Origin of the sequence: Aneurinibacillus thermoaerophilus, from assembly GCF_019603355.1 — a bacterium.
Classification (GTDB): Bacteria; Bacillota; Bacilli; order Aneurinibacillales; family Aneurinibacillaceae; genus Aneurinibacillus; species Aneurinibacillus thermoaerophilus.
The window spans coordinates 82501-140000 of the sequence record NZ_CP080764.1; the positions used below are offsets into that span (position 1 = coordinate 82501).

Sequence of the window (57500 nt, forward strand, 5' to 3'; positions counted from 1 at the left end):
TTTAACAAAAAAAGTGTTGGAAACGTTTCGTTAGGTGTCTGGGGAAATGCGGAGACTCCATTCGTGTATGAAGCGGTTACATCCTTACACTTCTTAGGGGCTGATATTCATTTATTTTCTATGCATGATGAAGATAAAGACGACATGAAATTTCCCTGTATTTTGTATCAGGACAAATGGAGGGCGCTTCAAGGAGTCGATGCGCTTATCATTTTAGAAAAACAGCAAGCTTTCGTTTCGATACCTGTTAAAGAATGGTATATAAGAAGAAGTTTGATGAAACAAAACATTGTAATTGATGTTTGTAATTTATATGAGCCGGAGGAAATGGAGCAAATAGGGTATCAATATATTAGTTTTGGCCGTTTTTATGTATAAAAATAAAAAGAATAGGGAAAAATAGCTGAAAAAAGATGAAGGTGATAATTGATGACGGAGCAGGAAGACCATAGCTGCATTGTATGTGGTCATGAGGAAGAACGAGGAATCTTTATTTTTCGATCATTTGTCTGCCATCGGTGTGAACAGGAGATCATAAAAACAGATGCTTCCGAAGATAGATATCATTTTTTTATTCGTCAAATGCGAAGAATATGGTTGAAACAAAACGCGTAAGCCCTTCTTGAAATCAAGGAGGGTTTCTTTTATGGTGAGAATTGGGACAGACGAAGGGGGAAATCATGATGAACCATACAATTGCGCCGCTATACGCAGCGCTTTGCGCATACGAGAGAAACAGGCATATATCACTGCACGTACCCGGACATAAAGATGGGAACGTATTTGATAAGGAAGCGGACAATCATTTCTACTCCATTTTAAAAATAGACGCAACAGAAGTGAGCGGGCTTGATGATCTTCACCATCCTGCCGAAGTTATTGCCGAGGCACAGGAGATGGCTGCGGATGCTTTCGGTGCCGCTGAAACATTTTTTCTTATCGGAGGCTCCACGGCGGGCAATCTTGCCGCTGCTCTTACGCTATGTGCTCCTGGAGATACGATCCTTGTCCAGCGCAATGCTCATAAATCGATCTTTAATGGTTTGTTGCTGGCTGGCGCGCGCCCGGTGTTTATTACGCCTTATACTGAACCGGATACACAGGTAGCGACAGGAATCAGTGCAACACATGTAAAAGTAGCCCTTAAGAAATATCCGAGTGCCAAAGCGGTCTGGATTACCAATCCTAATTATTACGGTATGGGACAAAATGTGGCAGAAATTGCGGAAGCTTGCCATCAAGCGGGAATCCCGCTCATTGTAGATGAAGCGCATGGTGCCCACTTTAGTCAGGCATTGAATGTTCCAGATTCTGCTTTAAAAGCAGGAGCTGATTTGGTCGTTCAATCAACGCATAAAATGCTTCCTGCCATGACTATGGCGTCCATGCTGCACATACAGGGAACCCGCATTCCACGAGAAAAATTGAAACGGGTACTTTCAATGATACAGTCAAGTAGCCCTTCGTATCCGTTGATGGCTTCGCTGGATGTGGCACGCCGCTATCTTGTGACAAAAGGAAGGAAACAATTAGTCGCTACAGTAGAAAAGCTTGAACAAGCTCGGCTCGATCTTACTAGGAAACTTGAGTATCTTTTTATCTGGTCCGAAATAGATGGGAAAACGGTATATACTCGTGACCCGTTAAAATGGGTGCTGACAAGCCGCCATTTTAACGTTACCGGGTACCAGTTACTTGAATGGCTGGAGGAAATGGGGATTGTAGCTGAGATGGCAGATCTGCGTAATGTTGTCCTTGTTTTTCCCATTCATAATGAGGTGACTCAAATAGAAAAGGTCATAAACGCCGTTTTGCAACTTGAAAAGAAGCTGGCTAACATGCCGGGAGAAAGACGGACACGGAACCGTACCAACGCTTTTTTTACGAGACCTGGGCGATTGGTTAAGCCATCGATCTCTTTGCAGGAAGCCTTCCATTTCCATAAAAAACGCGTGCCGCTTGAACAAGCCATTGGATGGTGCAGCGCGGAAATGGTCATTCCTTACCCGCCTGGTGTTCCGCTGCTTGTACCCGGGGAAAAAATTACCGAAGAACATGTTAATATCATACAGGAGATAAAATGGGCAGGAGGGTATTTTCAGGGGACGTCCGATGAAACAGTAGAGGGAATCTTTGTACTGGTCAGCCTGTAGTTTTTTGTATATGATAACATCATACGAAATAAGGGAGGAGTGCGCCGTTGAAGGGTTGCTTTGTCACATTTGAAGGGGCTGACGGAGCGGGCAAGACTACACAAATTAAGCTATTGTACGAGTTTCTCCGTGAACAGGGCCACAATGTTCTACTGACCCGGGAGCCTGGGGGCACAGGCATTAGCGACAGCATCCGGGCGCTGCTCTTAGATCCGAAAAACAGCGAGATGAGGCACCAAACTGAAGTGTTGTTATATGCTGCGTCGCGGGCTCAGCATGTCCGTGAAAAAATTATTCCGGCGCTGGAAGAAGGAAAAATTGTATTATGTGATCGATTCGTTGATGCCAGTCTAGCGTATCAAGGCTACGGCCTTGGGCTGCCGCTGGAAGAAATTATAAATATTAACCAGTTTGCTACTGGTGGATTGACACCGGATATAACGTATTTTTTGGATCTACCAGCAGAGATTAGCCGCGAGCGTTTAAAGCAGCGTTTTGCAGCTTATAAGGGACCGGATCGTATTGAAAGTAAACCGGCTGAATATCATCAAAAAGTAAGACAAGGGTTTGCGGAAATCTGTCGTAAATACGCGGATAGAATTGTAAAAATCAACGCGGCGCGCAGCATTGAGACAATACAGAAAGAAGTGCGCGATCATTTTCTGCATTATCTGACAAATAGACAGTAACGCTTTCCCTTTTCACAATAGGCCAGCGGAAAAAGCTGATTTAGTAGTAACAAATAAAGTAAAGAAAAGGGTGGATTTCATGCGAATTGGGGAAAATATGCCGCTCGACAAAATACAGGGGGTTGAACCGAAGCAGAAGGTGTTGCCTCAGTATTACGTCGAATTTGACGAGGTTATGCAGTTCCAAAGCGGACAATTGGACATAGAGAAATTCAACAGACTCATCGAAAAAATTGACAGGCAGGGAGAACGGTTAGCCCGTTCCCGCACGATTAAAGATTTGAAAGAATATAAAGCGCTTGTCAAAAGCTTTATGGAAGAGGTGGTCAAACACGGGGTCGCGTTGGAAGAACGCCACGGTTTTAACCGTCGCGGCCGCAGCAAGGTATATAAAATGATTACCGAGGTTGATAAAAAGCTTACGGAAGTAACGGATGCCGTATTGAAAAAAGAGAAGAAGAGTATCAGCATTTTAGATACAATAGGCGAAATTCGGGGCCTGCTTATTAATATGTACATGTAAGCAAACCAAACGAAAGAAGTGTGGATTGGTACCATGTGGAGCGAGTTTCCAGCGCAAAAACAGGTCGCTGAACTATTATATCGCAGCCTAAAACATAATCGTTTATCGCACGCATATTTGTTCTCTGGCCCTAAAGGGGCGGGCAAAAAGAAAGTGGCTAAACATTTCGCCAAGGCTATTTTTTGTCTGAAGCAGAATGGAGATAGTTGCGGCATATGCAAAAATTGCCGTTTGATTGAAGAAAGAAATCATTTTGAAGTCCATTGGATTGAACCGGAGAGAAACATCATTCGAATTAAGCAAGTTGAGGACTTGCAGAAAAAATTCTCCTACAGAGCGGCAGAGTCCAGCCATAAAGTATATATTATGGATGAAGCCGACAAAATGAACCAGGAAGCCACCAACAGAATGCTGAAATTTCTCGAAGAACCTCCGCAGGGGGTTGTTGCCATTCTATTAACCAGTCGAATACAGGATATTCTTCCTACTATTCTTTCCCGCTGTCAGATTATTACATTTGCAGCTCCCTCGCCTGAAATCATTGCCAAAGAACTCGAGCAAGCGGGCGTAAAGCCTGGTCTGGCTCGCGCTGCAGCGCAGATCGCCAACGATGTTGAAGAGGCACGTAGACTTTGTGAAACAGAATCGTTTGCGCAGTTGAGAAGCCTAGTGATACAATTAAGTGAGGACATCCTTGAAAGGGGCACATATGCCCTTGTCACCATTCATGATAAGTTTCTCAAACAAGAGAAGGCGACTGACAAAATCGACCTGTTTCTTGATTTGTTTTTGCTCTGGTTTCGTGATTTGTTGTTTTTTTCACTGGGAAAAGAATCCCAGATTACGAATAAAGATCAGATGGAGCCCATTCAGAAACAGGCACTGCGTATGAGTCAGCGTAGACTTGTGGATGGAATGGGGACAATCCTGGTAACAAAAAACAGGCTTACGCATTATGCGAACCTGCAGTTATCCTTGGAAGATATGGTGCTTCGTCTGCAGGAGGGATAACATTTTGTTTGATGTTGTAGGTGTCCGCTTTAAAAAAGCGGGGAAGATATATTATTTTGATCCTGGTGATTTCTCGATTGAAATCAACGATTTTGTGATTGTGGAGACCGCGCGAGGCGTGGAGTATGGGCAGGTGGTTATCGGGCGTAAGCAGGTGGACGAAAATGATGTTGTCCTACCACTGAAAAAAGTATTGCGCATTGCTGATGAGCAGGACCGTTTTCAGGTGGAAGAAAACAAGCGGCTGGCAAAGGAAGCGTTTGGCATCTGTCAGGAGAAGATTGCTGCGCACAACCTAGAAATGAAGCTGGTCGATGTGGAATATACGTTTGACAAGAACAAAATCATCTTCTACTTTACGGCAGAAGGACGTGTCGATTTTCGTGAACTCGTCAAAGATTTAGCCGCTATTTTCCGCACGCGTATTGAGCTCCGCCAGATTGGTGTTCGTGATGAAGCGAAGATGCTTGGCGGAATAGGGCCTTGTGGTCGCATTCTCTGCTGCTCCACGTTTCTCGGCGATTTCGAACCGGTGTCCATCAAGATGGCGAAAGACCAGAATTTGTCGCTGAATCCTGCGAAGATTTCCGGTTTGTGTGGACGGCTTATGTGCTGTCTCAAATATGAAAGCGATAACTATGAGAGCGCGAAAGAAGAGCTTCCGGACATAGGAAAAGAAGTGGTGACAGCGATGGGGTATGGTCGTGTTGTCGGTCTTAACATCTTGGAGAAAAAAGTTCAGGTGGATCTATATGAAGCGGAGCGAATTATGGAACTGCCTTTTGAAGAGATTAGCGTAGTGGAGAAGGTGCAGTAGAGAACAACTGAGGTGGGGATTGTGAACAAACAAAGCATGTTTCACCAGCTCGCTTTGATTGAGGAAAAGGTCGGAGGGCTATACGAGGAGATCGGCCACTTGAAGAACGCGATGCTGGAGCTTATGGAAGAAAATAAAAATCTCTTGCTCGAGAATCAACACCTTAGGGAGCGGTTGCAGCAGCGGGAAATCGAACTGGAAAAGAAGGAAAAGCTCCAGAGCAGTGTCATAAAGACGCGAAAGGATAAAAAGAAAAGGTTGGTTGTCGGTGAAGGATATGATAACCTGGCACGTTTGTACCAGGAAGGTTTCCATATCTGCAACGTGCATTACGGAAGTGTACGCACGGATGGAGATTGCTTGTTTTGCCTAGCTTTTTTAAATAAACAAGGATAACGGAAACGACCCGAGTTGTACGCGGGTCGTTTTTTAAACACTTTTCATTTTTGGCGAGCATAAGCCTCCGAATTTTTCTCATTCATAGAAAGGAACTCTTATGGTAGAAAATGTAAGGTTGTATTCGGATGAACGAATTGATGATTTGCTAACCAAAGATATGAAAATTATTCAGAGTAAACAAGTATTCTGCTTTTCGCTTGATGCCGTGCTGCTGGCCCGCTTTGCTTCTCTTCCGATAAAAAGGGGTCGGATTATTGATTTATGTACCGGCAACGGCGTCATTCCTCTGTTGTTAAGCGTGCGTACAGAATGTCCGATTGATGCCGTAGAGATACAAGAGAGGCTTTACGATATGGCGAAGCGCAACGTGGCGCTGAATGGGTTAGAAGACAGAATTACAATTTATCATGGGGATGTAAAAGAGGCACTCACATTTCTGCGGAATGGGAGTTATGACGCCCTGACATGTAATCCACCGTATATGCCGGTTGTTGGTGGGGAGAAAAATAAAAGCAGCCATGTAGCAATCGCACGCCATGAAATCTTACTGACGCTTGAAGAAGTGATTCGCATAAGCAGCAAGCTAGTTCGCCCAGGCGGCAAAGTAGCATATGTACACCGTGCCGGACGTTTGGGAGATTTAATGACGTTGATGCGTAAATACCGTATCGAACCGAAACGGATTCGGCTCGTCTATCCAAAACCAGGGATGGAAGCCAACATGGTATTAATTGAAGGAATTCGGGACGGAAAACCTGATGTAAAAGTACTTCCACCATTGATCGTTTATAAAGAGAACGGGGAATACTGTGACGAAATTCATTCGATTTATTATGGCGACAGGAAGGAGGAGTAGGTATGTTTGTACAGAAAAGCTTTGCTTCCGGCGATCATGACGGAAAGGGCAAGCTATATCTTGTAGCAACTCCTATAGGCAATATGGATGATATGACCATTCGTGCCATTCGCGTGCTTCAGGAAGTGGATATTATCGCAGCGGAGGACACCCGGCAGACACGCAAGTTGCTTAACCATTTTGAAATTGGGACGCGACTTATTAGTTATCATGAACATAATAAAGCAGCTAGTGGGCCGGAAATTATTCGCTTATTAAAAATAGGAAAATCGATAGCGCTTGTAAGCGACGCTGGGCTTCCGGCGATCTCAGATCCGGGGCAAGAGTTGGTTCGAGATGCGGTTGACGAATCCATTCCTGTAATCCCCGTACCGGGAGCAAACGCCGGGCTGTCCGCGTTGATTGCCTCCGGACTGTCGACAGATCGTTTTTTGTTCCGTGGTTTTCTTCCGCGTGATAACAAGGAGCGCCGGAAGGAACTAGAGCGACTTCGTTCATATCCAGAAACGCTTATTTTCTATGAAGCGCCGCACCGTATCATTAAAACTTTGGCTGAAATAAGGGAAGTGCTTGGTGAACGCAAAGTGGCGCTAGGGAGAGAATTAACGAAGCGCTATGAAGAATTTGTGCGGGGAGAGATAATGGAAGTGCTTGATTTTCTGAACGAGCAGGAGGAAATCCGCGGCGAATTTACCGTTATCGTAGAAGGAAATGAAGGAGAACAGGGAGCAGGCCAGTTAGAGCAATGGTGGCAAGGACTCGACATTGTATCCCATGTAGATGTTTATATTGAAAAAGGGTTGACGAAGAAGGAGGCGCTGAAGCAAACAGCAGAAGAACGTGGACTTCCTAAGCGGGAAGTGTACAACGCTTATCATCAGAAAGAAAAATAAGCTTCCCGATTGTTAGGAAGCTTATTTTTCTTCATTTATGTTATGCTTTTTGCGTGGGTATTTCAGATATGCAGGAACCACAGATGATTTTTCCTTTGTACGTTATCGTATTTTCTGTGCTTCCACAGAAGATGCAGGCTGGCTCGTATTTTTTTAACATGATGCGTTCGCCGTCAACATAAATTTCAAGAGCGTCTTTTTCTCCAATACCCAATGTACGACGGAGTTCGATTGGAATTACGACACGACCTAATTCATCTACTTTTCTTACAATACCAGTTGATTTCATGTTTACTATATCTCCTCTCGTAATTACCCGAATTTATTCATTATTTTTATCGTCAAAATTCGACATACTTTCTTTATCACTATCCTAACAGCATTTTTCGATGAGGTCAACCATTTACTGGGATTATACCATAAAAAAATCTCAATATATGTAAAAAAAATACTAATCAAGGAAATATAGTGTTTAAAATGTAATATATGTATAAAATATATAACAGCATATAAGACTGAATTTATTTTAAATTTATACCTTATTTTAAAATAATACAAAAATATTCTGTGAAATAGATAAATCTTGATGCAGATTTTTCGACAAAAACACAAACATTCGTAGTTATTAATTCGACAAAAAAGGAAATAAAAGGATAATATAGTGAGGGATTAACATAAGACTTGACGAAGACTGACAGGTAAGGTATAGAATAAAAGGAAAAGGAAATCATATATTATGGATAATATATGCAAAACGATGATGGGAAGAGTAATCGCGTGTACTTTTTACAGAGAGCCGGGATGGGTGGAAACCGGTAAAAGGAGCGGGATGAAGATGGCCCCGGAGTTTTTGCTTTCGAGCGCATGATGCGTTAGGGGGCAACGTTTCCCGCGTTACGGGATTGAGCCTGTCTTCTTTTGACTGGAAAGCTAGGAAGACAGGGAATTTGGGTGGTACCACGAGAGCTTCTCGTCCCATATGGGGATGGGGAGCCTTTTTTCATAGAAAGCGAGCGGGCAGTGCTCGCAAGTTTTCTTCCTCATTTTTTTGGTGAAAGGATGAGTAAGATGAGTAAACCAACGTATTACATTACATCACCGATTTATTACCCGAGCAATACGCTTCATATCGGAAATGCTTATACGACAATCGCCTGCGACGCGCTGGCCCGTTATAAGCGTTTACGTGGATACGACGTGTTTTATCTCACAGGCACGGACGAGCATGGACAGAAGCTGCAGCAACGCGCCGCGCAGGAAGACAAGCAACCGTTGGAATTTATTGATCCGATTGTTGATTGGATTAAGGACTTATGGGAACGCCTTGATATTTCCTATGACGATTTCATTCGTACTACCCAGAAGCGTCATAAAGATGCCGTGCAGAAGATCTTCCAAAAGCTTGTTGATAAAGGCGATATCTACCTAGGCGAATACGAAGGTTACTACTGTGTGCCTTGTGAAGCGTTTTGGACGGAGCATCAGTCGAAAAAGGATGGAGAACATATTTGTCCAGATTGTGGACGCCCAATTTCGCTTGTGAAAGAAAAAAGTTATTTCTTTCGTATGTCGAAATACCAAGATCGGCTTTTGAAATACATCGAAGAGCATCCGGAGTTTATTCAGCCAGAGTCCCGCCGCAATGAGATGGTAAATAACTTCCTTAAGCCGGGTCTGGAAGACTTGAGCGTATCCCGCACATCATTCGACTGGGGCATTAAGTTGCCGAACGACCCTGAGCACGTTATCTATGTCTGGATTGATGCGCTGACGAACTATATTACCGCGCTAGGATATATGAGCGAAGATGACACGAAATTTAACAAATATTGGCCGGCTGATGTCCATATGATCGGTAAGGACATTCTTCGCTTTCACACGATTTATTGGCCAATTATTCTAATGGCGCTTGACTTGCCATTACCGAAGAAGGTATTTGGTCATGGTTGGCTGCTTATGCCAGATGGAAAAATGTCGAAATCGAAAGGCAATGTTATCGATCCAAAATTTTTGATCGAACGTTACGGTTCCGACTCGATTCGCTACTTCCTGTTGCGTGAAATTCCGTTCGGTCAAGATGGCGTATTCACGCCGGAAGCATTTATCCAGCGTTTGAACTTTGATCTAGCGAATGACCTTGGCAATTTGGTGAGCCGGACGGTAGCGATGATTGAGAAATATTTTGAAGGCGTGCTTCCGGCTCCGACCGCGCCGGAAATGGTGGATGAAAACCTGCGCAATGTGGCGCGTCAAGCAGTTACTGGTCTCGAAGAGCACATGGACGAAATGCGGTTTGGCGGTGCGTTGAACAGCCTATGGGATCTGGTGAGCCGCACAAATAAATATATTGATGAAACAACGCCATGGGTGCTGGCAAAAGATGAAGCCAATAAAGAACGCCTTGGTACAGTTATGTACAATCTGGCGGAAAGCATTCGCATTATTTCTATTGCTTTGCAACCGTTTATGACACATGCACCGCGCAAAATTTGGGCGCAGCTGGGTATTACGGGAAATGAAGATATTACAAGCTGGGAGTCGGCAAAAGAGTGGGGAGCGCTTCCGGCCGGCATAAAAGTAAACAAGGGTGATGCGTTATTCCCACGCCTTGATCTGGAAAAAGAAATTACCGTTATTGATGAGACAACGGCAGCAGCGCGTAAACAGGCGGAAGAAAATAAGAAAAAGAAGGAACAGGCGCAAGCTAAAACAGAAGAGAAGCCAGCCGTACCCGAAATCAATATCGATGACTTTATGAAAGTGGAATTACGCGTGGCGCAGGTTATCGAAGCGGAAAAAATTCCGAAAGCAGATAAATTGTTGAAGCTGCAACTGGATCTCGGCTATGAAAAACGCCAGGTCGTATCCGGTATTGCCAAGCATTACAGTCCGGAAGACCTTATCGGCAAGAAAGTGATCTGCGTCACTAACCTTAAACCGGTAAAGCTGCGTGGTGAAATGTCGAATGGAATGATTTTGGCCGCATCTGAAGGAGACAAACTCACTCTTGCGACCGTTCCTGACAGCATGCCGAACGGGGCGATTGTAAAATAGGTGTCTGGACCCAAAAGGAGGCTGTTATAGTGCTGTTTGATACACACGCCCATTTGAATGATGAGAAATTCAATGAAGATAGGGATGCCACAATTACCCGTGCACGGGAAAGCGGTGTTTCTTACATTTGCAATATCGGGTACAACCGGGAGACGATTCGTACGTCTCTCGAGTTGGCCCATAAATATGACTTTATCTACACTGCCATTGGCTGGCACCCTCAGGATGCCAAAACGTTGACAGATGAAGATCTTGAATGGATTGAGAACTTGGCACGCGAAGAGGAAAAAGTGGTAGCTATCGGCGAAATTGGGCTGGACTATTATTGGGATACATCACCGAAAGATGTGCAGCAGGAAGTATTCCGCAAGCAGATTCGCCTTGCCAAAAAATTGCAGCTTCCAATCATTATTCATGATCGGGAAGCGCATCAGGATATTGTTCATATTTTGCGTGAGGAAAAAGCGGAAGAAGTAGGCGGGATTATGCACTGCTTTTCTGGTAGCTCAGAAATGGCCCGGCAATGCATAGATATGAATTTCTACATTTCGCTTGGTGGACCGGTTACGTTCAAAAATGCTAAGAAGCCAAAAGAAGTGGCGGAATGGGTGCCGCTTGACCGGCTATTGATTGAAACGGACTGTCCGTATTTAACGCCGGAACCATACCGCGGCAAGCGCAATGAGAGTGGATATGTACGGTATGTCGCCGAAAAAATCGCAGAGATCAAAAATATTTCTTTCGAAGAATTAGCTCAAATTACGACAGAAAATGCTAAAAAATTATTCCATATTCAGGAATAGTCGAAGCATTTCTAAGATTTTCTGCCTCAAGTATATCAACGGTTGAGAGATTTTTTTGGGTCTTTTATCCCATTGAAATTCTGCAAGATTTGTAGAACCTCATGTAAAAAACTGGTTTGACAAATTTTCAGAGGATCGTCTACAATGACTCTCAACCGTTTAAGGAGGCAGATAGACTTTGGAACAAAATCATATTCAGTTGGATTTTTGGAAGAATCGTATGTGGATTCTTCTGGCCGCTGTTGCGATGATTGTTATCGTAAGTCTTGTGTTTTTGTTTAATTCATGGAAAACAAAGAAGATTACTTTCATAAATGATGGCAAAGTAATGACCGTAAAAACCAAATCTAAAACGTTGGGAGATTTTCTGGCTGAGAAAGGGATAACGCCGGGGAAGTTCGATGAATTGAATTTCGGAATGGAGACGGTGTTGACGGATGGTATGGAGGTAAAATACATACCGGCAAGAAAAGTAACAATTAACGTAGCGGGTCAGAAGAAGCAAGTGATGACGGTAAAACGCCAGGTCAAAGATATTCTGGCGGAACAAAAAATCAGGCTTGGGCCGCTGGACAGAGTAGAACCGGCGTCTGGTCAGGCTGTAAAAGAGAACCAAACAGTGACGGTCACAAGAATCACCAAGAAGATCGTGAACAATGAGAAAACGGTAGCCTTCAGTACAAAAGAGCGTAAGGATAACACAATGCCGCAGGGAGAGCGAAAAGTTATCCAACAAGGCCAGCAGGGAAAAATTTTGGAACGGTATGAGGTTGTTTATGTCAATGGCAAGCTGGCTTCTAAGAAGCTTGTCGATTCCGAGGTGCTGCGCGACTGGAAAGACCATATCGTAGCCGTTGGAACGATGCGGATGATAGCTGCGTCACGTAGTGGCTCTAGACTGGAGGGAGGAGACTTTACTCCACGCAGAACGCTGCGCGTTAGAATGACTGCATATTCGCCGCATGCATCTTCAACCGGCAAGAATCCGGGCGATGCGGGATACGCGATTACCGCCACGGGAGCGACCGCGGAAGAGGGAAGAACCATTGCAGTAGACCCGGATGTCGTACCTCTTGGCTGGTGGGTTTATATTGAAGGGTACGGTTTTCGTAAAGCTGAAGACACTGGAGGCGCTATCAAAGGCAACCGTATGGATTTGTTTTTTGAATCCGAACAGGAAGCCCAAGACTTTGGCGTCCAGTACAAAACGGTGCATGTTATCGGTCCTAAAAAACCAAATTAATTGTATGATACAAGCAGGGGAAAACGGGTTTTTCCCTGTCTTTTTTGTGAAAAGAGGAAATAGATGTGATGATTAAAGAAGTCATTGTAGTTGAAGGCAAATCTGATACTGTTGCGATTAAACGAGCGGTTGAGGCGGATACAATCGAAACGGGCGGTTCGGCTATTCCTGAGCGGGTAATTGACCGAATTCGCAGAGCGCAAAAGACAAGGGGCGTCATTATTTTCACTGACCCCGACTATCAGGGGGAGCGGATTCGCAAAATTATTAGTCAGGCCGTTCCCGGCTGCAAGCATGCGTTTATTAGAAAGGCCGACAGCCAGGGCAAACGGAATTTGGGTGTAGAGTACGCGTCACCGGAAGCGATCCGCAAAGCGCTGGCGGAGGTACGTACAGAAGCGGAGGCGCCTAAAGAACAAATCACAATAGAGGATATGATTGATGCTGGCTTGATCGGTGGTGCACAGGCAAAGGAACGTCGCATACTGTTAGGAGAAAAACTGGGGATTGGCTACGCCAATGCCAAACAGCTTCACAAGAGGCTTTTAATGCTGCAAATTACGCGGGAAGAATTTGCGGAAGCGCTGGCTTGGGTGGAGGCACAGGAGGAACGGAAATGACCATACGCGATATTGCAACACCAACAAGAACCAAAGAAATTCTGAAAAAGTACGGGTTTTCTTTCAAGAAAAGCTTAGGACAAAATTTCTTAATCGATTTAAATATTCTGAGTAAAATTGTGGCTGCGGCCGAGCTTACGAAAGAAAAAGGCGTACTCGAAATCGGCCCCGGTATTGGTGCATTGACCGAACAGCTTTCCCGGCAAGCGGGACAAGTGGTGGCGATCGAAATTGATCAGCGCCTGCTACCGATTCTGAAGGACACGTTGTCTTCATATCCACATACGGAAGTCATTCACGGTGACGTACTCAAAATGGATGTAAAGTTGTTAATCAAAGAAAAATTTAAAGAGCAAAAAAAGGTTAGCGTTGTGGCGAATTTGCCGTACTATGTCACTAGTGCGATTTTGATGAAGTTACTGGAAGAGAGGCTGCCGCTTGAAAATATTGTCGTAATGGTTCAAAAGGAAGTGGCAGAAAGAATTTCCGCGTCTCCTGGTAGCAAAGCGTATGGTGCGTTGACCGTGCTGGCACAGTTCTACGCAGAAGCGGAAATAATTACCGTTGTGCCACATAGCGTCTTTATTCCGCAGCCAAATGTCGATTCTGCGGTATTGCGCCTTCGCATTCGGGAACGGCCAGCTGTTGAGGTGGTAAGCGAAGCAATATTTTACCGCGTAGTGAAAGCAAGCTTTGCGCAACGTCGCAAAACTCTTTCGAACAACCTTATGAACAATTTATTTGGCAAAGATAAGAAAGAGAAAATGCTGCAGGTGCTTAAGGAAGCGGGAATTGATCCGGCAAGACGCGGGGAAACGCTGTCGATTGAGGAATTTGCCCGGCTAAGCAACATCATAGCCCATGCGTTTGAGGGGCAATAAAAGGCGAACCCTTTTTCCCGGCAAGCATACGATGTGAGGAAAAGGGGGTTTTTTATGTTTCCCAGTCAGAAATTGCGTGTCGGGGATATTGTGGCTCGGAAGTCGCACGGATGTGATTTATTGTTTCAAATTGTTGATATTAATCAGGAAAAAGGCACATGCTCGCTCATTGGTTTGGATTACCGTCTGATGGCAGATGCACCGCTCAGCGATCTTGTAAAGGTAACAGAAGAGGAAATCGCAAAAATACGGAGCAAATCTGAGCAGAAACATATTGAAGCAATGCGAATGATTGAGCAAGAACGACGCTCTGCACGTGAGAGGAATATGTGGCGCCAGGTAAATTATATAAAGGAAATGGGTGGTTCATTTGATTGGCCGGGCAAAGTGCTTCATGTTGATGGAGACAAAAATTATTTGAAGAAATGTTTAACTGTATATGAGCAATTAAAAGTACCTGCTGTCGGCTATCATATTCCAGAAAAAGATTTCCCTCAACAAATTATTTCTATGCTGGAAAAGCACCAGCCGGATATTTTGGTGCTAACCGGACATGATGCTTTACAGAGCAAGCGCGGGCCGGCGGATGATTTGAATAGCTACCGTAATTCCAAATATTTTGTCCAGGCGGTAGAAAAAGCTCGGATGTTTCAGCAGGGCAAAGACAGCCTTATCATCTTCGCGGGAGCTTGCCAGTCCTATTTTGAAGCTATTTTAAACGCGGGCGCCAATTTTGCCAGTTCACCCAAGCGTATTAACATCCATACTCTCGATCCTGTATACATAGCCGAAAAGGTGGCGTATACATCGATTCAGCAATCCGTAAACATATTTGAGATGGTCAAGAATACGATTACCGGAATCGAGGGTGTAGGAGGTATCGAAACAAAAGGTTGCTTTCGTTTCGGGATTCCGAAGCCGCATTAACACTCCATACGCCTGAAATTATAGGATTATTGGGTCGTTAGCGTTCATCTTTCATCCCACGATGAAAACCGTGGGATGAAAGAAAGCGTTGCTTTATAAAGTACAACCTTTTTCTTATTTTTTTGATTTTTAAGATTTATAAGCGCTTTCTCGATAAAAATTTGTTGACAGCTTTTCTGTAGTCTTGCTATAATTATCAATTTATTTGACATACTATAATGGTGGTGATATACTTACATATAGTGAGGTGGTCTGAATGGCGAGAAATACGTTACACGATATAAAACGTAGTTTAGATAATCACATTGGAGAACGGATTTTACTCCGTGCCAATGGCGGACGTCGTAAGACCGTGGAAAGAACGGGTGTACTGGAAGAAACATACCCGTCAGTGTTTATTGTGAAGTTGGATGAGGACAAACATGCTTTTGAGCGTGTGTCATACAGTTATGCGGATGTGCTTACAGAGACGGTGGAACTTACCATTTGCCGTAACAATGAACATATTCGCATTTCGCTTGAACAGTAATATACAGTAGGATTTTATATCCTGCTGTTTTTTATTTTGCTTTCTTACGTATACTATGCGTACGGGAAATAAAGGGGGCTGTATGTATATGGCACGCAGACGAGGGATTATGTCGGACAGACTCAAGTATGAGTTGGCTAAAGGAGAGTACGCGCTGCCGTACGCCAGGTAGCGGCTGAGACAGACTCAAGTATGAGTTGGCTAAAGACCTTGGATTTTATGAAACGGTTCAGCGGGAGGGCTGGGGCGGCATCACGACCCGCGACGCGGGGAATATGGTGAAGCGGGCCATCCAGCTGGCCGAAGAAGCGCTTGCAAAACAGAATCCCGGCAAATAACATTTTTCCCGACCAAGGCCAGGCAATGTATGCCTGGCCTCTTCATATTATGCGTATTATATTGCTTCCACGTGGAAAAGGGAAGCGATTAATGCTAAAATAAGCAAAGCATAAAGTGGAAGGGAAGAAAGAATTGGTGAACGATGTTTACCTTATGATAAAAGCTCCGGCAAAAATTAATTTAACGCTGGATGTATTGGCAAAGCGTCCGGACGGCTACCATGAGATTGAAATGGTAATGACGACAATCGACTTAGCCGATCGATTGACCATTTACCCGCGGGAGGAAGACAAAATTACGCTTGATTGTAACGTAAGCTACTTGCCTCTTGATGAGAGAAATCATGTATACCAGGCAGCCCGGCTGGTAAAAGAACGTTTTGGCATTAAGCGTGGGGTTCATATTTATATTGACAAGCAGATTCCGATTGCAGCTGGCCTTGCGGGCGGAAGCAGCGATGCGGCAGCTACTATCAAAGGATTGAATCGCTTGTGGAATCTGAATATGAGCATGGCGGAGATGGCCGAGCTAGGCTCGCATATTGGTTCTGATGTTTCTTTTTGCGTGTATGGAGGAACTGCATTGGCACGTGGGCGAGGCGAGAAAATTGAACCGTTGCCGTGTCTGCCCCCTTGCTGGGTCATTTTAGCAAAGCCGCCTATTGGTGTATCAACCGCAGAAGTGTACGGAGCATTACGGGTGGAGGAACTGAAAGAAAGGCGAAAGTCCAGTGAAATGATTGCGGCGATTCGTCAGGGGGATTTTGTCGGTGTATGTCGCGCGTTGAACAATCATTTAGAAGCAGTGACGCTGAAAATGCATCCTCAGGTACGTCAGATTAAAGAAAGAATGTATCGTTTTGGTGCAGATGGTGTTTTAATGTCGGGAAGCGGTCCAACGGTGTTTGCGCTGACGGAGCATGAATCGCGCATGAACCGGGTTTATAATGGACTGCGTGGTTTTTGTAAGGAGGTATATGCCGTGCGTATTTTAGGAGAAAATAACGGGTAGCACTTGCGTAAATCCGTACATAAGTGGTATATTCACTTCATAATATTCGGTTTTTAATACGGAGGAGCGTACGTAGATGAAAAAGTTAAGGAGAAGTGCACGGCTGGTAGATATGACGCAGCACTTGCTGGCTCGTCCCCATAAATTAATTCCGCTAACTTTTTTCGCGGATCAATACGGAGCTGCAAAATCATCAATTAGCGAGGATTTGTCAATCATTAAAGAATTGTTTGAGTTAGAAGGAGTCGGACTGCTAAAGACAGTTGCAGGAGCAGCGGGCGGAGTGAAGTACATTCCGATGATGAACGCTACGGAAGCACGAACTGTTGTAGAGGATTTGTGCGAAATGCTGAAAAGTCCGGGCCGTTTGCTGCCAGGTGGCTATCTTTACATGGCTGATTTGCTAGGGGAGCCGGAAGCATTGTCCAAAATTGGTAAAGTATTTGCTTCCGTTTTCGCGGAAGCGGAGGCCAATTATGTGATGACAGTGGAAACAAAAGGAATTCCACTGGCATATGCCACAGCACATTACTTAAACATTCCGGTTGTGATTGTACGCCGTTATAGCAAGGTGACTGACGGCTCCGTAGTAAGTATTAACTATGTATCCGGTTCAAGCAAACGCATTCAGACGATGTCTCTTGCCCGCCGTGGATTGCCTGAGCATTCTAAAGTTCTCATTATTGACGACTTCATGAAGGCTGGTGGCACCATTCGGGGAATGATGGATTTGTTGGAAGAATTTAAGGCTGAAGTAGTAGGTGTTGGCATTTTTATGGAGACGGCTAATGTAAAAGAGCGTTTGGTGGATGATTATATTTCGCTGCTGCGGATGACGGAAGTAGATGTGCGCGATAAAGAAATTCGTCTTGAATTAGGAAATTATTTTAAAAAAGAAATATGAATGAATGTTGGAGGGATCTTCATGGAACAAATTTCTACTAATCAAGCTCCAGCGGCCATTGGCCCTTATTCTCAAGCCGTGAAGGTAGGAAACTTTATTTATACGTCAGGCCAAATTCCGTTAACACCCGAAGGCGAATTAGTAACAGGTGACATTGTAGCCCAAACGCATCAAGTATTCGCTAATCTGAAGGCTGTGCTGGCGGCAGCTGGCGCTACGTTGAATAATGTAGTAAAGGTAACCGTTTTTGTGAAAGACATGAACGACTTTGCCACTATTAACGAAATTTATGCAGAATACTTCGGCGAGCATCGTCCAGCTCGTTCTCTCGTTCAAATAGCACGGTTGCCAAAGGATGTTTCCCTAGAAATTGAAATGGTAGCAGCAGTATAAGATAAATAACATGTCAATAGGGTAAAATGCTGAAATTGTAAAAAACTTAAAAAATTTTTGTGGATATAGAAGGATTTTTTTCCACCTTTGTTGAATTACAGTTATCAAGCTTCTGATAATTGGTAAAAGGTGGTGAGCAGACATGGAAGTGACGGACGTAAGACTTCGTCGCGTAAACACGGATGGCCGCATGAAAGCGATTTGCTCAATTACGATTGACAATGAGTTTGTTGTGCATGACATTCGTGTTATCGACGGAAACAACGGTATGTTTGTGGCCATGCCGAGCAAACGTACTCCAGAAGGAGAATTTCGCGACATCGCGCATCCTATCTCTTCGTCTACTCGCGAGAAAATTCAAGCTGCCGTATTGGCTGAATATGAGCGTGTAGGGAATAATAATACAGAAGAACTCGTGGAAGAAGGAGCTTAATTTTATGGTTTCAAAGGGGCCTTGCAGAGAGGGGCCCTTTTTCTTGTGGTATAGGAAAGTATATGTTTGGAAACTGGTAATCCCCCAGGAAAACAAATAGGTTGCAGAGGCAAGATAGGTACGACTACTCGCCTATTCCTTGAAAGGAAAAGGACGGGCTTGTTTTTGTCCCTCTTTTTCTCTGTATCTTGAAATAGGAAAGCAATTAAGATATAGTCATTGTGGAACTTATCAAAATGGGAGGATACCATGTCGGATAAATTTGCGGTTGTATTAGCTGCTGGTCAAGGAACACGAATGAAGTCGAAGCTGTACAAGGTACTGCATCCCGTTTGCGGTAAGCCAATGGTTCAGCATGTAGTTGACAGCCTTAAAGAGCTGGACATGGCTCGTATCGTTGTCGTGGTGGGGCATGGAGCTGACAAAGTAAAGGAACAGCTGGGAAATGCAGTTGAGTATGCAATGCAGGAAGAACAGCTGGGAACCGCTCACGCCGTGATGCAGGTAGCTCCAATTTTAAAAGGAAAAAAAGGAACGACGCTTGTTCTGTCCGGTGACGAGCCGCTAATCAGCTCTGAAACACTTTCTGCTCTGGTAGCTCATCATGAGGCAAAACAGGCTGCCGGAACAATTTTAACCAGAATTATGGACAACCCTACGGGCTATGGCCGCATTATTCGCGGTGAGGACGGGGCTGTGGAACGAATTGTCGAGCAAAAGGACGCGAATGAAGAGGAACAGCGCGTGAGAGAGATCAATACGGGCACGTATTGTTTTGATAATGAAAAGCTGTTTTCCGCTCTTGAGAAAGTTGATAATAATAATACGCAAGGCGAGTACTACCTAACCGATGTAATCGAGATCCTTAAAAAACAAGGCGAGCGTATTGAAGCATCTGTAACGGAAGAAATAACCATTGGTGTTAATGATCGGGTAGCGCTCGCAAAGGCGGAAGCGCTTATGCGAGAGCGCATTCTTACTAAACACATGAGAGAAGGCGTTACCATCATCGATCCATCCAGCACATATATTGAAACGGATGTGGTGATTGGGCGCGATTCTGTGATTTACCCGGGTACGTTGATTGGCGCTGGCACCGTTATCGGTGAGGAATGTATAATTGGTCCGCATAGTCAATTGAAGAACTGCCAGGTGGGCGACCGCGTGGAAATTAAGCACTCTGTGCTGATGGATAGTCGCGTGGACAGCGATGCCACGGTGGGTCCGTTTGCATATATTCGCCCGCATTCCCATATTGGTGAAGGGGCGAAAGTGGGTGATTTTGTCGAAATTAAGAATACGTCTCTGGGCAAAGGAAGTAAAGTTTCCCATCTTACGTACTTAGGTGACGCCGAAATCGGAGAGAATGTAAATGTTGGTTGCGGTACCGTTACAGTAAACTACGATGGTGTAAACAAGTACAAAACGATTGTTAAAGATCGTTCGTTCATTGGATGCAACGTAAATCTTGTAGCGCCGGTAACGGTAGGCGAAGGCGCGTATATAGCGGCGGGCTCCACAGTTACGACAGACGTTCCGGATGGGGCGCTGGCAATTGCCCGCGAACGCCAGATTAATAAAGAAGATTACGCAAAGAAAATTATAAAGAAATAAGTTATGAAAGGTATGGAGGTTTAACAGGAGTATGGCGAATTATCGCGACCCAAAGTTAAAGGTATTTACTTGTAATTCTAATCCGGCTTTGGCGAAAGAAATCGTAGATCATATTGGTCTTCCAATGGGAAATGCGCAAGTTGTTCATTTTAGCGACGGTGAAGTACAGATTAAACTGAATGAGAGTGTACGTGGTGCTGACGTATTTGTCATTCAATCCACCTGCGCGCCCGTAAACGAACATGTGATGGAACTTCTTGTTATGGTGGACGCGCTGAAGCGTGCTTCAGCAAAGAGTATCAACGTGGTCATGCCTTATTATGGATATGCCCGTCAAGATCGCAAAGCGCGGGCGCGTGACCCGATTACGGCAAAATTAGTGGCGAATTTGATTGAAACGGCCGGAGCGCACCGCGTGATTACAATGGACCTCCATGCCACGCAGATTCAGGGATTTTTTGATATTCCAGTGGATCATCTGCTTGGGGTGCCGATCCTTGCTAAGCATTTTATTGAGAAAAAACTGGAAGATATCGTTGTTGTATCTCCAGACCATGGTGGTGTGACGCGTGCGAGAAAACTTGCTGAGCGTCTAGAGGCACCAATCGCCATCATTGACAAACGCCGCCCGGAACCGAACGTAGCGGAAGTAATGAATATTGTCGGTAATATTGAAGGTCGTACAGCAATTATTATCGATGACATCATTGATACAGCAGGAACCATTACGCTGGCGGCGAACGCTTTGATGGAAGCGGGAGCCAAAGCGGTATATGCTTGCTGTACGCATCCGGTATTATCTGGCCCGGCCATTGAGCGCATTCAAAATTCCAGCATTAAAGAACTGATTGTAACGAACACAATCCCGCTTGGATCTGAAAAGCAAATCGATAAAATTAAAGTACTATCTGTAGCACCGATTATCGGAGAAGCGATCATTCGCGTACACGAAGAATTATCGGTAAGCAAGCTGTTCGATTAATTTTTTCCTTGTTTTGTGATTGATCCCTTCTTTTATTGGGTAAGGTAGATAATGATATTGCTATGAACCTTACAATAGGAGGGGATAATAATATGGCAATGGAATTGAAAGCTCAAAAAAGGAAATTGGGATCGCGCTCGATTCTAACAGAGTTACGCGGCAAAGGCCAAATTCCTGCCGTCTTATACGGAGATGGTAAGGAGAGTGAGCCGATTGCGGTTGAAGAACGTGAATTTATCCAGATTGCTAATCGTCAGGGATTACATCACGTCATCAAGCTAAATGTAGATGGAATTTCTTACAATGTCATGGTTAAAGACGTACAGAGCGACCCAATTAAAAATAAAGTGCTCCATTTGGATTTCAACAAGATAAATATGAACGAAAAAATTGACACCACCGTGGTGGTTGTCCTCGAAGGAGAGGCCGAAGGCGCAAAGAACGGCGGCGTCTTACAGCATATGTTGCGTGAGCTAACGATCAGTTGCTTGCCTAGCGAAATTCCGGATAAAATTACCTTTAATGTTGAACATTTGCAAATTGGCGATTCGGTGACGGTAAGCGATCTTACTGTCCCAGATGGTATCGAAGTGAAGCATGAAGGTGATGAAGTGGTGCTGAGTATTGTGCCGTCGCAGGCTCAGCCAACAGACATAGCCGCTGAAGAAGCCGAAGCGGACGCAGGAGCGGCGGATAGAACCGATGCAGAGAATAGCTCCGGCGACACGGCGTCGGATAGAGGATAAACGTTGCGAAAAAGCGTAACCGGTCGGTTGCGCTTTTTCAATGTTATAAAATAAGGGGAGAATGGTATGAAAATAATCGTGGGGTTGGGAAATCCGGGCCAGCAGTATGAAATGACCAGACATAATGTTGGCTTTTGGGCCGTTGATCTTCTTGCGGAAGCGTGGGATATTCCGTTAAGAGAAGGAAAGTTCAAAGGATTGATTGGCGAAGGCAGGGTCGGAGGCGAGAAAGTGCTTCTTGTCAAGCCCTTAACATATATGAACTTGTCCGGCGAATGTGTTGGTTCGCTTATAAGTTTTTACAAGGTTGATCCAAAGGAAAGTTTGTTGGTGATTTATGATGATCTCGACTTACCATGCGGGAGAATTCGTCTGCGTACCAAAGGAAGTTCAGGCGGACATAACGGGATGAAATCGTTGATTGCTCATCTGGGCACAGAAGAGTTCAAGCGTATTAAAATTGGTATCGGACGCCCTGCCCCAGGAAGAAAAGTCGCAGACTATGTGCTTTCCACATTTCCACCAGAGGAACTGGCCGAAGTGCAGGAAGCGGTTAAGAAATCAGCGGAAGCGGCGAAAACATGGATGGGTATGTCATTTTTGCGCGTGATGAATCAATTCAATTAATGAATCTATAAATGCACTGTATGTCACACTTACCTTCTGGAAAGAATAAGAATGAGCATATCGTATTTCCGGGAGGCATAAATATGAAGATACGATACATTTGTCCGCATTGCGGTATGTTGTATGCGGCCATCGACCATCCCGAAGCGACAGAAGAGCGCCTGGGGTTTCATTCCTTGACCCCCGATGAGAGGAAACATATAATTAGCTATGAAGCAAACGGGGATATTGTGGTAAGCATAACATGTGAATATTGTAGTGAAGCCATCCACCGTTATCCTGAGCTTACGTATCCTTTGCAATAAAGCAGACAGGGCCTTGGCTTTTGCGCTAAGGCTTATTTTTGCATTGATTTTATTTGTAATTTCTTATAAGGAGAGGAGGAAGGGTGATTGCAGGGTCTGGTAGAAAGATTTAAGCGTGACAGCGAATTCGAGGCGATTGTGGAAAGCTTCGAAAAAGGGTTGCGCGAACAGTTAGCATCCGGGTTAAGTAACTCGGCCCGTCAGATATTTTATGCCGCACTTTATCAGAAAATGGAGCAACCTCTGGTAATTGTGACGCACAATATGTTCCAGGCTCAGAAAGTATATGATGATATGAGCCAGTTGATTTCCCCTGATGAGCTATGGCTGTATCCGGCTAATGAAATGGTTATCTCAGAAGTATCCATTTCTAGCCCGGAGACGCTTAGCCAGCGAATTGAAGTATTGAACGCTCTTTCCGCAGGAAAAAAAGGCGTGCTTATTATTCCATATGCCGGAGTGCGCCGTTCGGTCGTGCCTGTAGATGAGTGGAGGCAAGCCCAGTGTTCCATTAAAGTTGGAAGCGAAATTGAATTGGATAGTTTTCTAGCAAAGATGGTAGCGCTTGGATATGAGCGGGTAGAAATGGTAGAAGCGCGTGGCGAGATTAGCGTTCGTGGGGGAATTATCGATATTTTCCCCGTATACACGGCAAATCCGGTTCGGATCGAATTGTTTGATGCGGAGGTTGACTCTATCCGGACATTTGATATTTCCACCCAGCGTTCCATTGAAAATTTATCCGAAGTGGTTATCGGCCCAACCCGGGAGGTCTTTGGCGATAAAGCGGTGTTTAACCGAGCGGCGGAAAGGCTTGAAGAGCATATGAGCCGTGCATTGCCCAAGGTAAAAGACATTCAGGCGAGAGAGAAAATTTTGGAAAAAGTCGGATGGGAGATTGAACAGCTTCGTCAGGGTCATTCATTTACGGGAATCTATAAATATATTTCTTTTCTTTATCGGACAAATGAAACACTGATAGATTATATGTCATGTTCTCCGCTTGTCGTGATTGATGAGCCTTCCCGTATTGTAGAGGCGGCCGCTCAATTGGAAAAAGATGAAGCAGAATGGAAGACGACATTAATACAGCAAGGGGAATTTCTTCCTGATATTGAATTATCTCATTCACTGGAAGACATTATTGCGCCGAAAAAATGGAAGATTCTTCATGCCTCACTTTTTTTGCGTCAGGTGCCGAAAACGAATCCACAGAACGTTGTGAACTTTAACTGTAAAGCGATGCAGAATTTCCACGGTCAGATGAATGTGCTTAAAACGGAAATGGAACGTTGGAAGAAAGCCAAGGCCACCGTAGTATTCTGCGCGGCAGATGAAGAACGGGCGCGCCGTTTGGAGCGCGTATTTCATGACTATGATATTGAAGCGGATATTATCCTTTCACCGGAAAAAGCGCTGGAAAGTGGAAGACCGGTTATTACCCTTGGCAATCTGCAAAGCGGATTTGAACTTCCGATGCTGCACCTCGTAGTGATTACAGAAACCGAAGTGTTTACCCAGAAGCAGCGCAAAGCAGCAAAGACGCGGAAAAATTTGAGCAATGCTGAGCGCATTAAAAGCTACACAGAGCTTCGGGTTGGAGATTATGTTGTGCACGTAAATCATGGTATCGGAAAATATTTGGGGATTGAAACGCTTAAAATTAATGGTATTCATAAAGATTATCTTCATATTAAATATGCTGGCAATGATAAGCTATATGTTCCGATTGAACAAATCGATCAGGTACAAAAGTACATCGGCAGTGAAGAAAAAGAGCCGAAAGTATACAAATTGGGCGGAAGTGATTGGAAAAAAGTTAAGAGTAAAGTCCGCGCTTCTGTGCAGGATATTGCCCAGGACTTGATTCGTTTGTATGCGGAGCGTCAGCAGGCAAGAGGATACGCCTTTAGCAAAGATGGAGAAGAGATGCGTGAATTCGAAGCGATGTTCCCTTATGAGGAGACGGAGGATCAGCTTAGGGCGATTCGTGAAATTAAAGAAGATATGGAGAAGCCGCGTCCCATGGATCGTTTGCTTTGCGGTGATGTTGGCTATGGGAAAACAGAAGTGGCTATTCGCGCCGCATTTAAGGCCGTCATGGATGGAAAACAGGTAGCTGTGCTTGTTCCAACGACGATCCTCGCTCAGCAACATTATGAGACGTTCCGGGAAAGATTTGCCGATTACCCGGTTAACATCGCAGTTATTAGTCGGTTCCGTACCCGGAAAGAGCAGAACCAGACGATCAAGGGATTAAAAGACGGAACGGTTGATATTATCATCGGTACGCATCGTTTGTTGTCTAAAGACGTGGCATTCAAAGATTTAGGCCTGCTTATTGTCGATGAAGAACAGCGTTTTGGTGTTACACACAAGGAAAAGTTGAAGAAGTTAAAGACAAATGTGGATGTTTTGACATTGACAGCGACTCCGATTCCGCGTACACTGCACATGTCGATGCTTGGCGTGAGGGATCTGTCGATCATTGAGACGCCGCCGGAAAACCGTTTCCCGGTACAGACATACGTTATGGAATACAGCGGTGCGCTTGTACGGGAAGCCATTGAACGCGAATTAGCGCGTGAAGGACAGGTTTATTTCCTTTATAACCAAGTTCAGGGTATTGAACAGATGGCAGACCAAATTCGCATGCTTGTTCCGGAAGCGCGAGTGGTGGTTGCCCATGGTCAGATGAGTGAAACGGAACTTGAATCTGTCATGTTGAGTTTTTTGGAGGGCGAGGCCGATGTCCTTGTCAGCACAACCATTATTGAGACAGGTGTGGACATTCCAAATGTAAATACGCTTATTGTAACAAATGCTGACCGTATGGGACTGTCACAACTGTATCAGTTGCGCGGGCGTGTGGGTCGCTCCAATCGGATTGCGTATGCATACTTCACATACCAGCGTGATAAGGTGTTGAATGAGGTTGCAGAAAAGCGTTTGCAAGCGATTAAAGAGTTTACGGAACTAGGCTCTGGGTTTAAAATCGCGATGCGTGACCTGTCTATTCGTGGCGCGGGGAACTTGCTTGGAGCGGAGCAACACGGCTTCATTGCATCCGTTGGTTTTGATTTGTACAGTCAGATGCTGAAGGATGCGATTGAGGAACTGAAAGGTGAGCCGAAGAAAGAGGAAGAAGTGCATCCGGAGATTAATTTGACGATCGATGCATTTATTCCGTCCGACTATATTCAGGACGGAAAGCAGAAAATCGAGATGTACAAGAAGTTCGCGGCCGTTTCTTCTTTTGAAGAAATTGATGAATTAACAGAAGAACTGGAGGATCGCTTTGGTGATATTCCGCAAAGCGTTCGGAATTTGTTGCTGGTGTCCAAACTGCGCGTGCATGCGAGAAAACATCGTATTGTGGAGATCAGCCAAAAGGGAGATACGATTCAACTTGTCTTCCACGAAGATCAGAGTACTAAAGTGGATTGGGGTGACCTCTACGAAATTAAGGGGCCTCTTCTGCGGAGAATTACGCCCTCGCGTCAAGGGCAACAGGTTGTGGTCGGCATAAAGGTCAAAGGGCTAAATCATGAAGAAAGTATTGAGCTTGTGGAGAATTTCCTCATGCAATTCGATGAATTAAAAAAGAAACAAGAAGGCGAGGCAGTAGCTGATGTGGCCAACTAAAACGTACGGGAGGTTGATTGCGGTAGGCGTTCTGACACTAACTGTACTTGCAGGATGCGGAAAGAACGACCCCGTTGTCGCCAAATATGACAACAACAAAGAAATTACGGAATCGGCATATAAGAATTACGTAGAAGTGATCAAAGCCATTGATCCGGGTATGGCGGGGGTGATTGACGCGGGAGATAAAGAAGCGTTGACATCAGTGCTTCATTACCAGATCATGAGCAGGCATATTGCTGATCAGGTGAAAGAGACTGATGAAATGAAAAAAGAAGCGAACCAGAATTTTTCTCAATTTGAGGAATTTGCTAAGCAGCAACTTGCACAATCGGAGAAAATGGATCAGTTCTACGCCAATCACAAAGTAACGGAAGAAGAGTTGAAGGATTTTTTCCTTGATCAGGTAAAAATGATTTCTTATTTTTCCAAAGATATTAAGGAAGAAGACAAGAAAAAGGAATATGAACAGGCAAAAAAATTGGGATACCTAACCCAGGTAGATGTACGCCATATTCTGATTGGCACGGACAAACGCTCTAAAGCGGAAGCGAAGAAAAAAGCGGAAGAGCTTGTGAAGCAGCTGCGAAATGGTGCGAATTTTGCCAAACTGGCGAAGGAAAATACGGACGATCCGGGCAGTAAAGAGACAGGCGGTCTATATCAATATCCGATGCCTGATGGGACTACCTTAGAGCAGACGGCAGAGCCGTACAAAAGGGCGGCCATGACGCTACCACTCAACAAAATCAGCGATCCGATTGAAACGAAATTCGGATATCATATCATGCGTGTTGAAAAGCGAAAAGTGCGGACATATGATGAAGTGAAAAAAGATATTACCTACATGCTAGCGCAGAAAAAAGAGGGTGAATTCTTAACGACAAAAGTAAAAAGTATCATCAAGGAAGAAAAAATTCCGGCATCCATGATTAAAGAGCAGCCGAAACAGTCTGCCCCAAGTGCACCGGGACAGCCAGGTCAGCCTGTGCCGAGCACGCCTGCACCGAATGAACAACCGGCTCCGGTGCAACCGAATGGCGACCAGACATCCCAGAATAAATAATTCTTTACACTCAGGCCTTGCGAATTCGCAAGGCTTTTTCTTATTGTATAAGAAGTATATTCTGCTTTACAGTGATAAAGCGACATGTGCTTTCTTTCCATGTGGAAAAAGGACTAGGCATAATCCCGCGAGTTTTTCTTGAGGAATACAGGTATGCGGATTGAACAAGAGATGGTGAATATTCTCCCGTCAGGAGATAAATACTACAAGCAAGCTAATCATATGTTGCAGTCATTTAACCACTTTAAGAAAGCGAGGCATCAAGAATTATGAAGGCAACTGGTATTGTGCGCCGAATCGATGATCTAGGGCGTGTGGTAATCCCGAAAGAAATTCGCCGTACGCTCCGCATTCGCGAAGGTGATCCGCTGGAGATTTTCGTCGACCGTGATGGAGAAGTGATTCTGAAAAAGTATTCGCCGATTGGAGAACTCGGTGACTTCGCCAAAGAATACGCTGATTCGTTGTATGAAAGTACGAGTCATATTACGCTAATCAGTGACCGCGACACCGTTATAGCTGTATCTGGCGCTTCCAAGAAAGAATACTTGGACAAGCCGATTGGTGAAATTGTGGAAACCTGCATGGAAGAACGGCGCTTACATCTGCAAACGAACGCAGGCGAATATGAGATCATTCGTGACCATGAAGAACAGTATTCTTCGTATGTCATCGCTCCGATTATTGCCGGCGGTGATCCGATTGGCTCCGTCATTCTTCTGACGAAAAGTGATCAGGCCAAGATGGGCGACCTAGAAGTGAAGCTGGTTGAAACCGCAGCCGGTTTTCTGGCAAAGCAAATGGAGCAATAGGAGAAGTATTAGGAATGTGGAAAGCTCCCTGGCAAAATATTTTGCCAGGGAGCTTTTTTATTGTAAGGAAAGTTCGCCCTCTATCCGGCATAAGCTATTTCAGGAGGGCAAGCTTGACAGGCCCCGCTCTGACGTTTTTTTGTGATATAATATCCGAGAATTTACTGGGAAAAGAGAGGGAAATCTATGTCTAAGACTCAGGGAGCCTCTTTTTTGAAAGGAGCTGCCATACTGGGAGCGGGAGCGCTATTATCAAAGATGCTTGGCGTTGTGTATCGCATTCCGTACCAGAACATTACAGGCGACCTTGGTTATTACGTGTATACTCAGGTATATCCGTTATATAGCGCGCTCCTTATCCTTGCAACGGCTGGATTCCCGATTGCCATTTCAAAATTTGTGGCTGAAAAGCTTGCGGTTGGCGATGTGTACGGAGCGCGCAAAATTTTTCGTGTATCTGCGGGTGTATTGACGCTAACTGGTTTTTTGTTTTTCCTTCTGCTTTGGTTTGGGGCACCGGCGCTGGCACAGTTCATGAAAGATGAAAAGTTAGTCATGCCGATTCGAAGCGTATCGTTTGCTCTGCTTATTGTACCGGTAATGGCGGCAATGCGAGGATATTTTCAAGGCCATCATAACATGGTGCCGACCGCCGTTTCACAGATTGGCGAACAGTTCGTGCGGGTGGCTACCATTATTGTCTTATCTTACTGGTTTATGAAGACGACCGGAGATGTGTACCTTGCCGGTGCAGGTGCCGTATTTGGTGCGGTAACAGGAGCATTTTTCGCGTTTATTCTTATGCTGGTTTTCTGGCAACGTAACCAGAGCGTGCAGCGGCAGGTTTGGGAAAGCGCAGGGAAGCATTCATACAGGAAGGAAACGGTTGGAGAAATCGTACGTAAATTATTTTATTACGCAATTCCGATATGCCTTGGTTCCCTTGTGCTTCCGCTGATGCAGCTTTCTGATTCATTTACTGTTGTCAGCATGTTGATGCGGGGAGGAAATACGGCGGAAGCGGCGTATCAGTTAAAAGGAGTTTTTGATCGCGGCCAGCCGCTTGTGCAGTTTGCCGCCTTCTTTGCCACAGCACTTTCCCTGTCGCTTGTCCCGGCAATTGCCGAAGCGCAGGCGCTTAGGCAACACCATTTGATCGCTGCGCGTACGGAGCTGGCGCTTCGCTTGACTTTTTTATTTGGCTTGCCAGCTTCCCTCGGTTTGGCTATTGTTGCCGGTCCAGTAAATGTAATGCTGTATGAGAATGGAAATGGAACATTGACATTAATGGTACTTTCGTTTACAACCATTTTCTCAACGCTCGGCATTACATCAGCTGGAATCCTACAGGGGATGGGTGAGGTAACCCTTCCGGTGCGCAATTTGTTTATTGGCGTGGTCATCAAACTTCTATTAAATATTTTGCTGATTCCACTTTTCGGGATTACCGGTGCGGCGCTTGCCACCGTATTTTCTCATATTGTTGCTACGATTCTTAATTTATGCGCGGTATCTCGTTTTACAGGCGCAAGATTCGGGCTTCGTTCCTTCTTTGCTAAACCATTTTTGGCGGTCACGGTGATGGGGCTTGCTGTATTTGTTGCCCGGCAGGCAGCGGAACGCGGACTGGCAGGCGTGTTTGATTCTGAACGACTGTATTTTACCGTAGTAAGTCTGATCGCCGTTAGTGCGGGTGTTATTATGTATGCTATCGCCCTGCTCTTATCGGGAACGGTACGACGCGCCGATTTAGCAAGCACGGAAGCGGGCAGAAAAATCATTCCGCTGTTGTTAAAATTGCGGCTTCTGCATGATTAATTAACGAAAGGGGACGAAACCATTGAACAAAATTACAGTTATCGGACTCGGCGCGGGAAATCTGGAAGGACTTCCTCTTGGGATTTACCGCATGTTAAAGCAGGCGCAACATCTGTATATCCGTACAGAAAAACATCCTGTAGTCGCCGAACTTGCCGTGGAAGGCATTCTATACGAAAGTTTTGATGAAGTATACGAAGCGCATGACCAATTTTCGGACGTGTACGAAGAAATCAGCAAACGCTTGCTTGAGCTTGCGACGAAAAAAGGAAACATTACATACGCCGTACCCGGTCATCCGTTGGTGGCGGAGCGTACAGTGCAACTTTTGTTGGCGAAAGGGAAAGAACGTGGGATCGAGATTGAAATTAAAGGCGGGCAAAGTTTTCTTGAACCGGTATTTTCTGCGCTTAAGGTGGATCCGGTAGAAGGCTTTTCCTTGTTGGACGCGACCGATTTGCGCGACTACCATATCCAGCCTAAGATGCATCATTTGATTTGTCAGGTATATGACGCGTTTGTCGCTTCTGATGTAAAATTAACGTTAATGGAAGTATATCCGGACGATTTTCCGGTTACCGTCGTGACCGCCGCAGGTGTTGCCGGGCAAGAGAAAATTACGACCGTCCCATTGTATGAATTGGATCGCCTGAACGAGTACAGCAATTTGACAATCGTTTATGTTCCACCGACGGAAGAGGATCAGACGTTAAACCGCCAGTTCTGGCGGTTACGGGAAATCGTTGCTATTCTGCGCAGCCCGGAAGGATGTCCGTGGGATCGGGAGCAGACTCACCAATCCATTCGGAAAAACTTAATTGAAGAAACGTATGAAGTGCTTGAGACGATCGACGATAATGACCCGGAAGCGCTGTGCGAGGAAATGGGCGACTTGCTGCTGCAAATTATGCTTCACTCACAGATGGCAGAAGAAGACGGGTATTTTACGGTTCGAGACGTTATTGAAGATTTAAATAAAAAGTTGATCCGCCGTCATCCGCATGTATTTGGAAACTCTGAAGCGGAGAATGCGGAAGAAGCGCTGCAAAATTGGAAGGATATCAAAGAAAAAGAAAAAAGAGAAAAAGGGAAAGAAGTAGCATCTCTGCTTGATGGGGTGCCGCGTGATTTGCCTGCCCTTTATAAGGCGTATAAGTACCAGAAGAAAGCGGCAGAGGTTGGATTTGATTGGGACAAGCTTTCCGATGTTCTGGATAAGGTAAAAGAAGAGTTAGAGGAATTGAATGAGGCACAGACGCTGGAACACCGTCGGGAAGAGCTGGGCGATTTGTTGTTTGTCATTGTGAACGTAGCTCGCTTTATGAAGATTGACCCGGAAGAAGCGCTTGCGTTGACAAACAAGAAGTTTTACTCTCGTTTCTCGTATATTGAGGAAAAACTACGGGAAGCAGGCAAAACGTTCGCCGATACCACGCTAGAAGAAATGGAAAGCTGGTGGCAGGAAGCGAAAACAAAGAAGAAAGAGGAGATATAGATGCGGTTGGATAAATTCTTAAAAGTTTCTCGGTTAGTCAAACGTCGCACGCTGGCGAAAGAAGTGTGTGATCAAGGCCGGGTCACTTTGAACGGTCAAGTGGCCAAATCAAGCTCTGCTGTCAAAGTGGGGGATGAGTTAACCATTCGTTACGGCAACAAGCTCATCACTGTCAAAATCGAAAAAATCCTCGATACAACTAAAAAAGACGAGGCAGCCACAATGTATACATTAATTAATGAAGAATATCTTCCCCGCGATAACCGGGAAGAAACCGATATTTCTATTTGGTGACTTCATTGATGATCTGTAATTGGCGAAAAGGATAGCGAGGGAGCATGAGCTGGGTTTCTTTTTCCTGCCCAGCGTCCATGCTTCCTCGCTTTCTTTGTTCTAATTATGGCTTGCCCTCCATAGGATGGTATAAAAAGGAGGGTGGGTCGAGATGATGGAAACGAATCCGAAGAAGACAATTCGTCACGAACTTGTGATGGTTAATCGCAAAAAACTCGATATAACAGGCGTGCTCAAGGTAGAAAGTTTCGATCATGAAGAATTCCTGCTCCAGACAGAGGCGGGGTTTCTTACGATAAAAGGGAAAAATTTGCATATGAAGAATTTAAGCCTTGAGACGGGACAGGTATCGATTGAAGGACTGGTCTTTGCGATGGAGTATATCGATGAATCTTATCAGGGAGAAAAAGCCAGAGGACTATTTGGCCGGATTTTTAAGTGACGCTTACCGGACAGGCAGCGACGATGATGTCAATGGTGTTGTGCGGACTGGCCATGGGCATACTATATGATACATACCGGACAATGGAGCGGAAGTGCCGTCTTGCCCGTTGGCTGGTATGGCTTTGCGACTTTTTATTCTGGATAAGTTGTATATTTCTTGTATTCGGTACACTCTTGCGCGTCAATGAAGGGATTGTAAGAATTTATATTTTCCTTGGTCTTGCCGTAGGTGTGGTATTATATTTTCTTCTATTTCAGCGTACGTATCTATACATTTTGAACAAGCTTATCTTTTTTTCTTTATGGCTTTACCGGGTCACACTTCGCACCGGATATTATCTGCTGGTCGCTCCGGTTCTTTTTTTGTATCGTATCCTGCTATCGACGGCACTTTTGCTGTTCTCTGTTATTTTCAGAATAGGAAAATGGATTTTGCTGCCATTTAGATTTTTAGGGCATAAGCTGTGGGGGTGGATGTGGCACTTTCTACAAAAACCGCTAGGAAGAGTAAGAGAAAAGGCAAGAAAAAGGTGGCAAGCCTTGACGAGTTGGATAAAAGGTAAGAAAATGTAAAATAATCAATCAAGAAAGGTGAACGATATGCAGAAACCGCAATCTTTGCCACCAAACTACGGACGGAAGCGCCGCATGCGTCTTTTGCAGATTATTGTCATTTTGTTTTTGTCATGGGCTGGATATACGTATTATTCACAAAGCCAACAATTGAATGCAAAACAACGTGAGCTTGTGGATTTACAGCGTCAGGTGGCTGAAGTACAGCAAGAGCAGAAACAGCTCGAATTACAGGTAAAAAGAATGTATGATAAGGATTATATTAGTGAACTGGCGAGGAAAAATTTCTTTTTTTCCAAAGAGGGAGAGATTATTTTCATAACCCCGGATGAGAAAAAGAAAAACCAGTAGTGGCGCGGACGAAGGAGCTTTTCGCTCCTTTTTTACGCGCTTTTTTTCTTTTCACCACGTTCGCAAGAAAATCGACACTTGTGTGAAAATTCGGCGTTAGTTGTCGGAATTTTTTTAAATCATATCTTCCAATTTTGACAAAATTTAATTTCAGAATGTGCTTATAATGGGAATCACAAAAATTAGATTAGGTGGTGCTTATGTATGATGCAGAACAAATCGATGGCGATAGCGGGGGGGATGACCGCTCCGGTTGGGAAGGCGGGAAAAAAAGGTGGAAAATGGTTATACGCAGTATCGTACCAGTGGAGCCTGCTCCATTTGCTGATGGGTTTTTTATTGGGAAGAGCGGTCATTTTTCAGGAACTTTCTCCGTTTGCTATTCCTTTTTTCGCGGTGATGTACTTTTTAAAGAAAAATCGGCTGCTTCTTGTTATGTTTTCGGTTATGGCTGGAAGCGCAATGCAGTCGATAAGTATCGCTTCAGCAAATTTTTTGGGGATGGCCATGGTGCTCGTCATACTGAGCCTATTGGAGAAAGGCAGAAGGATAGAGTTGAACTATGCTCCGTTGGTTTCATTTCTCGCGGTCCTCCTCAGCAATATGGCGGTTGACTATATCATGAACCAATTGACTTGGCACACGTTATTTATGAACGGTGTAGCGGCGGTACTCGGCTTGATTTTAACTCTTATTTTCGTGCAGGCGATCCCGATTGTGACTACGAAGCGTAGTCAGCAGCATTTGCAGACAGAGGAAATCATTTGTCTAATTATTCTTTTGGCATCCGTGATGACGGGAACGGTTGGCTGGATTGTGCAGGATGTATCAGTCGATAATGTGCTTGCGCGCTATCTTGTTCTATTATTCGCCGCCGTGGGTGGAGGAACGGTGGGTGCCGCTGTTGGTGTAGTAACCGGGCTTGTACTTAGCCTGGCTAACATAGATGCAGTCTATCAAATCAGCTTACTAGCATTTTCTGGCTTGCTGGCTGGTTTGCTTCGTGAAGGTAGAAAAGTAATGGTGGCGCTTGGCCTTCTTATCGGTTCTGCGATTTTGACCATATATGTAGGCGAACAGCGGGAAATTTTGCAATCTTCGCTGGAAACATTCGCAGCTGTGCTGTTTTTTTTGATTACACCGCGCTTTGTGCTCGATAAAATCGCAACGTTTATTCCAGGCACGGAAGAAAATGCGTTTTCACAGCAGCAATACTTAAGAAAGGTGCGTGATGTAACAGCTGGTAAAATGGAGCAGTTTGCACAGCTTTTCACTAAGCTGTCCGAGACCTTTGCTGGTCCCGATTTGGCGAAGCCAGATGAAGCGTTACAGAAAGATTATTTTTTAAGCGAGGTGACGAAAACGACGTGCCAGCGCTGCTGGAAAAAAGATCAGTGCTGGAGCCGGGATTTCGATAATACGTATGAAGCATTAACTCAGATGGTACACGCTATGAAACAGGAAGGTGGAGTAAACCTGAATGAAATGCCGAAAGAATGGTTGCGCAAATGCGTGAAGCAGGATCGTGTTTTGAGTAGTATGGAGCAGGAGTACATGCGCTGGCAAACGCAGCTGCATTTAAAGCAGCAAATTGCTGAAAGCCGACGGCTTGTGGCCGAGCAGCTGGCGGGAGTATCGCGTGTGATGCAAAATTTTGCTCAAGAAATCCAAAAAGAAGGCATCCACCTTCATGTGCAGGAACAGCAGATTTTAAGCGCATTAGAAGGAGTAGGGTTGTCCATACGAAACGTCGATATTGTGAATCTGGAAGAAGGGAAGGTAGATATTGAAATTACGCAGCCGTCATGCCAGGGCAGAGATGAATGCTCAAAGATTATCGCGCCGCTGTTAACCGATATTCTGGGAGAAAAAATTACGGTAAAAAATAAAAACTGTCAAGCGTTTGAAGATGGCCTGTGCCACATGTGCCTAGGTTCGGCACAAGATTTTGAAATCGATACCGGCGTGGCTGGCGCCGCAAAAGGAGGACAACTGCTATCCGGCGATTGCTTTAAAATTATGGAGTTTGGCAGCGGCAAAATGGCATTGGCGATAAGCGATGGTATGGGCAATGGAGAAAGGGCATATGTAGAAAGTTCTTCTACGCTGGAACTGTTGCAACAATTGCTCGAATCCGGCATGGAAGAAACATTAAGCATTAAATCCGTGAATACGGTTCTTTCGCTTCGATCTCCTGACGAAATATTCGCCACGGTAGATCTTGCCTTGATTGACCAGCATACTGGACAGGCAAAATTTATCAAAACCGGCTCCACTCCAAGCTTTATTAAGCGCGGCAAAGAAGTGATTTCGATTTCGGCTAATAATTTACCGATTGGCATTATTGATGACATTGACGTCGACGTCGTGAGTTGTCAATTAAAACCGGGGGATTTGCTCATTATGATGACAGACGGTATCTACGAAGCGCCGCGTGTCGAAAATAAAAACTTGTGGATGAAACGGAAAATTTCTGAACTGAAAACCAATGACCCGCAAGAGGTCGCGGATTGCCTGCTCGAATTGGTTATCCGACACCATTATGGCGAGATTCATGACGATATGACAGTAATGGTGGCTAAGATTGACCATTATATGCTCCCGTGGGCAACGATTCCTGTACCAAACGCCCCGAAAATTGATCGCCCACGTTATGTCAGCTAAGAAAAAATGGCGCCTGCCCTGTCCGGACATAGTCGGATTGTTGGGACAGGGCTGTTTTTTTTGTTATAGTGAGCGTTTTGCAAAATAGCAATTTTCACCGAAAGTGAAAAAGCGAATACGATACTAAAGTTGATTTTACTTTATTTTTTAAAGTTGCTTCCTGATTTAAAAGCTGTTCAAGGACATACGGGCAGAATTTTTTGTTCTACTTTTTATGCACAACGTTGGCGTACAGACGCTTTAGACATAGCCAAGGCTGAAGCAAGTAAAATACAGAGGTTCAGAAAAACTTGCGTTTTTACTTTTTGAATACCACGGATATGAAGTTGATTTACCGTTAGATTTTCTTTGAGTCTGGCAAAAACGCGTTCTACGCTTGTTCTCTTGTTATAAAGTTCTTTCCAACGTTTCGTATCCCGATGAGGAATGCTAAAACGACGCAAGTCGTCATTTGGATTCACTTTAACAACCATTCCGTAATCAGAAGGAGAGCACCAGGCAGAACCATGTGGGCAGTCAACTTTCCCAACGGTATGAGGACAGCGAAACTTTAAGTACCGTTTGTCTGCTCCCCAATATACCATATCAAAACCCATGGAGCAGCGTGGTGTTCCGTTAGAGGAAAATCCTGTCGGTGGCTCTTTTTCATTTCGTAAATTAAGCGGAATAATGGCTTGTGCGTTCAGTTCATGGGCAGCTTCATAATTCTTTAGCTGGTCATAGCCAGCATCCATCATGATAAATTCGAGGTCGATATCTGAAACTTTAGCCGCTTTATTCATCAATGCGGGTTCCATGTCGCCGTCATTTACATGAGCAGGTGTGACTTCTACAGCAATGGGAAGCTCACTTTCCGTATCCACAGCAAGATGAATTTTGTAGCCAAACCAGGTGATTTTGTTGCCATACGTATCAAACTTGGCACCCCACGTGGCATTTCCTGTGGTTTCAGACTCCTTCTTCGGCTGTTTTCGTTCATACGCTTCAATCGCTGTACTATCAATAGCAAGTGCTGTGTGATCATCAGACCTTCGGTCTGACAGGAAGAAACCAAGTCGTGGAATAACTGCTCAGCTATCTGCTTTTCCACCATATCCGCGAATACACGACTAAATGTAGAGACAGATGGAGCATCCTGATCTAGACGAAAACCACATTGATAACGAAAGCGTAAGTCTGTTTGTAAGCGGCGATGCAGCATGGTAAATGTCGTAATGCCTTCCATAGGTGCAGCCAGAAAAGCGCGTAGAATGGCTTCGCGGCAATATCCTGGTGCTCCTTGTGGGGTATGACTTTTTAATTGTTTGGCATATGGACGTAAGTCCAAAGAAGAGAAAAAAGTTCTAATCGCTCTTTTGATTCAAGTTTTAGCCATTCTTCAAAGGAAAATAGCGTTTCTTGTAGAATATACACAGTGGACTTCCTCCTCTTTAGTGGAATGGGTTTGGTCACCTGTATTCTTCTACAAGTTGGGGTGAAGTCCTTTTTTGTGACTAAAAAAGCCTTGCGGCTCTAAGAGCGAAAATTATGCAAAACGCTCATAGTAAAAAACAAAATAAATTTTTGCAACCAAAATGCTATATTTTACGTACAAGTAAATAAGCCGGACTGCTGGCTAATGAAGTGAAGGTGGAAATTTTGCTTGGGCAAATACAAAGAACGATACAAACGTATAGTTTGTTAGAAATAGGGGATAAGATTGTTGTTGCTATCTCAGGCGGTCCTGATTCGGCTGCGCTCCTACACGCACTGGCCCAAATGCGGAATCAATATAACTGGAGAGTTGTCGCGGCTCACTTGAACCATCAATTCCGTGGCGAGGAAGCCGAAGAAGATAGCAGATATGTACAACGCTTATGTGAGCAATTATCAGTTCCTTGTTTTGTTGAAGCGGCAGACGTACCTGGAATGATTGCTGAAACCGGTTTGAATCCACAGGAGGCAGCCCGACAGGTGCGCTATCGTTTCTTAAGGAAAGTGGCTGAACGGATGGGAGGGGCTAAGCTGGCCACTGCTCACCATGCCGATGATCAATTGGAAACAATACTTATGCGCTTTGTAAGAGGAACGGGAGCCGAAGGGCTGGCGGGAATTCCATTGCGCCGGGTTGAACAGGGGATTGAGATTATTCGACCTTTGCTTGAGGTGACACGGGAGCAAATTGAGCGTTATTGTGTGGAACACAGTCTTATGCCGCGCCAGGATCGAAGCAATCTTAGTGATAAATACTTTCGAAATCGGGTTCGCAGGCACTGGATTCCGCTTATGAAGAAGGAAAACCCCCATCTGACTACCGCTGCCGCTCATTTGGCAGAGGTGTTACGGGAAGAGAATGACTATCTTCAGCGTGAAAGTGAGGGAAAACTAGCCTCCATCATAGAAGAGCAAAACGTGAATACAATAGTTATAAGACAAAAAGATTTTCTTAGGCATCACCTTGCTTTACAAAGAAGGATGATTAAACTAATATTAAGTTATCTGCTGAAAAGCGACGTAAAGGAAATAGGGTATGCGCATATTGAAAATATACGGCAAATTATCAAAGAGGCTCATCCTTCAGCCAGCCTTTATTTGCCTGGAAGCTTGCAGGTGCGAAGAGAGTATCAGAGGGTAATTTTCTCAACGAGCGAAGAAGCACCTTCCATTCCCCCCTACATATATTCTTTGGACATTCCCGGACAGGTTTACATTCCAGAAGTAGATCGGATCATTCGCTGTTTTTACGGAAACAGGGAAGCGGAGAAACGCCTGGCGGAAGGGACGTACGCGGTGTTTGATCCGGCGGGTGTTAAGGGAAGGCTATATGTAAGGCAAAGACGTGCGGGAGACCGTATGACGCCTCAGGGTATGAGCGGAAGCAAGAAGGTAAAGGATATTCTTATTGATATGAAGATTCCTCGTCTTGCGCGAGAGCGTATTCCTCTGCTGACGGATGGTGAGCACATTCTTTGGATTCCCGGCGTTAAACGTTCGAATAAATATTTGCCTCCAAAGGAAATGGATATTGTACTATATGTAGTACTCGAATAGTCGCTTTTTCATATACTGTTCTTTTATGATGCTGCGGAGAAAATCGGCAGTGGCTGGCAATTTGTTGGCGTGTTGAATAGCAGGAGGTTTGTCATGGACAAAGACATTGAAAAAGTGCTTTTTACAGAAGAAGAAATTGCGGAAAAAGTTCGCGAGTTGGGACGTATTCTTTCTAAGGAATACGAAGGAAAGAACCCGCTCGTTATTTGTGTTTTACGGGGCGGAGCTCCGTTTATGACAGATTTGGTACGCCGCATGGATATTCCGCTGGAGATGGATTTTATGGCTGTATCCAGCTATGGAGCTTCCACGCAGTCTTCAGGAGTTGTCCGTATTATGAAAGACTTGGATACGTCTGTTGAAGGCCGCCATGTTATTATTGTCGAGGATATCATTGACAGCGGTCTTACGCTAAGCTATCTGATCGATATTATTCGACGCCGCAATGCGGCTTCAGTGAAAGTGGTGACGCTTCTTGACAAGCCAGCGCGTCGTACGGTGGACTTGAAGCCTGACTATTGCGGGTTTGAGATTCCGGATGCTTTTGTAGTTGGATATGGGCTAGACTATGCGGAAAAATACCGGAATCTGCCTTATATCGGTATTCTGAAGCCTGAGGTGTACAGCTGAGCCCTTAAGTTGTGAACGCCGGGTTTCATGTGGTAAAATAATGTAGGTGTTTGAGCGCGAGAGGAGGTAAGGAATGAATCGGTTCTTCCGCAATACAGGATTTTATCTGCTAATTATTTTAGTAACGGTTGGAATCGTTAATTTTATTACCAACCAAGGTACGGATACATCAAAAATCCCGTATAACGAGTTCCGACAGTACCTGAATCAGGGCAAAGTGGCTGAGTTGCGGATACGTCCTGAACGGGGTACGTATTATATCGAGGGTAAGTTGAAGGACCAGACTATCTTCTATACAAACGGGCCTCTTTATGATAATGAGAAGTTGCTCCAGCAGATAGAAGAAGCAAATCTGGCTAAAGAAGAGTATCTTGAACAAAAGGGTGACTCTGTTTGGTTAACTTTTCTTACATCGATTATCCCTTTTGTTATTATTTTTATCCTGTTCTTCTTCCTGCTGAATCAGGCGCAGGGCGGCGGCAGCAGGGTTATGAACTTTGGCAAAAGCAAAGCCAAGTTATATAATGACGATAAGAAGAAGGTGACGTTTAACGACGTAGCCGGTGCGGATGAAGAAAAAGCCGAATTGGTCGAAGTTGTGGAATTCCTGAAAGATCCGCGCAAATTTGCGGCACTTGGAGCCCGTATTCCAAAAGGTGTGCTACTCGTCGGTCCTCCGGGTACCGGTAAAACATTGCTGGCTCGTGCGGTCGCAGGTGAAGCAGGTGTGCCGTTCTTTAGCATTAGCGGTTCGGACTTTGTGGAAATGTTCGTCGGTGTTGGCGCGTCCCGCGTACGTGACCTGTTTGAAAATGCGAAGAAAAACGCTCCATGTATTATTTTTATTGACGAGATTGATGCCGTTGGTCGTCAGCGCGGCGCAGGTCTCGGTGGTGGGCACGATGAGCGTGAACAGACGCTCAACCAGCTGCTTGTTGAGATGGATGGGTTTGGCGCGAATGAAGGAATTATTATCATCGCTGCGACGAACCGTCCTGATATTCTTGATCCAGCGCTGCTTCGCCCAGGGCGTTTTGACCGCCAGATTACGGTGGATCGTCCAGATGTGAAGGGACGAGAAGAAGTATTGAAAGTCCATGCACGTAACAAGCCGTTAGCGGAAGGCGTCGATTTGGATGTTATCGCTCGTCGCACACCTGGCTTTACGGGCGCGGATCTTGAAAACTTACTCAATGAGGCGGCGTTGCTTGCAGCGCGGCGCAATAAGCGGAAAATCGAGATGACTGAAATCGACGAAGCTATTGACCGTGTTATTGCGGGTCCGGCGAAGAAATCCCGCGTGATTAGCGAAGATGAAAAAAGGCTTGTGGCTTACCATGAAGCTGGTCATACAATTTGTGGTTACTTTTTGAAACATGCCGATATGGTTCACAAGGTAACCATTATTCCGCGTGGTAGCGCGGGCGGGTATACTGTTATGCTTCCTAAGGAAGACCGGTACTTTGCTACGAAAACGGAATTGCTTGATAAAATTGTTGGTTTGCTTGGCGGTCGTGTAGCGGAAGAACTAGTGCTGAAAGAAATTAGCACTGGTGCACACAACGATTTTGAACGTGCAACAAACATCGCACGTCGTATGGTTATGGAGTTCGGCATGAGCGCGAACCTTGGTCCGATGCAGTTCGGCCAGAGTCAAGGCCAAGTGTTTCTGGGTCGCGACTTTGGTCATGAACAGAATTACAGCGACGAAACAGCGCGTCAAATCGACCAGGAAATTCAAAACATTATCCGTGATTGCCATCAACGTTGCACTGATTTGCTAACGGAGCATATGGATAAGCTGGAAGCGGTCGCGCAGGCATTGCTTAAACACGAAACGCTAGATGCAGAGCAAATCAAGAGCATCATTGAAACTGGCTCCATCGATGGTGATGTTGGCGAGGTAAAAGAAACGACGACTGGTGATGTAAAGGTGCAAATCACCGGAAAATCGGAAAATATGGCCCAGGCACCGGGAATTGACACAGAAAGAAGAGACGAAACTGATACGTAGGAATAGAGAAGCCTTCTCAATAAGTGGGAAGGCTTTTTGTTTTTATCGATTTGTCTTATTAAAATCAGGTGCAAACCTGTGAAATCATTGCCATACATTTCTTTTTTACGGGCGCTTTTGATTTTTGGATTTCTTTTGGGTGTGTACAATTTTTCAGTTTAACGGTATCATACAGGTATTCAGTTGCCCGGAAGGCACATATCATTTAAGGATTCTCATGGAGGTTGCTCAAATTGATGGAAGCGTTAGCTTTAGCGAAGAAAGAACAGCGTAACCAAGAGCTGCGGGAAAAGATTATGCGTCTGAAAAAGGAACGAAACGCCATTATTCTGGCCCACTACTATCAGCGCCCGGAAATTCAGGAAATTGCGGATTTTCTGGGAGATTCTTTCGGGCTTGCGCAGAAAGCGGCAACAACGGATGCAGATGTGATTGTATTTTGCGGTGTTCATTTCATGGGTGAAAGCGCTAAAATCCTTAATATGGAAAAAGTTGTCCTGATTCCTGATGAGCGCGCAGGCTGTCCGATGGCTGACATGGTAAACGTAAACGGACTGAGAAAATTGAAAGCCCAGCACCCAAATGCAAAGGTTGTGGCTTATATTAATACTTCGGCCGATGTCAAAGCGGAAACAGACATTTGTTGTACATCTTCGAACGCGAGGAATGTTATCCAATCGATCGATGCAGAGGAAATTATTTGGGTGCCGGATAAAAATCTTGGACATTGGGTTTCCCAGTTCACCGATAAGAAAATGATTATCTGGGAAGGATACTGCAATACACATGACCAGTTGACAGTAGAAGACGTTTTAAAGCTAAAAGAAGAGCATCCGGACGCCCAATTCGTTGTTCATCCGGAATGCCGTCCGGAAGTTGTGGCGCTTGGGGATTTTGTTGGCAGCACAACGGGTATTCTTAAATATTGTCGTGAAACAAATCACAAGAAGTTTATTGTGGGTACAGAAGATGGAGTAGGTTATAAATTGCGTCTGGATAGCCCGGATAAAGAGTTTATCTTTGCTTCAAAATATCTTGTTTGCCCGAACATGAAGGTCAACAACCTAAAGAAAATTGCGGATTGTCTTGAAACTATGCAGCCGCAGATTCATGTGCCCGAAGAAATCGCAGAGAAAGCACGCTTGTCTTTGGAGCGAATGCTGGCTGTTGAAGCCGTGCAATAAGCGGCTTAGCCAGGAAAGAAGGATTGAAGCGAGATGGTGCCACGCTATGTCATTGATTTTAAGCTAACCGAACTTGAAACGTATAAAACGGATGTTTTAGTGATAGGCTCGGGTATTGCCGGGCTTTATACTGCTTTGAAAGTCAGCGAACAATGTGATGTAATTTTGCTCAGTAAAACGGATTTAATGCAGAGCAACACTCGTTATGCGCAGGGCGGTATCGCGGCGGTTACGGCAGAGACGGATTCGCCGGAACTGCACCGGCAGGACACGCTAATCGCCGGGGCCGGCATTTGTTCGAACGAGGCCGTCGAAGTCCTGGTTCATGAAGGTCCTTCCTGCATTGAGGATTTAATTGAATATGGGACAAAGTTCGATAAGGAAGATGGCGCCCTCGCTCTGACGAAAGAGGGCGCCCACAGTCGACGACGCATCCTTCACGCACAGGGCGACGCCACAGGCGCGGAAATTGTGCGAGCGCTTTCGGAACGTGCGCGGGAAAACAAACGGATTACTATCTGGGAAAATCATTTCACGTATGATTTAGTAACCCATCAGGGCGAATGTACTGGAGCACTTGTGCGTAAACCGGATGGAAGCACTATATATGTACGAGCGAACGCAACGGTACTTGCAACTGGAGGAGCCGGGCAGCTTTATCGCTATACCACCAACCCGGAAATTGCCACGGGTGACGGACTGGCCATAGCATATCGGGCTGGAGCCTATATTAAAGATGTGGAATTTATCCAGTTTCATCCGACTGCTTTATGCTATCCAGGCGCTCCTCGTTTTCTTATCTCCGAAGCGGTGCGAGGTGAGGGAGCAGTCCTGCGCAATATGAAAGGGGAGCGCTTTATGGAAAAATATCATTCTCTTAAGGAGTTGGCGCCCCGGGACATTGTCGCGCGCGCAATAGTGTCTGAAATGGAATCAACCGGTTCAACGTTTGTTTACTTGGATATTACCCATGAATCGGAAGAGCGAATCAAGCATCGTTTTCCTAACATTTACAAAGTTTGCTTGCGCTATGGCCTTGATATGGTTACAGATTGGATTCCGGTTGCACCTGCCGCCCATTATATTATGGGGGGAATTAAAACCGATTTGTATGGTGAAACCGCGACAAAGAGGCTTTTCGCCTGCGGGGAGGTGTCCTGTACCGGGGTGCATGGCGCGAATCGTCTGGCGAGCAATTCTCTAGCGGAAGCGCTTGTGTTTGGAAGGCGTATTGCTGAGCGGATAAAAACGATGCCGGATATTGGAAATGAGGTTCCTGCCATTTCTTTTTCACTAATGCGCCAGCAGACAATGAGCAGCGATACGATAATGGAGCGTAAGCTTCGTTTGCAAAAACTCATGCTAACGCATGTCGGCCTAAAACGAAATGAAAAAGGATTAACGAAGGCAGTGCGTGAGCTTGAACGTTATGTAAAGGCGTTTCGTATGAAGATAGACAGACCGGAAGAAGCAGAATATTTGAATCTGTTGACATGCGCCTGTTTGGTCGCAAACGCAGCGTTGCTCAGAGAAGAGAGTCGGGGAGGACATTATCGGGAAGACTTCCCGAAGCGGGATGATCTCGTATGGCGCAAACATATTGTACAGTCGATTGAAGATGGGGTTTTAGAGGAGCGAAACACGAATGAAAATGAATGAGCGATTGCTGGACAGGCAAATTGAATTGTGGCTTGAAGAAGATATCGGGTTTGGAGATGTGACCAGCCTTTCGACCGTGCCGGATGAACTGGAGGGAGTCGGCATTCTGTATGCAAAACAGGAAGGAGTGATCGCCGGCCTTGAAGTGGCGGCCCGTGTATTTGCTTGTGTAGATTCCTCGCTTGTATTTTCGCCAAAAGTAGCGGAAGGCTCTTTTGTTGGGAAAGGAGCGGTGATTGCGCAAGTGGAAGGGCGCGTCCAAAGCATTCTGAGCGGAGAACGTCTTGCGCTGAATCTGTTGCAGCGCCTCTCGGGTATTGCTACTGTTACCCGGAAGTATGTGGAAGTGGCGCGGACTGCAAGTGAAAAAGTTCGTATTGTTGACACACGTAAAACGACGCCAGGTCTGCGTATGCTGGAGAAATATGCGGTTGCAGTCGGCGGTGGACATAACCACCGTCTCGGCTTGTTCGACGCAGTCATGATTAAAGATAATCATATTAAGGCAGCGGGTGGCATTGGCCCAGCAGTTGAGCGCGCACGGGCGGCGGTTTCCCATACCATGCGTATTGAGGTGGAAGTGGAAACGTTGGAGCAGCTGGAAGAGGCGATTAAGGCGAAGCCCGATATTATCATGCTGGATAATATGGAGCCGGAGATGATGAAAGAAGCTGTGCGCCGCATTAATGGACGAATAATTGTTGAAGCTTCCGGAGGTGTCAATTTAGACACGGTGGCTGAGATTGCAGCAACCGGCGTCGATGTCATTTCGGTGGGAAGCCTGACACATTCCGTTTCGGCGCTTGATATTAGTCTTGACTTAAACGAAAGAAAACGATAGGCAGGGATACGATGTTATTTGTTATTGATGTAGGAAATACGAACATTGTGCTTGGCGTTTATGAAGGTGACGAATTAAAGCATAATTGGCGCATCGGCACTGACCGGAGTAAGACAGACGACGAATTCGGCATACTAATTAAAAGCTTGTTCGCTGACAAGGGTCTTACGTTTGGTGATATTGAAGGCATTATTATTTCATCGGTAGTTCCGCCGCTCATGTTCCCGCTGGAGAAAATGTGCCAGAAATATTTTAACATCAAGCCGATGGTCATTGGCCCTGGTTTGAAAACAGGTTTGAACATTAAAACCGATAATCCTCGGGAAGTGGGAGCAGATCGAATCGTGAATGCGGTAGCGGCTATTCATTACTACGGCACTCCTTTAATAGTCGTTGATTTCGGTACAGCTACTACATTTTGCTTTATCGACGAAGAGGGTGGATATCATGGTGGAGCGATTGCTCCCGGTATCGGCATTTCCACGGAGGCGCTATACAGCCGTGCCTCCAAGCTGCCGCGTATCGAACTTGTTAAGCCGCCGAGCGTTATTGGACGCAATACGATTCATGCAATGCAGTCTGGGATTATCTATGGATTTGTTGGCCAGGTGGACGAGCTTGTGCGTCGAATGAAGCAGGAGTCTGTGAAGACGCCAAAAGTAATTGCGACAGGTGGGTTGGCTGAACTTATTGGCAGCGAATCGAACGAGATCGATGTTGTTGACCCATGGCTAACGATCAAAGGTTTGCAGCTTATTTATAATCGCAATAAAAAATAGGAGAAAGGCGGGCTTGTGCCGCCTTTCTCGTTTTTGCGGCCTGTGGGTATTGTGGTAAACTAGTTTTTGTAAGTACGGGCATAACCCGTTATTTTAAGGAAGAAAGAGGCTAGAAGATGAAAGATTATTTAATCCGAGGAATGGCATATGATGGTCATGTCCGTGCGTTTGCAGTACGCACTACAGATACAATGAGAGAAATCCAAAAACGCCTGGATACGTGGCCGATTGTCAGTGCAGCGCTTGGGCGCACGGTGTCGGCGGCCGCGATGATGGGAGCGATGCTGAAAGGCGACGAGCGCTTGACGGTTATCGTACGTGGGAATGGCCCGGTCGGCCAAATTGTAGCGGATGCCAACGCCAGAGGTGAAGTGCGTGGCTACGTTCACAACCCGCATGTGCACTACGATGAGAAAAATGCACAGGGCAAGTTGGATGTGCGTCGCGTGGTCGGAACGGAAGGCAGTATTATTGTGACGAAGGATTTAGGTTTAAAAGAGCCATATCAGGGTACGAGTCCTATTGTATCCGGAGAAATCGGCGAAGATATTACGTATTACCTGACTGTCTCTGAGCAGGTACCATCTGCGGTTGGTGTAGGCGTCCTAGTAAATCCGAATAACACCATTAAAGCATCCGGTGGTTTTATTATTCAGCTTATGCCTAATACACCAGAATCTATTATTGAAAAGCTGGAGCAGAAGCTCGCTGTTGTCCGCCCCGTTTCTACTATGATTGATGAAGGGATGGCGCCGGAAGAAATTTTGAAAGAAGTACTGGGCGCAGATTTTATGGTATTGAATAAGATTGATATCGTATTTAGCTGTCATTGTTCGCTTGAGCGAGTACAGAGAGCACTTATTAGTCTAGGCAAGGAAGAGCTGGACGCGATGATTAATGAACAGGGTGAAGCGGAGATTACATGTCATTTTTGCAATGAAAAATACCATTTAAACAAAGAAGATTTAGAAAATCTTCGTGCAAACCTGTAGAGGACAATTGACGCTTTCATAGTTCGATTGGTATAATATAAATAAAACCTATTTACTTGGTAGGAATTCGGTGAGGAGGATTTCCGATGCGGGTAGCTCAATCTATTACTGACTTAATCGGATATACACCTTTGGTAAAGCTAAATCGAGTGACGGAAGCGGATGAGGCGAATATTTATTTAAAATTAGAGTTTTTCAATCCTGGAAGCAGCGTGAAGGATCGAATTGCTTTAGCGATGATTGAAGCCGCAGAAAGAGAAGGCGTGTTAAAAGAAGGTATGACGATTGTTGAACCTACGAGCGGTAACACGGGAATCGGCCTAGCGATGGTGGCGGCAGCAAAAGGGTATCGTGCATTGCTTGTTATGCCGGATACGATGAGCATGGAGCGGCGCAATCTGCTCCGTGCGTATGGTGCGGAGTTGGTATTGACGCCTGGAGCGGAAGGAATGGGCGGCGCTATCCGTAAAGCGGAAGAACTTGTCCGTGAAAACGATGATTACTTTATGCCTCAGCAGTTCAAAAACCCGGCCAATCCACAAATCCATCGGGAGACGACGGGAAAAGAACTGTTGGAACAGGCTGAGCAAATCGGTGGCGTACACGCGTTTATTTCTGGCGTAGGCACAGGCGGAACAATTACCGGAGCCGGTCAGGTGCTAAGAGAAAAGTACCCTGACGTTCATATCGTAGCCGTGGAACCGGCAGCATCACCTGTATTATCCGGTGGCAAGCCGGGACCGCATAAAATCCAGGGGATCGGGGCCGGTTTCATTCCAGATACATTGGATACGGATATTTATGATGAAATTATTAAAGTAGAAAACGAAGAAGCATTTGCCATGGCCCGTCTTGTGGCGAGAAAAGAAGGCATTCTTGGCGGTATCTCTTCCGGCGCGGCGATTCATGCAGCCAAGAAAGTCGCCAAAAAATTGGGGCCGGGCAAGAATGTGATCGCCATTATCCCGAGCAACGGTGAAAGATATTTAAGTACCCCTCTTTATCAATTTGATGAGTAATGAGTATAATAAAAAGCGTAAGCTCTTGTCCTCTTGGCGGCAAGGGCTTGTTTTGTGCAAGGGAAAATAGACGGAGGGACGCGAGTGAAGCGAGCAGAAGATTGGGTCAACGAATGGCTGGAACGATACGAGCGAGTGCCGTTCTGGCGGAAAGTAAAATGGGAAAATGAAAGTCCTTGGATGTTGTATAAACAATTGCGTGCGAACAGCGAATATGCATTTATTTTGGAGAGTGGCCGAAATGGTCGTTACACGTATGTAGGAGCGAATCCGACTGCGGTCCTGGCGTATAAAAACGGGCAGGTAAGCGAGAACGGTACCTCTTTTGCGCCGGTTGTGTCTGATCCGATGACGTTTGTGCGGCGCTGGATGGGTCATGAGTTTTCTCCGGCCGCAGAGGAAACGGCACAGGTGGGACTGCCGGAGTGGATAGGAGGAGCGGTAGGTTATATCAGCTACGATACGGGCCGCTATTATGAAAACTTGCCTTGCATAGCAAAAGATGATTTGCGGCTTCCTGATGTGTATCTTATGATGATGGAGGAAGTATATGCATTTGATCATGAAGCGCGGGAAATCACCGTTATAGTTTACATTGGATCGAAAGCGAAACTTCACGGTTTGGATGAGGGAGCGGAGCGCCTGAAAAGCATGCTGGATGTTCTTGCGGACTTGCCCGTCGGCCCGGGAGAGAATGCGCTTCTGGAAGGTTTGGAAGGAGCGCCACTCGGTAACCTTTCTACTTCGTTTGATCAGGCCGGGTTTGAAGAAGCAGTCAGACGGGTGCAGGAGTATATTGCGGCTGGAGACGTTTTTCAGGTCAATCTCTCCGTTCGGCAAACAGGGACGACGGAATGTGGAGCGGAAGAGATTTACGAAGTGTTGCGCGCCATCAATCCTTCGCCGTACATGGGTTTGCTTCGGTTTCCGGAGTTTCAGCTTGTGTCCGCTTCGCCGGAGCTTTTACTTCGCATTAAGGATAAGACGTTGAGCACACGTCCAATCGCCGGCACGCGCCGCCGCGGCCGGAATGCAGAAGAGGACGCCGCGCTTGTCCGCGAATTGCTGGATAACGAAAAAGAAGTTGCTGAGCATATTATGCTTGTTGACTTGGAGCGGAATGACCTAGGGCGTGTAAGTCGGTTTGGTTCGGTGCATGTGGACGAACTAATGGTAGTGGAGAAATATTCGCATGTCATGCATATTGTTTCTAATGTCAAAAGCGAATTGGACGAGAATAAGGATATGTATGACGCGGTTATTGCTGCGTTTCCGGGTGGGACGATTACTGGCGCGCCAAAAGTGCGGACGATGGAAATCATTGAGGAGCTTGAACCCGTTACGCGTGGGCCGTATACCGGTTCAATATGTGCGTTCGGCTTCGACGGCAATGCGGTTTGCAATATCATCATTCGTACGATGATTTTGAAAGATGGGCAGGCGCACGTGCAGGCGGGCGCAGGAATAGTGATTGACTCCGTGCCAAAAGCAGAGTATTATGAATCATTAAAGAAGGCGGAAGCATTGTGGAAGGCGCTTTCTTTGGCAGAAGCGAAAAGAAGAGTCGAGAAGAGGAAAAGAGAGGAGAGTCGAGCATGATTTTAATGATTGACAACTATGATTCGTTTACGTACAACCTGGTTCAGTATCTAGGAGAACTGGGAGAGGAATTGCAGGTCGTACGCAATGATCGCATTACTTGCGAGGAGATTGCGGAATTGTCTCCTTCCTACCTGATGATTTCACCTGGGCCATGCACGCCGAACGAAGCGGGTATTAGCTTGGAAGCAATTAAGCGCTTTGCAGGAAGCATCCCGATTTTTGGCGTATGCCTAGGCCATCAGTCCATCGCCCAAGTTTTTGGAGGGCGTGTCATTCGTGCGGAGCGTCTTATGCACGGGAAAACATCGGACGTATACCATAATGGGGAAGGAATTTTTGCCGGATTACCTTCACCGTTCAAAGCGACTCGCTACCATTCGCTGATTGTGGAGCGGGAGACGTTGCCGAATTGTCTAGAAGTTACGGCTGAAACGGCGGAAGGAGAGATTATGGCGCTTCGTCACCGTAGGTTGCCAGTAGAGGGAGTACAGTTTCATCCGGAGTCGATTATGACCGAGCACGGAAAGCAGCTGTTGCGCAATTTTTTGACGCGCTACGCTTCCTCGCGAGATATAGAAAATAAAAAGGAGCGGACCGACTGTGAAAGTTTTTCTTGACGGGCGCATTGTAGACGCTGAAAAAGCTGTGATCTCGCCGTTTGATCACGGCTTTCTTTATGGTCTTGGTTTATTTGAGACAATGCGGGTATACGGAGGGCATATTGCACTTTTAGAAAAACATTACGAACGTTTGCGAAAGGCAGCAGAAGAGCTGGGAATTGTGGTCACAATGACGCGCGAAGAGTTGCGCTTCGCCATTTTGCAGACGTTAAGTGCCAATGGTTTGGAAAATGCGTATGTTCGGGTAGATTTGACGGCCGGGGACAAGGGGCTTGGTGCGTATGCCGGGATTTACGATGAGCCGCGCTGGCTTATTTTCGCCAAGCCGCTGCCGGATTTTCCGTCGTCTTTGTATGAAAAGGGGAAAAGGTTGCAAATTCTGACGCGTCCGCGCAATTCTCCTGAAGGGGAATGGCGGTTTAAATCGCATCATTACATGAATAATCGTTTCGGTAAAATGGAAATTGGGAATGATCCGAACGTAGAAGGACTGTTTTTGACAGAAAGCGGCTGTATCGCTGAAGGTATTGTGTCTAATGTATTTTTCGTTTCGGAAGATACCCTTTATACACCGGACGTAAAAACCGGGATTCTGCCTGGAACAAGACGTGAGTTTGTGATGGAGTTGGCCGAAGAATGTGGGATTGCTGTTCGGGAAGGATGGTATTATATTGAGCATTTAATGGTTGCTGATGAAGTTTTTATTACGAACGCGATTCAAGAGATTGTTCCGATTCATGCTGTAAATGAGAAAACGATCGGAGAGGGAACAATAGGGGCGGTAACCAGGCAATTGCTCGAATTGTACCGCCAGCGTATTATTTAGTTTGCTAAATCAACAAGAAAAACTGTGACGGGATATTTTGAAAAAGAAGAGAGGGGAAAAAGATGCGGCGATTGCAACCGATACAGGCTGGACGCTATGAACTGCCTGTTCACCAGCGTACGCTGGTCATGGGAATTCTTAACGTAACACCGGATTCTTTTTCGGATGGTGGTCATTATCAAACGGTTGAAAAGGCGCTGGCCCATGCTAGGAAAATGGTGGAAGACGGCGCAGATATTATTGATGTAGGGGGGGAATCAACACGTCCTGGGCACGATCCAGTCAGTGCCGAGGAAGAACTGGAACGGGTGATTCCGGTTATTGAAAGGTTATCGCGTGAACTTGATGTTCCGTTGTCGATCGATACATACAAAGCCCAGGTGGCACGTCAGGCGATAGAAGCCGGAGCTCACATTATCAACGATGTTTGGGGAGGCAAGGCGGATCCGCGCATGCCCGAAGTAATGGCTGAAATGGACGTGCCTGTGATTTTGATGCATAACCGTGATAATACAGATTATGTTGCGTTTATTGATGACGTATTGCGGGATATGGAAGAATGCATTGACTTAGTTAAAGCAGCTGGGGTAAAGGATAACAAAATTATTCTTGATCCTGGCATTGGGTTTGCTAAGAATTACGAACAAAATTTGGAAATGATGTATCATCTGGACAAATTAACCGCGCTGAATTATCCTGTGTTGCTTGGGACTTCGCGCAAGTCATTTATTGGCCGTGCGCTTGGCGATTTGCCGGTATTGGAGCGCATGGAAGGAACCGCGGCAACAGTGGCGCTTGGTATTGAGCGCGGTTGTTGTATGGTCCGCGTCCATGACGTAAAACCAATCGCACGTGTATGCCGGATGATGGATGCAATGCTTTTTGGCTGGCAGCAGGGGAAGGAGTAAAGAGCTATGGATAAAATTTTGTTTAATAGAATGGAGTTTTGGGGCTACCACGGTGCCTTTAAGGAAGAGAACAAACTTGGACAGCGCTTCTTTGTCGATTTGGAATTGTATCTTGATCTGTCAAAAGCGGGACACAGTGATAAACTGGAAGATACCATAAATTACTCTGACATTTATCAAACAACGCAGCAGGTTGTTGAGAAAGAAAAGTATGAGCTGGTGGAGGCTGTTGCTGAACGTTTAGCAGCCAAAATTCTTGACAGCTATCCTCTGATTGAAGAAATTCTTGTTCGCGTAACGAAGCCGAACCCACCGATTCCCGGACATTATGAGTCTGTGGCGATAGAAATTAAACGCAGACAGGCGAAAAATAATGAGTAGACAGTCAACACAGGTTTTTCTGGGGCTTGGTTCCAACATTGGCGACAGAGAAAAGTTATTGATTTGTGCTATTCGTATGCTTGATGCTGTACCAGGTATAAAGGTTACGTGCGTGTCTTCCTTATATGAGACTGACCCGGTCGGGTATACGGAACAAGACACGTTTTTAAACCTTGTCGTAGAGATCGAAACAACATTATCTCCGGCTGTACTCCTGGCAAACACGCAGCAGATTGAAGCGGAATTGGGCCGTGTTCGCACGATTCGCTGGGGGCCGCGAACGCTTGACATCGATATTCTTTTGTATGGAAAGCAGTGGATAAGGGATAAAGGATTGGAAATCCCTCACCCGCGCATGTTGGAACGAGCATTCGTTATTGTTCCGCTTGCCGAAATTGCGCCTGAAATTGAAATTCCTTATAAGCAGGATGAGTGTATTCGGTTTTTTCAAGTAAAAGAAGTTGAACCTTATACGCAGGGTAGGGAGGGCGTTCGGAAGTTGAAAAGGCTCGGTTGGAAAAAGATATAAATTAACTGGAAAGATGAAAACAGTTGAAATCAAATGAGCCTATGATAAAATAGTGGAATAATTAACGGCGTTTTTTCCTATGTAGGAGAACGGGTTATGTTTTTATACAAAGTATATGTGGAAGGTGGAAGTATGGCTAACCTTAGAATTGGTAATGTCGAACTCAAGAACAACGTAGTGCTTGCCCCCATGGCCGGCGTATGCAATCCGGCATTTCGCCTGATTGCCAAAGAGTTCGGTGCGGGACTTGTATGTGCTGAGATGGTTAGCGATAAAGGGATTGTTCATGGCAATAAGAAGACGATGGAGATGTTGTACGTAGATGAGAGGGAAAAGCCGTTAAGCCTGCAAATTTTTGGCGGGGACAAAGACACGCTAGTAGAAGCGGCCAAGTATGTCGATAAACATACGAACGCCGATATTATTGATATAAACATGGGATGCCCAGTTCCTAAAATCGTAAACTGTGATGCGGGAGCACGTTGGCTGCTAAATCCGAATAAGATAGAAGAGATGGTTTCCGCCGTCGTGGAAAGCGTTTCGAAGCCGGTAACGGTTAAAATGCGCATCGGCTGGGACGAAGATCATATTTATGTGGTAGAAAATGCGAAAGCGGTAGAGCGCGGTGGAGGTAAAGCCATTACCATACATGGTAGAACGCGCGTGCAGATGTATCAGGGCAAGGCAAACTGGGATTATATCCGTCAGGCCAAGGAAGCGGTCAGCATTCCGGTGATCGGAAACGGAGATGTTATGACTCCGGAGGACGCGAAGCGGATGATTGACGAAACAGGCTGTGACGGTGTTATGATTGGTCGTGCGGCGCTGGGGAATCCGTGGATGCTTTACCGGACGGTGGAATACTTGACCAAAGGCGAGCTGCCGCCTGAGCCGACACCGCGCGAGAAAATTAATATTGCGCTTCTGCACCTTGATCGTCTCATTAAGGTTAAAGGTGAAAAAGTTGGTGTGCTGGAGATGCGTAAACATGCAGCTTGGTATTTAAAAGGCTTGCCAGCATCGGCGCAGGTTCGCGATGAAGTCAACGTGCAGGAAACACGTGAAGGAATGGCGAATGTCTTATTATCCTATCTGGAACGAATTGAGGCGAGAGTCGCCGAACGTGCGGCGAAACAGCAGGAAGAGAAGGTAGAAGCAGTTCACTAAATGTAATTTGACATTCGCAGGGGACTACCATATAATACCTTCATATCTGCATACCGGACTGCCAGTGTTTCACTGGCAGTTTCATAATATATCAACCATTTGCATAAAAAATACAGTTTTATCATACACTCTACGATACATTAGCTATAGGAAAAGAATAGAAGTATGGGGGAATGCCAAGATGTCGGAAAAAGAAGTAATCCTAACAGCTGCGGGTTTGCAAAAGCTTGAAGAGGAATTGGAACAATTGAAAACGGTAAAACGACGTGAAGTTGCGCAACGCATCAAGGAGGCAATCAGCTATGGGGATCTCTCTGAGAACTCCGAGTATGAGGAAGCGAAAAATGAACAGGCTTTTATTGAAGGGCGTATCATTACGCTTGAAAAAATGCTTCGCAATGCCCGCGTAATCTCCGGCGATGAATTGGATACCGGTATTGTTAATGTCGGTTCTACCGTAAAAGTAAGAGATCTTGAATTTGATGAAATTATGGAGTTTAAAATTGTTGGTTCCGCGGAATCCGATCCGACGCAGAACAAAATTTCTAATGAATCTCCCGTGGGGCTGGCGCTGTTGGGTAAATCCAAAGGCTCCATTGTTGACGTAAATGTTCCCGCAGGCGTTGTACGCTATGAGATTCTTGATATTAAAGTCGATTAATGTTGTGTTTGCCAAGCTCCTTCGATTTCGTGGGAGCTTTTAGCTGGTTTTAGGCTATAGATGAAAGTAAAAGGTTTCGAGGAGTTGAACGCAGGAATGTCCCGACACGAAGAATTAAGCGAACTAGAGCAAATTCGGCGAGAGAAGTTGCATACATTGCGCGAAAACGGAATTGATCCGTTTGGCAAGAAGTATGAGCGTTCTCATTCTGCTAAACAAATTCTTGATCAATATGGTAATTTGGAAAAAGAAGTCCTGGACGAGAAAGCAATTGAAGTGTCGATTGCAGGGCGGATGATGGCGAAACGTGGTCAGGGAAAAGCAGGTTTCGCACATTTGCAGGATCAAAGCGGCCGCATCCAGATTTATGTACGTCAGGATCAGGTTGGAGAGAAAATGTATGATATGTTTAAGCTTTGCGATATTGGTGATATTCTGGGTGTGAAAGGCGTTATTTTCAAAACGAAAACTGGCGAGACGAGCGTGAAAGCGAAGGAAGTTACGCTTTTGAGCAAATCCCTGCGCCCTTTACCAGAGAAGTTCCACGGTTTGAAAGATGTAGAAACTCGCTACCGCAAACGTTACTTGGATTTGATCATGAATCCAAACGTAAAAGATACATTTATCGCCCGCAGCTTGATTTTGCAGTCCATGCGCCGGTATCTTGACGAACGTGGATATCTGGAAGTGGAAACGCCAACGATGCATAGCATTCCAGGCGGTGCAGCTGCGCGTCCTTTTATTACTTATCATAACGCGCTTGATATGCGCCTTTATATGCGTATCGCTACTGAGCTGCATCTGAAGCGTTTAATTGTAGGCGGTTTGGAGAAAGTATACGAAATCGGACGTATTTTTCGTAACGAGGGAATTTCTACCCGTCACAACCCGGAATTTACTTCGATCGAGTTATATGAAGCGTACGTTGATTATAAAGATATTATGTGCTTAACGGAAGATTTAATTGCTCATATCGCGAAAGATGTATTCGGCACGACGGTATTCCATTATCAGGGACATGAAGTGGACTTGCAGCCGCAATGGAAGAGGATCCATATGGTTGATGCTATCAAGGAGATAACCGGTGTTGATTTCTGGCCGCAGATGAGCGATGAAGAGGCGATTGAATTGGCGAAGAAGCATAATGTTCCTGTGCCTCCGGGAGCTAAGTATGGTCATATCGTCAACGAATTCTTTGAGCAGTTTGTCGAAGAGACGTTAATCCAGCCAACATTCGTGTACGGACATCCGGTTGAAATTTCTCCGCTTGCGAAGAAAAACGAAGAAGATCCACGGTTTACGGATCGCTTCGAACTGTTTATCGTGGGTCGTGAGCATGCGAACGCGTTTACCGAGTTGAACGATCCGATTGACCAGCGGCAACGCTTTGAAGCTCAGCTTCGTGAACGGGAAGCAGGAAATGATGAAGCACATATGATGGATGAAGACTTCTTAGAGGCTCTTGAGTATGGCATGCCGCCAACAGGTGGTCTTGGAATCGGAATTGACCGGCTTGTAATGCTGCTGACAGATTCTCCATCGATCCGCGATGTATTGCTTTTCCCGCTGATGCGTGAGCGTTCAACTGGAGAACAAAACACAGATGAGGAAACGATGGGCGAGGAAATGGGAGAAGAAGTATAAGAGCATGCTACGGATTAGGACAGGCTTTTGCCTGTCCTGCTTTTGTTTTTTTTGAGGAAGACCATTACAGATTTTTTGCTGTAAAATAATTTATGTGTATAAAATTTCTATTGCTAAAAAAATAATGTCGTGATATATTTAAAAGGTTCGTTTCTGTAGAGAAAATTGCTTGATGAATGAATAGGCAAAACATAACAAATTAATTAAAAAAGTTGTTGACAAGGAATCTTAGTTGTAATAAAATAAAAAAGTCGCCGCTGAAATGCGGTGAAAATGAAAAAGAAGTTCCTTGAAAACTGAACAGTGACACTCGTTTGTGTGCGAGGTAAATATCCCATGAAAGTGAAGGTCAGCTTCAAAGTTGATTTCAGGCACTTTTGTGGGGCCCGAAAAACATTCTTTACTTTATTAGCTAGCTTACGAGCTTGCGTATCAATCTTCAACTTTTTTGGAGAGTTTGATCCTGGCTCAGGACGAACGCTGGCGGCGTGCCTAATACATGCAAGTCGAGCGAACCGATGGAGTGCTTGCATTCCTGAGGTTAGCGGCGGACGGGTGAGTAACACGTAGGCAACCTGCCTGTACGACCGGGATAACTCCGGGAAACCGGAGCTAATACCGGATAGGATGCCGAACCGCATGGTTCGGCATGGAAAGGCCTTTGAGCCGCGTACAGATGGGCCTGCGGCGCATTAGCTAGTTGGTGGGGTAACGGCCTACCAAGGCGACGATGCGTAGCCGACCTGAGAGGGTGAACGGCCACACTGGGACTGAGACACGGCCCAGACTCCTACGGGAGGCAGCAGTAGGGAATCTTCCGCAATGGACGAAAGTCTGACGGAGCAACGCCGCGTGAGTGAGGAAGGTCTTCGGATCGTAAAACTCTGTTGTCAGGGAAGAACCGCCGGGATGACCTCCCGGTCTGACGGTACCTGACGAGAAAGCCCCGGCTAACTACGTGCCAGCAGCCGCGGTAATACGTAGGGGGCAAGCGTTGTCCGGAATTATTGGGCGTAAAGCGCGCGCAGGCGGCTTCTTAAGTCAGGTGTGAAAGCCCACGGCTCAACCGTGGAGGGCCATCTGAAACTGGGGAGCTTGAG

At 45.5% G+C, this 57500-nt stretch carries 55 protein-coding genes, 1 rRNA gene, 2 pseudogenes and 1 other annotated feature (2 of these 59 only partly in view); of the genes and pseudogenes, 56 read left to right on the forward strand and 2 right to left on the reverse strand.

Features of this window, described 5'->3' with window-relative positions:
- From K3F53_RS00430 to rsmI, 10 genes are all read left to right on the forward strand, one after another.
- A protein-coding gene (locus K3F53_RS00430; RefSeq protein ID WP_057897158.1) for a hypothetical protein crosses the window boundary here: on the forward strand, nt 1–378 show its final stretch. The gene continues 393 nt to the left of window position 1, outside the view; 378 of the gene's 771 nt are visible here — the last part of the coding sequence; its start codon lies beyond the left edge, outside the window; it ends in the stop codon at nt 376–378.
- Between the two features lie 51 nt (nt 379–429).
- Complete coding sequence (locus K3F53_RS00435) at nt 430–615, forward strand: sigma factor G inhibitor Gin (protein WP_057897157.1); 186 nt, start codon at nt 430–432, stop codon at nt 613–615.
- A gap of 65 nt (nt 616–680) precedes the next feature.
- A complete protein-coding gene (locus K3F53_RS00440) occupies nt 681–2153 on the forward strand; it encodes an aminotransferase class I/II-fold pyridoxal phosphate-dependent enzyme (protein WP_082706139.1) in 1473 nt (490 codons plus the stop codon).
- A gap of 47 nt (nt 2154–2200) precedes the next feature.
- Nucleotides 2201–2842: a dTMP kinase gene (tmk, locus tag K3F53_RS00445; protein WP_057897155.1), complete on the forward strand. Its 642-nt coding sequence runs from the start codon at nt 2201–2203 to the stop codon at nt 2840–2842.
- Nucleotides 2843–2921: 79 nt separating this feature from the next.
- Complete coding sequence (locus K3F53_RS00450; protein WP_236781930.1) at nt 2922–3365, forward strand: YaaR family protein; 444 nt, start codon at nt 2922–2924, stop codon at nt 3363–3365.
- A gap of 33 nt (nt 3366–3398) precedes the next feature.
- Complete coding sequence (gene holB, locus K3F53_RS00455) at nt 3399–4376, forward strand: DNA polymerase III subunit delta' (RefSeq protein ID WP_220559253.1); 978 nt, start codon at nt 3399–3401, stop codon at nt 4374–4376.
- 4 nt (nt 4377–4380) lie between these two features.
- A complete protein-coding gene (locus K3F53_RS00460) occupies nt 4381–5193 on the forward strand; it encodes a PSP1 domain-containing protein (RefSeq protein ID WP_057897153.1) in 813 nt (270 codons plus the stop codon).
- Nucleotides 5194–5214: 21 nt separating this feature from the next.
- Nucleotides 5215–5589: a DNA replication initiation control protein YabA gene (gene yabA / locus K3F53_RS00465; RefSeq protein WP_057897152.1), complete on the forward strand. Its 375-nt coding sequence runs from the start codon at nt 5215–5217 to the stop codon at nt 5587–5589.
- 100 nt (nt 5590–5689) lie between these two features.
- The gene (locus tag K3F53_RS00470; RefSeq protein WP_057897151.1) at nt 5690–6448 is read left to right on the forward strand and encodes a tRNA1(Val) (adenine(37)-N6)-methyltransferase; all 759 of its coding nucleotides are present in this window, start codon (nt 5690–5692) and stop codon (nt 6446–6448) included.
- 2 nt (nt 6449–6450) lie between these two features.
- Nucleotides 6451–7341 (forward strand): 16S rRNA (cytidine(1402)-2'-O)-methyltransferase, encoded by an 891-nt coding sequence (rsmI, locus tag K3F53_RS00475; protein ID WP_057897150.1) that lies wholly within the window; start codon nt 6451–6453, stop codon nt 7339–7341.
- Between the two features lie 40 nt (nt 7342–7381).
- On the opposite strand, the gene K3F53_RS00480 is transcribed toward rsmI, so the two are convergent.
- The gene (locus K3F53_RS00480; protein ID WP_057897149.1) at nt 7382–7630 is read right to left on the reverse strand and encodes an AbrB/MazE/SpoVT family DNA-binding domain-containing protein; all 249 of its coding nucleotides are present in this window, start codon (nt 7628–7630) and stop codon (nt 7382–7384) included.
- Between the two features lie 459 nt (nt 7631–8089).
- Nucleotides 8090–8322, forward strand: a binding site (T-box leader).
- A gap of 87 nt (nt 8323–8409) precedes the next feature.
- Between K3F53_RS00480 and metG the strand changes: the two genes are divergently transcribed.
- The 27 genes and pseudogenes from metG to spoIIE all read left to right on the forward strand — a co-directional run bounded on the left by metG (nt 8410) and on the right by spoIIE (nt 35914).
- Nucleotides 8410–10395: a methionine--tRNA ligase gene (metG, locus tag K3F53_RS00485; protein WP_408863272.1), complete on the forward strand. Its 1986-nt coding sequence runs from the start codon at nt 8410–8412 to the stop codon at nt 10393–10395.
- 29 nt (nt 10396–10424) lie between these two features.
- Complete coding sequence (locus tag K3F53_RS00490; RefSeq protein ID WP_057897148.1) at nt 10425–11198, forward strand: TatD family hydrolase; 774 nt, start codon at nt 10425–10427, stop codon at nt 11196–11198.
- A 178-nt stretch (nt 11199–11376) separates the two neighbouring features.
- Entirely contained in the window at nt 11377–12441 is a 1065-nt protein-coding gene (locus K3F53_RS00495) for a resuscitation-promoting factor (protein WP_057897147.1), read from the forward strand.
- Between the two features lie 68 nt (nt 12442–12509).
- On the forward strand, nt 12510–13061 hold the full coding sequence (gene rnmV / locus K3F53_RS00500) for a ribonuclease M5 (RefSeq protein WP_281423729.1): 552 nt from the start codon (nt 12510–12512) through the stop codon (nt 13059–13061).
- Nucleotides 13058–13942: a 16S rRNA (adenine(1518)-N(6)/adenine(1519)-N(6))-dimethyltransferase RsmA gene (gene rsmA, locus K3F53_RS00505; RefSeq protein WP_057897145.1), complete on the forward strand. Its 885-nt coding sequence runs from the start codon at nt 13058–13060 to the stop codon at nt 13940–13942. Before rnmV ends, rsmA begins: the two co-directional genes overlap by 4 nt.
- A 54-nt stretch (nt 13943–13996) precedes the next feature.
- On the forward strand, nt 13997–14869 hold the full coding sequence (yabG, locus tag K3F53_RS00510; protein ID WP_057897144.1) for a sporulation peptidase YabG: 873 nt from the start codon (nt 13997–13999) through the stop codon (nt 14867–14869).
- Between the two features lie 256 nt (nt 14870–15125).
- Nucleotides 15126–15398 (forward strand): biofilm formation stimulator Veg, encoded by a 273-nt coding sequence (gene veg / locus K3F53_RS00515; protein WP_057897143.1) that lies wholly within the window; start codon nt 15126–15128, stop codon nt 15396–15398.
- Nucleotides 15399–15577: 179 nt separating this feature from the next.
- Nucleotides 15578–15736: pseudogene (locus K3F53_RS00520) on the forward strand (small, acid-soluble spore protein, alpha/beta type); the annotation flags it as partial.
- Between the two features lie 154 nt (nt 15737–15890).
- Complete coding sequence (gene ispE / locus K3F53_RS00525; protein WP_220560650.1) at nt 15891–16748, forward strand: 4-(cytidine 5'-diphospho)-2-C-methyl-D-erythritol kinase; 858 nt, start codon at nt 15891–15893, stop codon at nt 16746–16748.
- Nucleotides 16749–16824: 76 nt separating this feature from the next.
- Nucleotides 16825–17652: a pur operon repressor gene (purR, locus tag K3F53_RS00530; RefSeq protein ID WP_057897141.1), complete on the forward strand. Its 828-nt coding sequence runs from the start codon at nt 16825–16827 to the stop codon at nt 17650–17652.
- A gap of 21 nt (nt 17653–17673) precedes the next feature.
- Complete coding sequence (locus tag K3F53_RS00535; protein ID WP_220560652.1) at nt 17674–18045, forward strand: RidA family protein; 372 nt, start codon at nt 17674–17676, stop codon at nt 18043–18045.
- A gap of 142 nt (nt 18046–18187) precedes the next feature.
- Nucleotides 18188–18478 (forward strand): septation regulator SpoVG, encoded by a 291-nt coding sequence (gene spoVG, locus K3F53_RS00540; RefSeq protein ID WP_057897139.1) that lies wholly within the window; start codon nt 18188–18190, stop codon nt 18476–18478.
- Nucleotides 18479–18727: 249 nt separating this feature from the next.
- A complete protein-coding gene (gene glmU, locus K3F53_RS00545) occupies nt 18728–20092 on the forward strand; it encodes a bifunctional UDP-N-acetylglucosamine diphosphorylase/glucosamine-1-phosphate N-acetyltransferase GlmU (protein WP_057897138.1) in 1365 nt (454 codons plus the stop codon).
- Nucleotides 20093–20123: 31 nt separating this feature from the next.
- Complete coding sequence (locus tag K3F53_RS00550) at nt 20124–21074, forward strand: ribose-phosphate diphosphokinase (protein WP_057897137.1); 951 nt, start codon at nt 20124–20126, stop codon at nt 21072–21074.
- Between the two features lie 92 nt (nt 21075–21166).
- Nucleotides 21167–21820 carry a 50S ribosomal protein L25/general stress protein Ctc gene (locus K3F53_RS00555; protein ID WP_220559257.1) on the forward strand — a complete coding sequence of 218 codons (654 nt, stop codon included), beginning with the start codon at nt 21167–21169 and terminating at the stop codon, nt 21818–21820.
- 66 nt (nt 21821–21886) lie between these two features.
- Nucleotides 21887–22447 (forward strand): aminoacyl-tRNA hydrolase, encoded by a 561-nt coding sequence (gene pth / locus K3F53_RS00560; protein ID WP_220559258.1) that lies wholly within the window; start codon nt 21887–21889, stop codon nt 22445–22447.
- Nucleotides 22448–22530: 83 nt separating this feature from the next.
- Nucleotides 22531–22752, forward strand: coding sequence for an anti-sigma-F factor Fin (locus K3F53_RS00565; RefSeq protein WP_057897134.1), 222 nt, complete (start codon nt 22531–22533; stop codon nt 22750–22752).
- Nucleotides 22753–22839: 87 nt separating this feature from the next.
- Nucleotides 22840–26397: a transcription-repair coupling factor gene (mfd, locus tag K3F53_RS00570; protein WP_220559259.1), complete on the forward strand. Its 3558-nt coding sequence runs from the start codon at nt 22840–22842 to the stop codon at nt 26395–26397.
- Entirely contained in the window at nt 26384–27463 is a 1080-nt protein-coding gene (locus K3F53_RS00575; RefSeq protein ID WP_082706136.1) for a peptidylprolyl isomerase, read from the forward strand. Before mfd ends, K3F53_RS00575 begins: the two co-directional genes overlap by 14 nt.
- 269 nt (nt 27464–27732) lie before the next feature.
- Entirely contained in the window at nt 27733–28275 is a 543-nt protein-coding gene (spoVT, locus tag K3F53_RS00580) for a stage V sporulation protein T (RefSeq protein ID WP_057897131.1), read from the forward strand.
- Between the two features lie 186 nt (nt 28276–28461).
- Nucleotides 28462–30093 carry a putative polysaccharide biosynthesis protein gene (locus K3F53_RS00585; RefSeq protein ID WP_057897129.1) on the forward strand — a complete coding sequence of 544 codons (1632 nt, stop codon included), beginning with the start codon at nt 28462–28464 and terminating at the stop codon, nt 30091–30093.
- Between the two features lie 22 nt (nt 30094–30115).
- The gene (gene yabN, locus K3F53_RS00590) at nt 30116–31588 is read left to right on the forward strand and encodes a bifunctional methyltransferase/pyrophosphohydrolase YabN (protein ID WP_057897128.1); all 1473 of its coding nucleotides are present in this window, start codon (nt 30116–30118) and stop codon (nt 31586–31588) included.
- Nucleotides 31589–31882 (forward strand): RNA-binding S4 domain-containing protein, encoded by a 294-nt coding sequence (locus K3F53_RS00595; RefSeq protein ID WP_057897127.1) that lies wholly within the window; start codon nt 31589–31591, stop codon nt 31880–31882.
- 151 nt (nt 31883–32033) lie between these two features.
- On the forward strand, nt 32034–32324 hold the full coding sequence (yabP, locus tag K3F53_RS00600) for a sporulation protein YabP (protein WP_082706135.1): 291 nt from the start codon (nt 32034–32036) through the stop codon (nt 32322–32324).
- Nucleotides 32321–32899 carry a spore cortex biosynthesis protein YabQ gene (gene yabQ / locus K3F53_RS00605; RefSeq protein WP_057897126.1) on the forward strand — a complete coding sequence of 193 codons (579 nt, stop codon included), beginning with the start codon at nt 32321–32323 and terminating at the stop codon, nt 32897–32899. Before yabP ends, yabQ begins: the two co-directional genes overlap by 4 nt.
- 27 nt (nt 32900–32926) lie before the next feature.
- Entirely contained in the window at nt 32927–33250 is a 324-nt protein-coding gene (locus tag K3F53_RS00610; protein WP_057897125.1) for an FtsB family cell division protein, read from the forward strand.
- 204 nt (nt 33251–33454) lie between these two features.
- A complete protein-coding gene (spoIIE, locus tag K3F53_RS00615) occupies nt 33455–35914 on the forward strand; it encodes a stage II sporulation protein E (protein WP_057897124.1) in 2460 nt (819 codons plus the stop codon).
- 212 nt (nt 35915–36126) lie between these two features.
- Here the strand turns inward: spoIIE and K3F53_RS00620 are convergent.
- Nucleotides 36127–37327: pseudogene (locus K3F53_RS00620) on the reverse strand (transposase).
- A 225-nt stretch (nt 37328–37552) separates the two neighbouring features.
- Between K3F53_RS00620 and tilS the strand changes: the two are divergent.
- The 19 genes from tilS to K3F53_RS00715 all read left to right on the forward strand — a co-directional run.
- The gene (gene tilS, locus K3F53_RS00625) at nt 37553–38944 is read left to right on the forward strand and encodes a tRNA lysidine(34) synthetase TilS (RefSeq protein WP_057897122.1); all 1392 of its coding nucleotides are present in this window, start codon (nt 37553–37555) and stop codon (nt 38942–38944) included.
- 93 nt (nt 38945–39037) lie between these two features.
- On the forward strand, nt 39038–39574 hold the full coding sequence (gene hpt, locus K3F53_RS00630; protein WP_057897121.1) for a hypoxanthine phosphoribosyltransferase: 537 nt from the start codon (nt 39038–39040) through the stop codon (nt 39572–39574).
- A 73-nt stretch (nt 39575–39647) separates the two neighbouring features.
- Complete coding sequence (gene ftsH, locus K3F53_RS00635; RefSeq protein ID WP_057897120.1) at nt 39648–41588, forward strand: ATP-dependent zinc metalloprotease FtsH; 1941 nt, start codon at nt 39648–39650, stop codon at nt 41586–41588.
- Nucleotides 41589–41824: 236 nt separating this feature from the next.
- Nucleotides 41825–42772: a quinolinate synthase NadA gene (gene nadA / locus K3F53_RS00640; RefSeq protein WP_057897119.1), complete on the forward strand. Its 948-nt coding sequence runs from the start codon at nt 41825–41827 to the stop codon at nt 42770–42772.
- Nucleotides 42773–42805: 33 nt separating this feature from the next.
- On the forward strand, nt 42806–44431 hold the full coding sequence (nadB, locus tag K3F53_RS00645) for an L-aspartate oxidase (RefSeq protein WP_057897118.1): 1626 nt from the start codon (nt 42806–42808) through the stop codon (nt 44429–44431).
- Nucleotides 44418–45272 (forward strand): carboxylating nicotinate-nucleotide diphosphorylase, encoded by an 855-nt coding sequence (gene nadC / locus K3F53_RS00650; RefSeq protein ID WP_091261384.1) that lies wholly within the window; start codon nt 44418–44420, stop codon nt 45270–45272. The genes nadB and nadC overlap by 14 nt, the downstream gene beginning before the upstream one ends.
- A gap of 11 nt (nt 45273–45283) precedes the next feature.
- Nucleotides 45284–46051 carry a type III pantothenate kinase gene (locus K3F53_RS00655; protein ID WP_057897116.1) on the forward strand — a complete coding sequence of 256 codons (768 nt, stop codon included), beginning with the start codon at nt 45284–45286 and terminating at the stop codon, nt 46049–46051.
- 116 nt (nt 46052–46167) lie between these two features.
- Complete coding sequence (hslO, locus tag K3F53_RS00660; protein WP_057897115.1) at nt 46168–47043, forward strand: Hsp33 family molecular chaperone HslO; 876 nt, start codon at nt 46168–46170, stop codon at nt 47041–47043.
- Nucleotides 47044–47129: 86 nt separating this feature from the next.
- Nucleotides 47130–48062 carry a cysteine synthase A gene (gene cysK / locus K3F53_RS00665; RefSeq protein ID WP_057897114.1) on the forward strand — a complete coding sequence of 311 codons (933 nt, stop codon included), beginning with the start codon at nt 47130–47132 and terminating at the stop codon, nt 48060–48062.
- A 180-nt stretch (nt 48063–48242) separates the two neighbouring features.
- Nucleotides 48243–49661 carry an anthranilate synthase component I family protein gene (locus K3F53_RS00670; protein ID WP_082706215.1) on the forward strand — a complete coding sequence of 473 codons (1419 nt, stop codon included), beginning with the start codon at nt 48243–48245 and terminating at the stop codon, nt 49659–49661.
- Nucleotides 49658–50281, forward strand: a complete 624-nt coding sequence (pabA, locus tag K3F53_RS00675; RefSeq protein ID WP_057897112.1) for an aminodeoxychorismate/anthranilate synthase component II — start codon at nt 49658–49660, stop codon at nt 50279–50281. Before K3F53_RS00670 ends, pabA begins: the two co-directional genes overlap by 4 nt.
- A complete protein-coding gene (pabC, locus tag K3F53_RS00680) occupies nt 50265–51110 on the forward strand; it encodes an aminodeoxychorismate lyase (protein ID WP_057897111.1) in 846 nt (281 codons plus the stop codon). Before pabA ends, pabC begins: the two co-directional genes overlap by 17 nt.
- A 62-nt stretch (nt 51111–51172) precedes the next feature.
- The gene (folP, locus tag K3F53_RS00685) at nt 51173–52018 is read left to right on the forward strand and encodes a dihydropteroate synthase (protein ID WP_057897110.1); all 846 of its coding nucleotides are present in this window, start codon (nt 51173–51175) and stop codon (nt 52016–52018) included.
- Between the two features lie 6 nt (nt 52019–52024).
- Nucleotides 52025–52399 (forward strand): dihydroneopterin aldolase, encoded by a 375-nt coding sequence (gene folB, locus K3F53_RS00690; RefSeq protein WP_057897109.1) that lies wholly within the window; start codon nt 52025–52027, stop codon nt 52397–52399.
- Nucleotides 52392–52928, forward strand: coding sequence for a 2-amino-4-hydroxy-6-hydroxymethyldihydropteridine diphosphokinase (gene folK / locus K3F53_RS00695; protein ID WP_057897108.1), 537 nt, complete (start codon nt 52392–52394; stop codon nt 52926–52928). The genes folB and folK overlap by 8 nt, the downstream gene beginning before the upstream one ends.
- A gap of 96 nt (nt 52929–53024) precedes the next feature.
- The gene (gene dusB, locus K3F53_RS00700; protein ID WP_236781928.1) at nt 53025–54095 is read left to right on the forward strand and encodes a tRNA dihydrouridine synthase DusB; all 1071 of its coding nucleotides are present in this window, start codon (nt 53025–53027) and stop codon (nt 54093–54095) included.
- A gap of 181 nt (nt 54096–54276) precedes the next feature.
- Nucleotides 54277–54756: a transcription elongation factor GreA gene (gene greA, locus K3F53_RS00705; RefSeq protein WP_057897107.1), complete on the forward strand. Its 480-nt coding sequence runs from the start codon at nt 54277–54279 to the stop codon at nt 54754–54756.
- Between the two features lie 96 nt (nt 54757–54852).
- The gene (lysS, locus tag K3F53_RS00710; protein WP_082706133.1) at nt 54853–56400 is read left to right on the forward strand and encodes a lysine--tRNA ligase; all 1548 of its coding nucleotides are present in this window, start codon (nt 54853–54855) and stop codon (nt 56398–56400) included.
- Between the two features lie 445 nt (nt 56401–56845).
- Nucleotides 56846–57500, forward strand: a 16S ribosomal RNA gene (locus tag K3F53_RS00715); it runs 886 nt beyond the window's last position.

Coding starts and splice junctions, on each gene's coding strand:
- K3F53_RS00435 (WP_057897157.1), top strand. CDS start 430: ATGACGGAGCAGGAAGACCATAGCTGCATTGTATGTGGTCATGAGGAA.
- K3F53_RS00440 (WP_082706139.1), top strand. CDS start 681: ATGATGAACCATACAATTGCGCCGCTATACGCAGCGCTTTGCGCATAC.
- K3F53_RS00450 (WP_236781930.1), top strand. CDS start 2,922: ATGCGAATTGGGGAAAATATGCCGCTCGACAAAATACAGGGGGTTGAA.
- holB (WP_220559253.1), top strand. CDS start 3,399: ATGTGGAGCGAGTTTCCAGCGCAAAAACAGGTCGCTGAACTATTATAT.
- K3F53_RS00470 (WP_057897151.1), top strand. CDS start 5,690: ATGGTAGAAAATGTAAGGTTGTATTCGGATGAACGAATTGATGATTTG.
- rsmI (WP_057897150.1), top strand. CDS start 6,451: ATGTTTGTACAGAAAAGCTTTGCTTCCGGCGATCATGACGGAAAGGGC.
- K3F53_RS00480 (WP_057897149.1), bottom strand. CDS start 7,630: ATGAAATCAACTGGTATTGTAAGAAAAGTAGATGAATTAGGTCGTGTC.
- metG (WP_408863272.1), top strand. CDS start 8,410: ATGAGTAAACCAACGTATTACATTACATCACCGATTTATTACCCGAGC.
- rnmV (WP_281423729.1), top strand. CDS start 12,510: ATGATTAAAGAAGTCATTGTAGTTGAAGGCAAATCTGATACTGTTGCG.
- rsmA (WP_057897145.1), top strand. CDS start 13,058: ATGACCATACGCGATATTGCAACACCAACAAGAACCAAAGAAATTCTG.
- yabG (WP_057897144.1), top strand. CDS start 13,997: ATGTTTCCCAGTCAGAAATTGCGTGTCGGGGATATTGTGGCTCGGAAG.
- veg (WP_057897143.1), top strand. CDS start 15,126: ATGGCGAGAAATACGTTACACGATATAAAACGTAGTTTAGATAATCAC.
- ispE (WP_220560650.1), top strand. CDS start 15,891: ATGATAAAAGCTCCGGCAAAAATTAATTTAACGCTGGATGTATTGGCA.
- purR (WP_057897141.1), top strand. CDS start 16,825: ATGAAAAAGTTAAGGAGAAGTGCACGGCTGGTAGATATGACGCAGCAC.
- K3F53_RS00535 (WP_220560652.1), top strand. CDS start 17,674: ATGGAACAAATTTCTACTAATCAAGCTCCAGCGGCCATTGGCCCTTAT.
- spoVG (WP_057897139.1), top strand. CDS start 18,188: ATGGAAGTGACGGACGTAAGACTTCGTCGCGTAAACACGGATGGCCGC.
- glmU (WP_057897138.1), top strand. CDS start 18,728: ATGTCGGATAAATTTGCGGTTGTATTAGCTGCTGGTCAAGGAACACGA.
- K3F53_RS00550 (WP_057897137.1), top strand. CDS start 20,124: ATGGCGAATTATCGCGACCCAAAGTTAAAGGTATTTACTTGTAATTCT.
- K3F53_RS00555 (WP_220559257.1), top strand. CDS start 21,167: ATGGCAATGGAATTGAAAGCTCAAAAAAGGAAATTGGGATCGCGCTCG.
- pth (WP_220559258.1), top strand. CDS start 21,887: ATGAAAATAATCGTGGGGTTGGGAAATCCGGGCCAGCAGTATGAAATG.
- K3F53_RS00565 (WP_057897134.1), top strand. CDS start 22,531: ATGAAGATACGATACATTTGTCCGCATTGCGGTATGTTGTATGCGGCC.
- K3F53_RS00575 (WP_082706136.1), top strand. CDS start 26,384: ATGTGGCCAACTAAAACGTACGGGAGGTTGATTGCGGTAGGCGTTCTG.
- spoVT (WP_057897131.1), top strand. CDS start 27,733: ATGAAGGCAACTGGTATTGTGCGCCGAATCGATGATCTAGGGCGTGTG.
- K3F53_RS00585 (WP_057897129.1), top strand. CDS start 28,462: ATGTCTAAGACTCAGGGAGCCTCTTTTTTGAAAGGAGCTGCCATACTG.
- K3F53_RS00595 (WP_057897127.1), top strand. CDS start 31,589: ATGCGGTTGGATAAATTCTTAAAAGTTTCTCGGTTAGTCAAACGTCGC.
- yabP (WP_082706135.1), top strand. CDS start 32,034: ATGATGGAAACGAATCCGAAGAAGACAATTCGTCACGAACTTGTGATG.
- K3F53_RS00610 (WP_057897125.1), top strand. CDS start 32,927: ATGCAGAAACCGCAATCTTTGCCACCAAACTACGGACGGAAGCGCCGC.
- spoIIE (WP_057897124.1), top strand. CDS start 33,455: ATGATGCAGAACAAATCGATGGCGATAGCGGGGGGGATGACCGCTCCG.
- hpt (WP_057897121.1), top strand. CDS start 39,038: ATGGACAAAGACATTGAAAAAGTGCTTTTTACAGAAGAAGAAATTGCG.
- ftsH (WP_057897120.1), top strand. CDS start 39,648: ATGAATCGGTTCTTCCGCAATACAGGATTTTATCTGCTAATTATTTTA.
- nadA (WP_057897119.1), top strand. CDS start 41,825: ATGGAAGCGTTAGCTTTAGCGAAGAAAGAACAGCGTAACCAAGAGCTG.
- nadB (WP_057897118.1), top strand. CDS start 42,806: ATGGTGCCACGCTATGTCATTGATTTTAAGCTAACCGAACTTGAAACG.
- nadC (WP_091261384.1), top strand. CDS start 44,418: ATGAAAATGAATGAGCGATTGCTGGACAGGCAAATTGAATTGTGGCTT.
- K3F53_RS00655 (WP_057897116.1), top strand. CDS start 45,284: ATGTTATTTGTTATTGATGTAGGAAATACGAACATTGTGCTTGGCGTT.
- hslO (WP_057897115.1), top strand. CDS start 46,168: ATGAAAGATTATTTAATCCGAGGAATGGCATATGATGGTCATGTCCGT.
- cysK (WP_057897114.1), top strand. CDS start 47,130: ATGCGGGTAGCTCAATCTATTACTGACTTAATCGGATATACACCTTTG.
- K3F53_RS00670 (WP_082706215.1), top strand. CDS start 48,243: ATGTTGTATAAACAATTGCGTGCGAACAGCGAATATGCATTTATTTTG.
- pabA (WP_057897112.1), top strand. CDS start 49,658: ATGATTTTAATGATTGACAACTATGATTCGTTTACGTACAACCTGGTT.
- folP (WP_057897110.1), top strand. CDS start 51,173: ATGCGGCGATTGCAACCGATACAGGCTGGACGCTATGAACTGCCTGTT.
- folB (WP_057897109.1), top strand. CDS start 52,025: ATGGATAAAATTTTGTTTAATAGAATGGAGTTTTGGGGCTACCACGGT.
- folK (WP_057897108.1), top strand. CDS start 52,392: ATGAGTAGACAGTCAACACAGGTTTTTCTGGGGCTTGGTTCCAACATT.
- dusB (WP_236781928.1), top strand. CDS start 53,025: ATGTTTTTATACAAAGTATATGTGGAAGGTGGAAGTATGGCTAACCTT.
- greA (WP_057897107.1), top strand. CDS start 54,277: ATGTCGGAAAAAGAAGTAATCCTAACAGCTGCGGGTTTGCAAAAGCTT.
- lysS (WP_082706133.1), top strand. CDS start 54,853: ATGTCCCGACACGAAGAATTAAGCGAACTAGAGCAAATTCGGCGAGAG.